General features: G+C 63.5%; 59 protein-coding genes and 1 pseudogene (2 of these 60 cut by a window edge). 29 read left to right on the forward strand and 31 right to left on the reverse strand.

Features of this window, described 5'->3' with window-relative positions; translation table 11 throughout:
- Positions 1 to 993: the 5' portion of a GNAT family N-acetyltransferase gene (locus P9254_RS18810; protein ID WP_067330088.1), read on the reverse strand. 237 nt of this gene lie to the left of the window's left edge; 993 of the gene's 1230 nt are visible here — the first part of the coding sequence; its start codon is at positions 991 to 993; its stop codon lies beyond the left edge, outside the window.
- An 81-nt stretch (positions 994 to 1074) separates the two neighbouring features.
- On the opposite strand from P9254_RS18810, the gene P9254_RS18815 reads away from it, so the two are divergent.
- On the forward strand, positions 1075 to 2133 hold the full coding sequence (locus P9254_RS18815) for a polysaccharide deacetylase family protein (protein WP_278055967.1): 1059 nt from the start codon (positions 1075 to 1077) through the stop codon (positions 2131 to 2133).
- Between the two features lie 12 nt (positions 2134 to 2145).
- Here P9254_RS18815 and P9254_RS18820 read toward each other — a convergent pair whose 3' ends face one another.
- Together P9254_RS18820 and P9254_RS18825 are read right to left on the reverse strand one after the other, a co-directional pair.
- Complete coding sequence (locus P9254_RS18820; RefSeq protein WP_278055965.1) at positions 2146 to 2550, reverse strand: hypothetical protein; 405 nt, start codon at positions 2548 to 2550, stop codon at positions 2146 to 2148.
- A 92-nt stretch (positions 2551 to 2642) separates the two neighbouring features.
- Entirely contained in the window at positions 2643 to 2858 is a 216-nt protein-coding gene (locus P9254_RS18825; RefSeq protein ID WP_067330098.1) for a DUF2842 domain-containing protein, read from the reverse strand.
- 152 nt (positions 2859 to 3010) lie between these two features.
- On the opposite strand from P9254_RS18825, the gene P9254_RS18830 reads away from it, so the two are divergent.
- The gene (locus P9254_RS18830; RefSeq protein ID WP_278055964.1) at positions 3011 to 4102 is read left to right on the forward strand and encodes a COX15/CtaA family protein; all 1092 of its coding nucleotides are present in this window, start codon (positions 3011 to 3013) and stop codon (positions 4100 to 4102) included.
- A 22-nt stretch (positions 4103 to 4124) separates the two neighbouring features.
- Here the strand turns inward: P9254_RS18830 and argC are convergent, their stop codons facing one another.
- Both argC and speB read right to left on the reverse strand, forming a co-directional pair.
- Complete coding sequence (gene argC / locus P9254_RS18835; protein WP_095824727.1) at positions 4125 to 5057, reverse strand: N-acetyl-gamma-glutamyl-phosphate reductase; 933 nt, start codon at positions 5055 to 5057, stop codon at positions 4125 to 4127.
- A gap of 29 nt (positions 5058 to 5086) precedes the next feature.
- Positions 5087 to 6088 (reverse strand): agmatinase, encoded by a 1002-nt coding sequence (speB, locus tag P9254_RS18840; RefSeq protein WP_067000830.1) that lies wholly within the window; start codon positions 6086 to 6088, stop codon positions 5087 to 5089.
- Positions 6089 to 6320: 232 nt separating this feature from the next.
- Here speB and P9254_RS18845 point away from each other — a divergent pair, with 232 nt between their 5' ends.
- A complete protein-coding gene (locus tag P9254_RS18845; RefSeq protein WP_278055963.1) occupies positions 6321 to 7379 on the forward strand; it encodes a glycerophosphodiester phosphodiesterase family protein in 1059 nt (352 codons plus the stop codon).
- 202 nt (positions 7380 to 7581) lie between these two features.
- Here the strand turns inward: P9254_RS18845 and P9254_RS18850 are convergent, their stop codons facing one another.
- On the reverse strand, positions 7582 to 8454 hold the full coding sequence (locus P9254_RS18850; protein ID WP_278055961.1) for an aldo/keto reductase family oxidoreductase: 873 nt from the start codon (positions 8452 to 8454) through the stop codon (positions 7582 to 7584).
- 95 nt (positions 8455 to 8549) lie between these two features.
- Between P9254_RS18850 and P9254_RS18855 the strand changes: the two genes are divergently transcribed.
- The gene (locus P9254_RS18855; RefSeq protein WP_127215766.1) at positions 8550 to 9458 is read left to right on the forward strand and encodes a LysR family transcriptional regulator; all 909 of its coding nucleotides are present in this window, start codon (positions 8550 to 8552) and stop codon (positions 9456 to 9458) included.
- A gap of 58 nt (positions 9459 to 9516) precedes the next feature.
- Here the strand turns inward: P9254_RS18855 and rpsI are convergent, their stop codons facing one another.
- The 3 genes from rpsI to P9254_RS18870 form a co-directional block, all read right to left on the reverse strand.
- Entirely contained in the window at positions 9517 to 9993 is a 477-nt protein-coding gene (gene rpsI, locus P9254_RS18860; protein ID WP_066989448.1) for a 30S ribosomal protein S9, read from the reverse strand.
- Positions 9993 to 10457: a 50S ribosomal protein L13 gene (gene rplM, locus P9254_RS18865; protein WP_066989450.1), complete on the reverse strand. Its 465-nt coding sequence runs from the start codon at positions 10455 to 10457 to the stop codon at positions 9993 to 9995. The genes rpsI and rplM overlap by 1 nt, the downstream gene beginning before the upstream one ends.
- Before the next feature lie 225 nt (positions 10458 to 10682).
- Positions 10683 to 11144, reverse strand: a complete 462-nt coding sequence (locus P9254_RS18870; RefSeq protein ID WP_278055958.1) for a PaaI family thioesterase — start codon at positions 11142 to 11144, stop codon at positions 10683 to 10685.
- 148 nt (positions 11145 to 11292) lie between these two features.
- Between P9254_RS18870 and P9254_RS18875 the strand changes: the two genes are divergently transcribed.
- The 5 genes from P9254_RS18875 to P9254_RS18895 all read left to right on the forward strand — a co-directional run bounded on the left by P9254_RS18875 (position 11293) and on the right by P9254_RS18895 (position 15242).
- Complete coding sequence (locus P9254_RS18875) at positions 11293 to 12114, forward strand: enoyl-CoA hydratase (RefSeq protein ID WP_278054649.1); 822 nt, start codon at positions 11293 to 11295, stop codon at positions 12112 to 12114.
- Positions 12115 to 12159: 45 nt separating this feature from the next.
- Positions 12160 to 12936 (forward strand): AAA family ATPase, encoded by a 777-nt coding sequence (locus tag P9254_RS18880; protein ID WP_278055956.1) that lies wholly within the window; start codon positions 12160 to 12162, stop codon positions 12934 to 12936.
- Positions 12933 to 13454 (forward strand): CoA-binding protein, encoded by a 522-nt coding sequence (locus P9254_RS18885; protein ID WP_278054645.1) that lies wholly within the window; start codon positions 12933 to 12935, stop codon positions 13452 to 13454. The genes P9254_RS18880 and P9254_RS18885 overlap by 4 nt, the downstream gene beginning before the upstream one ends.
- Before the next feature lie 157 nt (positions 13455 to 13611).
- Positions 13612 to 14892, forward strand: coding sequence for an O-acetylhomoserine aminocarboxypropyltransferase (locus P9254_RS18890; RefSeq protein ID WP_278054644.1), 1281 nt, complete (start codon positions 13612 to 13614; stop codon positions 14890 to 14892).
- Between the two features lie 5 nt (positions 14893 to 14897).
- On the forward strand, positions 14898 to 15242 hold the full coding sequence (locus tag P9254_RS18895) for a cupin domain-containing protein (protein WP_095824721.1): 345 nt from the start codon (positions 14898 to 14900) through the stop codon (positions 15240 to 15242).
- An 18-nt stretch (positions 15243 to 15260) separates the two neighbouring features.
- Here P9254_RS18895 and P9254_RS18900 read toward each other — a convergent pair whose 3' ends face one another.
- The 3 genes from P9254_RS18900 to P9254_RS18910 form a co-directional block, all read right to left on the reverse strand.
- Complete coding sequence (locus tag P9254_RS18900; protein WP_278055955.1) at positions 15261 to 16025, reverse strand: transporter substrate-binding domain-containing protein; 765 nt, start codon at positions 16023 to 16025, stop codon at positions 15261 to 15263.
- Positions 15994 to 17232: a cytochrome P450 gene (locus tag P9254_RS18905; RefSeq protein ID WP_127217230.1), complete on the reverse strand. Its 1239-nt coding sequence runs from the start codon at positions 17230 to 17232 to the stop codon at positions 15994 to 15996. The genes P9254_RS18900 and P9254_RS18905 overlap by 32 nt, the downstream gene beginning before the upstream one ends.
- 132 nt (positions 17233 to 17364) lie before the next feature.
- Positions 17365 to 18087, reverse strand: a complete 723-nt coding sequence (locus P9254_RS18910; RefSeq protein WP_095801298.1) for a hypothetical protein — start codon at positions 18085 to 18087, stop codon at positions 17365 to 17367.
- A 118-nt stretch (positions 18088 to 18205) separates the two neighbouring features.
- Between P9254_RS18910 and P9254_RS18915 the strand changes: the two genes are divergently transcribed.
- Both P9254_RS18915 and P9254_RS18920 read left to right on the forward strand, forming a co-directional pair.
- The gene (locus P9254_RS18915) at positions 18206 to 18541 is read left to right on the forward strand and encodes a DUF6949 family protein (protein ID WP_405023115.1); all 336 of its coding nucleotides are present in this window, start codon (positions 18206 to 18208) and stop codon (positions 18539 to 18541) included.
- 17 nt (positions 18542 to 18558) lie between these two features.
- A complete protein-coding gene (locus P9254_RS18920; RefSeq protein ID WP_095801300.1) occupies positions 18559 to 19086 on the forward strand; it encodes a gamma carbonic anhydrase family protein in 528 nt (175 codons plus the stop codon).
- 32 nt (positions 19087 to 19118) lie between these two features.
- On the opposite strand, the gene P9254_RS18925 is transcribed toward P9254_RS18920, so the two are convergent.
- From P9254_RS18925 to P9254_RS18940, 4 genes are all read right to left on the reverse strand, one after another.
- Positions 19119 to 19670 (reverse strand): ankyrin repeat domain-containing protein, encoded by a 552-nt coding sequence (locus tag P9254_RS18925; RefSeq protein ID WP_095801301.1) that lies wholly within the window; start codon positions 19668 to 19670, stop codon positions 19119 to 19121.
- A 249-nt stretch (positions 19671 to 19919) separates the two neighbouring features.
- Positions 19920 to 20525, reverse strand: coding sequence for a transglutaminase-like cysteine peptidase (locus P9254_RS18930; protein ID WP_127217008.1), 606 nt, complete (start codon positions 20523 to 20525; stop codon positions 19920 to 19922).
- A 267-nt stretch (positions 20526 to 20792) separates the two neighbouring features.
- A complete protein-coding gene (locus P9254_RS18935; protein WP_067321610.1) occupies positions 20793 to 21407 on the reverse strand; it encodes a PilZ domain-containing protein in 615 nt (204 codons plus the stop codon).
- Positions 21408 to 21578: 171 nt separating this feature from the next.
- The gene (locus tag P9254_RS18940) at positions 21579 to 22217 is read right to left on the reverse strand and encodes a PAS domain-containing protein (RefSeq protein WP_067321654.1); all 639 of its coding nucleotides are present in this window, start codon (positions 22215 to 22217) and stop codon (positions 21579 to 21581) included.
- A gap of 420 nt (positions 22218 to 22637) precedes the next feature.
- Between P9254_RS18940 and P9254_RS18945 the strand changes: the two genes are divergently transcribed.
- The 4 genes from P9254_RS18945 (at position 22638) to P9254_RS18960 (ending at position 26079) form a co-directional block, all read left to right on the forward strand.
- The gene (locus tag P9254_RS18945) at positions 22638 to 23375 is read left to right on the forward strand and encodes a rhomboid family intramembrane serine protease (protein WP_278055950.1); all 738 of its coding nucleotides are present in this window, start codon (positions 22638 to 22640) and stop codon (positions 23373 to 23375) included.
- Positions 23376 to 23479: 104 nt separating this feature from the next.
- Positions 23480 to 23911, forward strand: coding sequence for a CBS domain-containing protein (locus P9254_RS18950; RefSeq protein ID WP_066989480.1), 432 nt, complete (start codon positions 23480 to 23482; stop codon positions 23909 to 23911).
- A 175-nt stretch (positions 23912 to 24086) separates the two neighbouring features.
- Positions 24087 to 25586, forward strand: coding sequence for an Asp-tRNA(Asn)/Glu-tRNA(Gln) amidotransferase subunit GatB (gene gatB, locus P9254_RS18955; protein WP_278055948.1), 1500 nt, complete (start codon positions 24087 to 24089; stop codon positions 25584 to 25586).
- A gap of 4 nt (positions 25587 to 25590) precedes the next feature.
- Positions 25591 to 26079: a GNAT family N-acetyltransferase gene (locus P9254_RS18960; protein WP_278055946.1), complete on the forward strand. Its 489-nt coding sequence runs from the start codon at positions 25591 to 25593 to the stop codon at positions 26077 to 26079.
- Here the strand turns inward: P9254_RS18960 and panC are convergent.
- Together panC and panB are read right to left on the reverse strand one after the other, a co-directional pair.
- The gene (gene panC / locus P9254_RS18965) at positions 26076 to 26939 is read right to left on the reverse strand and encodes a pantoate--beta-alanine ligase (RefSeq protein ID WP_278054629.1); all 864 of its coding nucleotides are present in this window, start codon (positions 26937 to 26939) and stop codon (positions 26076 to 26078) included. The two genes, P9254_RS18960 and panC, sit on opposite strands and share 4 nt — an antisense overlap.
- Positions 26936 to 27775 carry a 3-methyl-2-oxobutanoate hydroxymethyltransferase gene (panB, locus tag P9254_RS18970; protein WP_278055944.1) on the reverse strand — a complete coding sequence of 280 codons (840 nt, stop codon included), beginning with the start codon at positions 27773 to 27775 and terminating at the stop codon, positions 26936 to 26938. Before panB ends, panC begins: the two co-directional genes overlap by 4 nt.
- A 225-nt stretch (positions 27776 to 28000) precedes the next feature.
- Here panB and P9254_RS18975 point away from each other — a divergent pair, with 225 nt between their 5' ends.
- The 3 genes from P9254_RS18975 to P9254_RS18985 all read left to right on the forward strand — a co-directional run bounded on the left by P9254_RS18975 (position 28001) and on the right by P9254_RS18985 (position 29536).
- Positions 28001 to 28399, forward strand: coding sequence for an NADH:ubiquinone oxidoreductase subunit NDUFA12 (locus P9254_RS18975; RefSeq protein ID WP_066989491.1), 399 nt, complete (start codon positions 28001 to 28003; stop codon positions 28397 to 28399).
- Between the two features lie 117 nt (positions 28400 to 28516).
- Entirely contained in the window at positions 28517 to 29083 is a 567-nt protein-coding gene (locus P9254_RS18980) for a DUF2155 domain-containing protein (protein ID WP_278055942.1), read from the forward strand.
- 69 nt (positions 29084 to 29152) lie between these two features.
- Entirely contained in the window at positions 29153 to 29536 is a 384-nt protein-coding gene (locus P9254_RS18985; protein ID WP_066989496.1) for a hypothetical protein, read from the forward strand.
- A 9-nt stretch (positions 29537 to 29545) separates the two neighbouring features.
- Here the strand turns inward: P9254_RS18985 and aat are convergent, their stop codons facing one another.
- The 6 genes from aat to P9254_RS19015 form a co-directional block, all read right to left on the reverse strand.
- Positions 29546 to 30163, reverse strand: a complete 618-nt coding sequence (gene aat / locus P9254_RS18990; protein ID WP_066989498.1) for a leucyl/phenylalanyl-tRNA--protein transferase — start codon at positions 30161 to 30163, stop codon at positions 29546 to 29548.
- Positions 30164 to 30186: 23 nt separating this feature from the next.
- Positions 30187 to 31530: an acetyl-CoA carboxylase biotin carboxylase subunit gene (gene accC / locus P9254_RS18995; RefSeq protein WP_066989500.1), complete on the reverse strand. Its 1344-nt coding sequence runs from the start codon at positions 31528 to 31530 to the stop codon at positions 30187 to 30189.
- Between the two features lie 19 nt (positions 31531 to 31549).
- Complete coding sequence (gene accB, locus P9254_RS19000) at positions 31550 to 32017, reverse strand: acetyl-CoA carboxylase biotin carboxyl carrier protein (protein WP_067321651.1); 468 nt, start codon at positions 32015 to 32017, stop codon at positions 31550 to 31552.
- A 26-nt stretch (positions 32018 to 32043) separates the two neighbouring features.
- Positions 32044 to 32478, reverse strand: coding sequence for a type II 3-dehydroquinate dehydratase (gene aroQ / locus P9254_RS19005; RefSeq protein WP_095824855.1), 435 nt, complete (start codon positions 32476 to 32478; stop codon positions 32044 to 32046).
- A gap of 200 nt (positions 32479 to 32678) precedes the next feature.
- Positions 32679 to 33482: a DsbA family protein gene (locus tag P9254_RS19010; RefSeq protein WP_067321649.1), complete on the reverse strand. Its 804-nt coding sequence runs from the start codon at positions 33480 to 33482 to the stop codon at positions 32679 to 32681.
- 57 nt (positions 33483 to 33539) lie between these two features.
- Positions 33540 to 34931 carry a M48 family metalloprotease gene (locus P9254_RS19015; RefSeq protein WP_095824709.1) on the reverse strand — a complete coding sequence of 464 codons (1392 nt, stop codon included), beginning with the start codon at positions 34929 to 34931 and terminating at the stop codon, positions 33540 to 33542.
- 207 nt (positions 34932 to 35138) lie between these two features.
- Between P9254_RS19015 and P9254_RS19020 the strand changes: the two genes are divergently transcribed.
- Positions 35139 to 36287, forward strand: coding sequence for a pyridoxal phosphate-dependent aminotransferase (locus P9254_RS19020; RefSeq protein WP_278055938.1), 1149 nt, complete (start codon positions 35139 to 35141; stop codon positions 36285 to 36287).
- A 5-nt stretch (positions 36288 to 36292) separates the two neighbouring features.
- Positions 36293 to 37222 (forward strand): glutaminase, encoded by a 930-nt coding sequence (locus P9254_RS19025; protein ID WP_164746708.1) that lies wholly within the window; start codon positions 36293 to 36295, stop codon positions 37220 to 37222.
- Positions 37223 to 37323: 101 nt separating this feature from the next.
- Here the strand turns inward: P9254_RS19025 and P9254_RS19030 are convergent, their stop codons facing one another.
- Positions 37324 to 40278, reverse strand: a complete 2955-nt coding sequence (locus tag P9254_RS19030) for an Rne/Rng family ribonuclease (protein ID WP_278055936.1) — start codon at positions 40276 to 40278, stop codon at positions 37324 to 37326.
- A gap of 92 nt (positions 40279 to 40370) precedes the next feature.
- Between P9254_RS19030 and P9254_RS19035 the strand changes: the two genes are divergently transcribed.
- The 9 genes from P9254_RS19035 (at position 40371) to P9254_RS19075 (ending at position 49416) form a co-directional block, all read left to right on the forward strand.
- Positions 40371 to 40697, forward strand: a complete 327-nt coding sequence (locus P9254_RS19035) for a hypothetical protein (protein ID WP_278055934.1) — start codon at positions 40371 to 40373, stop codon at positions 40695 to 40697.
- A 276-nt stretch (positions 40698 to 40973) separates the two neighbouring features.
- Entirely contained in the window at positions 40974 to 42173 is a 1200-nt protein-coding gene (locus P9254_RS19040; RefSeq protein WP_442920331.1) for an N-acetylmuramoyl-L-alanine amidase, read from the forward strand.
- 230 nt (positions 42174 to 42403) lie between these two features.
- Positions 42404 to 44860 (forward strand): penicillin-binding protein 1A, encoded by a 2457-nt coding sequence (locus tag P9254_RS19045; RefSeq protein WP_095801312.1) that lies wholly within the window; start codon positions 42404 to 42406, stop codon positions 44858 to 44860.
- A gap of 127 nt (positions 44861 to 44987) precedes the next feature.
- Positions 44988 to 46119, forward strand: a protein-coding gene (gene prfB / locus P9254_RS19050) for a peptide chain release factor 2 (protein WP_127240096.1) whose coding sequence is annotated in 2 segments (ribosomal slippage) — positions 44988 to 45053 and positions 45055 to 46119 — 1131 coding nt in all. Because the reading frame shifts where the segments join, the coding sequence is not laid out codon by codon here.
- 48 nt (positions 46120 to 46167) lie between these two features.
- Complete coding sequence (locus P9254_RS19055; protein ID WP_095824706.1) at positions 46168 to 46593, forward strand: GFA family protein; 426 nt, start codon at positions 46168 to 46170, stop codon at positions 46591 to 46593.
- Positions 46594 to 46892: 299 nt separating this feature from the next.
- Positions 46893 to 47270 carry a hypothetical protein gene (locus P9254_RS19060; protein WP_095801362.1) on the forward strand — a complete coding sequence of 126 codons (378 nt, stop codon included), beginning with the start codon at positions 46893 to 46895 and terminating at the stop codon, positions 47268 to 47270.
- 173 nt (positions 47271 to 47443) lie between these two features.
- Positions 47444 to 47812: a GFA family protein gene (locus tag P9254_RS19065; RefSeq protein ID WP_095801315.1), complete on the forward strand. Its 369-nt coding sequence runs from the start codon at positions 47444 to 47446 to the stop codon at positions 47810 to 47812.
- A 100-nt stretch (positions 47813 to 47912) separates the two neighbouring features.
- Positions 47913 to 48563, forward strand: coding sequence for an OmpA family protein (locus P9254_RS19070; RefSeq protein ID WP_095783284.1), 651 nt, complete (start codon positions 47913 to 47915; stop codon positions 48561 to 48563).
- 244 nt (positions 48564 to 48807) lie between these two features.
- Positions 48808 to 49416 carry a hypothetical protein gene (locus tag P9254_RS19075; RefSeq protein WP_095801316.1) on the forward strand — a complete coding sequence of 203 codons (609 nt, stop codon included), beginning with the start codon at positions 48808 to 48810 and terminating at the stop codon, positions 49414 to 49416.
- Positions 49417 to 49524: 108 nt separating this feature from the next.
- On the opposite strand, the pseudogene P9254_RS19080 reads toward P9254_RS19075, so the two are convergent.
- The 6 genes and pseudogenes from P9254_RS19080 to P9254_RS19105 all read right to left on the reverse strand — a co-directional run.
- Positions 49525 to 51074, reverse strand: a pseudogene (locus tag P9254_RS19080) (DEAD/DEAH box helicase).
- A 191-nt stretch (positions 51075 to 51265) separates the two neighbouring features.
- Positions 51266 to 52039, reverse strand: coding sequence for an NAD kinase (locus P9254_RS19085; protein WP_095801318.1), 774 nt, complete (start codon positions 52037 to 52039; stop codon positions 51266 to 51268).
- 422 nt (positions 52040 to 52461) lie between these two features.
- Positions 52462 to 53223, reverse strand: coding sequence for an MBL fold metallo-hydrolase (locus P9254_RS19090; RefSeq protein WP_278055927.1), 762 nt, complete (start codon positions 53221 to 53223; stop codon positions 52462 to 52464).
- Between the two features lie 3 nt (positions 53224 to 53226).
- Positions 53227 to 54291: an ABC transporter ATP-binding protein gene (locus P9254_RS19095; protein ID WP_095801320.1), complete on the reverse strand. Its 1065-nt coding sequence runs from the start codon at positions 54289 to 54291 to the stop codon at positions 53227 to 53229.
- Positions 54288 to 55070, reverse strand: coding sequence for an ABC transporter permease (locus P9254_RS19100; RefSeq protein WP_095783289.1), 783 nt, complete (start codon positions 55068 to 55070; stop codon positions 54288 to 54290). The genes P9254_RS19095 and P9254_RS19100 overlap by 4 nt, the downstream gene beginning before the upstream one ends.
- A gap of 2 nt (positions 55071 to 55072) precedes the next feature.
- A protein-coding gene (locus P9254_RS19105) for an ABC transporter permease (RefSeq protein ID WP_095801321.1) crosses the window boundary here: on the reverse strand, positions 55073 to 55227 show its end. 691 nt of this gene lie beyond the right edge of the window; 155 of the gene's 846 nt are visible here — the last part of the coding sequence; its start codon lies beyond the right edge, outside the window; the stop codon is at positions 55073 to 55075.

A 55227-nucleotide genomic window follows, 5' to 3' on the forward strand; every position in this document is an offset into this window, starting at 1 on the left:
ATAGAGGTCGAAGCCTTGCTCGCAGGCTTCCTGGATGTTGTCGAAGAACAGGAAGTCGCCGGGGCTGGTGAAGGCGAGATCATCCTCGGCGATCGCGCCGAACTCGCAGATCAGGCGCTTGCCTGAGCGGCTGGAGCCGGTAACGGCGCGAAGTTTTCCCGCTACCTCCAGCCCGTGCAGCAGGAAGGATGGCTCCTGCTCGGCAAGCGCATCGGCAAACAGCGCCCGGAAGAAGGCGCGCACGCCTTCATCGCCGAACACGTTGGCGATGCCCATCTTGGCGAAGCGCGCCTGCTTCATGTCGAAGAAAGCGTCGAGCAACCTGTCGACCTCCTTGCGGCTTCGCCCCTCGATACGGCGGAAGCTGCCGACGGCCTCGAACTTGCGCGTCTGCGAGCGGTGCTTCTTGCGCTTCCGCTTGCCGCTCGCGCGGCTGAGCAGCGCCTCGAAGCCGCCATCGAGGTCGACGGCCAGCGCAAGGTTAGGGCTCGCAAAATTGGGCAACGCGGCGAGCGGGTTGGCGGTGCCGTCGAGATCGGGCAGCAGCCGCTCCAGCGAAACGAGGTCGATGTCGGGCCGTGCCGTGGCGATTGACGAGAGCAGGGAGCGGATCGCAGGACCGTTTACAGCAGGCAAAAGCCGCGGGTCGGTTGCGGGGAAATTGCCGTTGGCATGACGTCCGCCGGCGAGACGAGCGACGCGGAACGGGCCGTTTCGGACCACTTCCAGCGCCAGCGAAAGAGCCGGTCGACCCTCGATGCTTAGCGTGGCGACCGCCATATCGGCTTTGGTCTTGGCCGCCCAGTTGCTCACCCAGGACGCGCTCTGCGCCGGAGCAAACAGCGCCGAAGCGCAGAATTCCGCATAGCCCGCAAGACCGGTGCCATCGGTCACCGCCGCCGTCAGTCTGCCTCGGCTCGAGGCAGGCGCACGCGCCGGCGCTTCGTTGGCAGCGACGCGATTGCCGTCAAATGACGCGGCGGCGTCAACCATCCCTCAATCCTTAAGACGTATTGGTTGCAACCTGGGGTTCGCGTAGGTCCTTGGATGAGCCTAGGCGCAAAAGGTGAAGGAATGATCGACGGGGCCGAGGCAATCCGGAAGCTGGCGTTGAACGTTGCCCGCTACACCGGTCTCGCTCCGCTGGCGAGGCCGTTTGTCGGCGGCATCGGTGCCATCTTGATGTTGCATCGCGTGACCGCGATGCCCGAGAAGCCGAACAGCGTCAATCGTCATCTGAACATCGCCCCTGCCTTCCTCGACAAGCTGATCGCCGACATGAAGGGAAGGGGCTATGTCTTTGTTACCCTTGATGAAGCGGTCGAACGCATCGGGGCGGGCGGCAAACACGGCCAGTTCGCCACCATCACCGCCGACGATGCCTATCGCGACAACATGACGGAGGCGCTGCCGGTATTGGAGAAGCACGGTGCGCCGATCACCATCTATGTCGCGCCCGGCCTGATCGACGGTGCGGTCGACCTGTGGTGGGACGCCATCGAGGATATCGTCGACACCGGCTCGCACCTGACGCTGAAGACGAAGAGAGGATCGACGGTCGTCGATTGCTCGACACCCGGCCGAAAGATCCAGACGATTGCAAGGCTGAACGCATGGTTGACCCAAGAGGTCCCCGAGGAAAAGCAGGGCGCCGCGCTGCGTGAACTGGCGCGCTCCAACGGCATCGAGCTCGGCACCGGCCGCCCCGGCACCCTGATGAGCTGGGATGAGATTCGCAGGGTGGCCGCCCATCCGCTGGTGACGATCGGCGCGCACACCGTCAACCACCGCAACCTCAAGCGGTTGTCCGAGGCGGAAGCGCGTCACGAGATCGGCGACGTCCGCCGTATCCTCATGGAACGGCTGGGCGCAGAGCCGCGCCACTTCGCTTACCCCTACGGTTATGCCAGCGCGGTTGGCTGCCGCGAGGTCGGCTTCGCTCGTGATGCCGGCTATGTCTCGGCGGTGACGACCCGGCATGGCGTCCTGAGAGCCGAGCATGCCGGCTTCCTGCATGCGCTGCCGCGCATCTCCGTCAACGGCCGCTACCAGAGCGTCGCCCATATCCGCACGATGCTGTCGGGTGTGACGACGCCGCTTGCCAATGCCGGCAAGATGGTCGTGACCATTTAGCCCGAAGGGGCGTCAGCATCTGTGGAAATAGCGGTAGGTGTCCGGCGCGCTCATCCATTTGAGCTGTGACGCAAGCCCGCCATGCGCGTTGATCCAGCCTCGGATGTCGGCAGCATAGGCATTCCACAAGACGGCGGTCATGTCGGTGCGGTGCGCCAGATGGAAGCCGAAGCTTGCCGCAGGCATCACGCAGATGCGGCTGCGGGGAATGTAGCCGAGCAGCACCGTGCAGGCCGACTCGCATTTGCCGACGATGCGGACATTGACGCCGCGCGCGGCGAGCCCCTTCCAGCGCTGGCTGTACGCGGCGACGCTGCCGCCATGATCGTCCGACACGTTGATGGTTTCGGCGGCTGCCATCGAGGCCGCCATGCAGGCGATGATCAGGATCAATCCCGCGAACGAGGCTTTTGGCATGACGCAAGCCCTCCCTGCCATGCGGTCAAGCCAGGCAAGCTAGTCCCATGCGCAATCACGTATGAATCACGTTAGCGTTGGCGCGGCCGCGCTCAGCCCTTCTGAGGCGGCTCCAGGATCAGCCATTTGATGATGCCCATCGCCGGCAGCACCCAGAGCAAGCCGCTGAGCAGGAAGAACAGGAAATGCGCCAAGGAGCCGTATTCGGCGAGCCTTGTGACCGCGATGGCCGAGGCGATCAGCGCGTAGATGACGACCAGCGCCACCAGCAGGATGGTTCCGATCAGCTTTTTCAGGCGAATGGGCATGTCGCGGTCCCGTTGACCCGCCTCGCTTAGGCCGATTGGGGAGCGGGCGCAACCGCCGCGGGCCGGCGCGACGGCGTGCCGCGCTGTCCGGTCTTGCCAGCCGGGCGGCCATGGTCCACCAATCCCGCGATTTCAACTGCCGGGAAACTCCCATGGCCGCCATAACCACCACGGCCCCATACGCCGCCCGCGACCGCGATCTGCACAACCGCGCGCTGGTGCGCGGCTGGCTCTATTTCGTGCTGGTCGTGCTGGCCGCGCTGGTGCTGGTCGGCGGCGCCACAAGGCTCACCGGTTCCGGCCTGTCGATCACCGAATGGCAGCCGATCCACGGCGTGATCCCGCCGCTCAACGATGCCGAATGGCAGGAAGAGTTCCAGCGCTACCAGCAGATCCCCCAATATACAGAGCTCAACAAGGGCATGAGCTTAGAAGCTTTCAAGTCGCTCTTCTGGTGGGAATGGGTGCACCGCATCCTCGCCCGCAGCGCCGGCGCGGTCTTCGCATTGCCGCTGCTGTTCTTCTGGGCGACGCGCCGCATCGAACGCGGCCTCGGGCCGAAGCTTCTAGGTATACTTCTGCTCGGCGGCCTGCAGGGGGCCATCGGCTGGTGGATGGTTGCCTCGGGTCTAGTCGACCGTGTCTCGGTCAGCCAGTACCGGCTGGCGACGCATCTGACGCTCGCGGCGCTAATCTTCACCGCCACCATGGTTGTCGCGCGAGGATTGGCGCCGCACTCCGAGCGCGCCGCCGACCGCTCGACCCAGCGGCTTGCCGGCGCGATCGTGCTCTTGGCACTGATCCAGATCTATCTCGGCGGCCTGGTTGCCGGCCTCCACGCCGGCCTCTCCTACAACACCTGGCCGCTGATGGACGGCAAGGTGATCCCGGCCGATCTCCTGCTCTTGAAACCTGCCTGGCTGAATTTCTTCGAGAACCCGAAGACGGTGCAGTTCGTGCACCGGCTCGGCGCTTACACGCTCTTTGCGGTGGCGCTCTGGCACATGATCGCCACCTGGCGGCGTCAGCCCGGCACCACGCATGCCCGCCGCGCCACGCTGCTGTTCCTGCTGGTGCTGGCGCAGGCCTCGATCGGAATCGGCACGCTTTTGATGCAGGTGCCGCTGCATATGGCGCTCACCCATCAAGGCGTCGCGCTGATCGTGCTCGGCTTCGCCGCCGCGCACTGGCGCGGCACCAAGGGTGCCTATCCGCTGCCGACCGAGATCGCCGTCAGAGGCTGAGGCGCGCCTTGCGCATCGTCGCTCAGTGCTTGATGCCGAGCATCAGGTCCAGATTCTGCACGGCAGCGCCGGAAGCACCCTTGCCGAGATTGTCGTAGACGGCCAAGAGCAGCGCCTGCGCCCGCTCGTCATTGGCGAACACATAGACCTTCATCCGGTTGGTGCCGTTATAGGCCTCCGGATCGATCTCCGGCATGCGCTCCATATGCGTATAGGGCGCAACCTCGACCACGCCGCCGCCGACCGACGCATAGTGATCGGCGATCGCCGCATGAAGCTCGGCGCCGCTCGGCACACGGTCGAGGCCGCCCAACTGCAGCGGCACCACCGTGATCATGCCTTGCGCGAAATTGCCGACGGCGGGCTGCATGATCGGATCGTGCGACAGCTTCGCGTAGGTCCTGAGCTCCGGCACATGCTTGTGCTGCAACGTGAGCCCATAGGGTAGGAATTCAGGCGCGTCCTCGCCCTTGCCGACATAGTCCTCGATCATCGGCCGGCCGCCGCCGGAATAGCCGGAGATGCCGTTGACGGTGACGGGGAAATCGGCAGGCAGCAGGCCGGCCGAGACCAGCGGACGCAGCGTCGCGATAGGGCCCTGCGGCCAGCAGCCGGGATTGGCGATGCGTTTTGCGCTGGCGATCTTGTTGGCCTGATCCTTGTCCATCTCGGCAAAGCCGTATTCCCAGCCTTCGGCCACACGATGCGCGGTCGAAGCGTCGATGACTTTGGTCGTATCGTTCTCGATCAGCGATACGCTTTCCTTGGCCGCGGCATCCGGCAGGCAGAGGATCGCGACATCTGCGGCGTTGAGGAATTCGGCCCTGGCGGCGGCTTCCTTGCGGCGGTCGGCGGGAATGGAGATGATCTCCAGATCGCCGCGGTCGGCCAGCAGCGCCCTGATCTGTAGGCCTGTCGTGCCATGTTCGCCGTCAATGAAGATTTTCGGTTTCATCGGTTGCCAAAATCCCTGCGATTCCAGAGCTATATGCCTTGAGCGTTATGTAGTACGGCATGAGTGCCGTTGTTCAGGTCGTCGAGCCGCGCCTTCCTTTCGGCCACCAGGCCGAGATAGTGCATGGCGATGATCGATCCGGCGATCGCCGTAATATCGGCATGATCATAGGCCGGCGCAACCTCGACGACGTCGGCACCGACGATATCGATCTGGCCGAGTTGGCGCAGCGTCGAAAGCATCTTGGCCGAAGACGGGCCGCCGGCCACAGGCGTGCCGGTGCCCGGCGCGAACGCCGGATCGAGGCAATCGATGTCGAAGGTAAGATAGGTCTTCCTGCCGCCTGTGCGCTCCACGATCGCGTAGGCGATGTCGGAGGCGCGCATCTCCTCGACTTCATGGCCGTAGATGATCTTGATACCGAACGTGTCCGGCGCATGGGTGCGGATGCCGATCTGGATCGAGCGGTCTGGATCGATGACGCCTTCTTTGACCGCGCGGGCGACGAAGGAGCCGTGATCGATGCGCCTGCCGTCGTCCGGCCAGGTGTCCTGATGCGCGTCGAACTGCACCAGGGCCAGCGGCCCATGGATCGCTGCATGCGCCTTCAGCAGCGGCCAAGTGACGAAATGATCGCCGCCGAGCGTCAAAAGAAATGCGCCTGAGCTCAGGATCTTGGCCGCCTCGCGCTCGATCGTACCGGGCGTCTTCTGGTGGTTGCCGCTGTCGAGCAGGCAATCGCCGTAATCGACCACGGCGAGCTGTTCGAACAGGTCGCGCGAGAACGGATATTGCGGATCGTTGTCGAGGATCGCCGAGGCGCGGCGAATCGCCTGTGGCCCGAAGCGCGCGCCGGGACGATTGGTGACCGCGGCGTCGAAGGGAATGCCCCACACGACGGCGTCCGCGCCCTTCGCATCCTTCGTATATTTGCGTCGCATGAACGACAGCGCGCCGGCATAGGTCGGCTCCAACGAAGCGCCCGTTTTGGAACGGGCGGTGAAGGCGTGGTCGATCTCTTGGTTCGCCATTACGGGTCCTCGGTTGTCATCGGGGAGCCACAACTACAGAACCGGCACGCAACTTGCCAGTCACAGCTTGCCGATATCGAGCGGCGCTCGAGGAGTGCCACGGCAACACAGGATTTGTCTCGCCATGACGCCTCGCCAGGCGGATTCGAGCAAACACCTAGCCGGCTTCGTTCACCTCCCTGTCATGGGCATCGCCTAACCGGGTCCCGACCCGGAACGGAGCGATTCCCCGATGCGAACACTCTGGCTGAGCCTTCTTCTGTCCGCCGCGCTTGCGACGGCCTCGAGTCAAACCTTAGCCGGTGAGACGCGCGCCGCCCAAATCCTCGACCGCTTCGAACACGCCAACCAGTGGCGCGACCATGTGATGATCGCGGCGCATCGGGCCGGCAGCATGCAGGCCGGCAAGACGCTTTATGCCGAGAATTCGCTTGCCGCGGTCGAGGGCTCGATCGCGATCGGCGCCGAGATAGTCGAGGTCGATGTGAGGCGCTCGAAGGACGGCGCGTTCGTCATCATGCATGACAGCTGGCTCGACCGTACCACGAACTGCAAGGGCGAGGTGGCGGAATATACGCTGGCGGAGCTGAAGAAGTGCCGGCTGGTGATCGAGGGCACCGGCGCCGTCACCAGCGAGCCGGTGTCGACGCTGCGCGAAATGCTGCTGACGACCAAGGACAGGATCCTGATCAATGTCGACAACAAGCTCGAGGTGACGGACCTGCCCGGCATGATCGCGGTTGCCCGCGATCTCGGCATGGCCGATCAGGTGATCGTCAAGGAGAACCTGTGGAACCAGGCGCGCATTGAAGCCGTGAAGGCCGCGCTCGCCCAGGCGGGCGGCGGCTTCCAGTTAATGCCGATCCTTGCCGATGACGCCGTGCAAGATGCCGCCTTTGCCGGCGAGGTCGACAAGGCGTTCGCGCCACGCGCTATCGAGCTGATCAACTGGCGCAACGGCGCCGAGACGCTGACCGCAAACGGCGGCCCGCTGTTCAGCACGCGCATGCGGGCTACAGCCGTCCGCGGCGACTGGCACCTCTGGGCCGATACCTATGCCATCGTCAACAAGCCGGGCGGCTTCCTTGCCGGCGGCCGTGGCGACGAGCTGGCGGTCGCTGCCAGTCTGCCGCGCGAGGCTTGGGGTTTCTGGGTCGATCGCGGCGCCACCATCATCCAGACCGACGAGCCAAAAGCGGCGATCGAATGGCTGGCTGCCAATGGCTATCGCGTACCGTACACGACGGACATCAAGCAAGCCGAGTCGGCGCATACGGCCAGTATTAATTAAGCTGACGTCGGCGCTTCACCCCGCCCGGCGCTTCGCGCCGACCTCCCCATCGAGGGAGGTAGAGCGTCGTGCCAACCTGCCGTCGCCGCATGCCTGCGACATCCATGAAATGCTAAACCAGTGTTTGAGCGTAAAGCGGGGCGCCTTACCTCCCCTTGATGGGGAGGTCGCGCCGCAGGCGCGGGCGGGGTGCTGCGCCAACCTACGCCGCTTTCGCCACCCCATTCAAGTCGCGCAGCACATCCGCCGACAGCTCCAGCTCCGCTGCCGCAAGGTTCTCGCGCAGATGCCCGACCGACGAAGTGCCCGGGATCAAAAGGACGTTGGGGGAACGCTGCAACAACCACGCCAGCGCAACCTGCATCGGCGTCGCGCCGAGCCGCTCGGCCACGCCGGACAGCGTCGACGATTGCAACGGGCTGAAGCCGCCAAGCGGAAAGAACGGCACATAGGCGATGCGGTGGCGCGCCAGTTCATCGATCAGCGCGTCGTCGTCGCGATGCGCCAGATTGTACTGGTTCTGCACACAGACGATCTCGCAAATCTTGCGGCCTTCCTGGATTTGCGCTCGGGTGACGTTGCTCAAGCCGATATTGCGCACCAGGCCCTTGCGCTGAAGCTCGGCGAGCTTGGTGACCTGCGCCTCGATGGAGCCCTCCGCTGGACCATGCATCCCGAACATGATGCGCAGATTGACGACGTCCATCACCTCGAGGCCAAGATTGCGAAGATTGTCGTGTACGGCCTGTTCGAGTTCATCGGCTGTGAAGGCCGGCAGCCAGGAGGCGTCTTCGCCACGACGGGCGCCGATCTTTGTGACGATGGTGAGGTCGTCGGGGTAGGGCGATAGCGCCTCGCGGATCAGCTTGTTGGTGACGTGCGGACCATAATAATCGCTGGTGTCGATATGGTTCACGCCTTGCGCTATCGCTTCGCGCAGCACGGCGATGGCCGCGTCATGGTTCTTTGGCGGACCGAACACTCCTTTGCCTGCGAGCTGCATGGCGCCGTAGCCGAGGCGGCGGACCGAGCGGTCGCCGAGTTTATAGGTGCCGGATTTGTTTACGCTGGACATCGTGCTTCTCCTTCGTTGCCGGCGAGGGAGATAAGGCATAGCCGCTGTCCCGATAACCAGCTATATTCGGCACAGCTTGTACGAAATTTGGGACAATGGCGGCCGAACTCAACGATCTCCAGGCATTCATGGCCGTGGCGCGCGCCGGCGGCTTTCGCGAAGCAGCTCGCGCCACGGCCGGCAGCGCGTCAGCGCTCAGCGAAGCCATCCGCCGTCTGGAAACCCAACTCGGTGTTAGGCTCTTCAACCGCACCACGCGCAGCGTTGCTTTGACCGAGGCCGGTGCCAGCCTGCTGGCGCGGCTAGGGCCCGCATTGGGCGAGGTAGAAGCTGCGCTCGATGTGGTGAACGGCTTTCGCGACCGGCCCGCCGGAACCTTGCGTCTCAACGTGCCGATAAGCGCCTCGCGGCTGGTGCTGCCCAAAATCGTTCCGCGATTTCTCGCGGCCTATCCCGCCATTCGCCTGGAGGTGATCGCCGAGGAGAACTTTGTCGATGTGCTGGTGGCCGGCTGCGACGCCGGAATCCGCTATGACGAGCGGCTGGAGCAGGACATGATCGCGGTGCCGATCGGACCGCGCGCGCAGCGCTTCACGACCTCCGCCGCGCCGTCCTACCTTGACCGGCACGGTCGGCCGCAGCACCCGCGCGACCTGCTTGGCCATGCCTGCGTGCGCGGCCGCTTCCCGAGCGGGGTCATGACGCCCTGGGAGTTCGAGCGGGACGGCGAGGTGGTGCGGGTCGATCCCACGGGGCCATTGGTCGTCAGCATCGGTGGTGGCGTCGATCTCGCTGTCGATGCGGCGATCGCCGGCGTCGGCATCCTTTGGCTCTTCGAGGACTGGGTGCGCCCGTATTTCGACAGCGGCGTTCTGGAACCTGTGCTCCAGCCCTGGTGGCAAAGCTTCTCGGGGCCGTTTCTTTATTACCCTGGCCGGCGCTTGGTGCCGGCGCCGCTGCGCGCGTTCATCGACTACATAAAGACGCCGGCCGGGCACTGGTGACGGAAACAAAAAAGCCGCCCGGAGGCGGCCTTTTCGAAATGCTTGGACTTCGCAGCGCTTAGCGCTTCGAGAACTGGAAGCTGCGGCGGGCCTTGGCCTTGCCGTACTTCTTACGCTCGACCACGCGGCTGTCGCGGGTGAGGAAGCCGCCCTTCTTGAGCACCGAACGCAGGCCCGGCTCGTAATAGGTCAGCGCCTTGGAGATGCCGTGACGCACGGCGCCCGCCTGGCCGGAGAGACCGCCGCCGATGACGGTGGCGACGATGTCGTACTGGCCGGCGCGGTTGGCGGCGACGATCGGCTGGTTGAGGATCATCTGCAGCACGGGACGCGCGAAATAGGTCGCGAATTCCTTGTCGTTGACGATGATCTTGCCGGAGCCCGGCTTCACCCAGACGCGCGCGATCGCGTTCTTGCGCTTGCCGGTGGCATAGGCGCGGCCCGACTTGTCGAGCTTCTGGACGTGGACAGGCGCGGCCGGCTGCGCGGCGGTCGTGACAGTCCCGAGTTCTGCGAGCGAGGAAAGCTCAGCCATTACGAGGCCCTCTTGTTCTTGGAGTTCAGCTTGGCCACGTCGAGCGTGACGGGCTGCTGGGCCGCGTGCGGATGCTCAGTGCCTGCATAGACGCGGAGATTCTTCATCTGGCGGCGGCCAAGCGGGCCGCGCGGGATCATGCGTTCGACAGCCTTCTCGACGACGCGCTCGGGGAAGCGGCCCTCGAGCAGCTGGCGCGCGGTGCGCTCCTTGATGCCGCCGGGATGGCCGGTGTGCCAGTAATAGACCTTGTCGGTGTACTTCTTGCCGGTGAACACCACCTTGTCGGCATTGATGACGATGACATTGTCGCCATCATCGACATGCGGGGTGAAAGTGGGCTTGTGCTTGCCGCGCAGATGGTTGGCGATGACAGTGGCAAGGCGGCCGACGACGAGACCCTCGGCGTCGATCAACACCCACTTCTTCACCACATCCGCAGGCTTCTGCGAAAAGGTAGCCATGGTTTTGCTCTCAGGTTGACCGTCCTATCCGCGAACGGCAGGAACAGGCGTTTTTTGTTGCTTGAATTGACGGAGAGGCCAAGCCGTCCGGCAATAACAAAACGGCGGCCCTTTCGGCCGCTGTTTCGTGACGGCTTATAGGCGAGGGCGCCGGATGCGTCAAGCCAAGCGGAAACTCTACTGGCGCTGAAAATAAAGCAAAAACAACCAATTGGCGAAACGGTATTATTTTACCTCATCCATTCGCTTCGGCGGGATCGAATAGGTCCCGGTGGCGTGGGCCACCGTGTGCCGGTCGGCCCCGGCGACGAGGTCGATGTCGAAGACCATCAGGCTCTTTCCGAGCTTGAGGATACGGCAATGGCCGTCAATCGGTCCGGCCTCGGCCTTGCGCATGAAGTTGATGTTGAGATTGGTCGTCACCGAAAGCGCATCCGGCCCGGCATGGCTGAGCACGCACACATAGCCGCCGATGTCGGCAAGCGTGAACAGCGCCGGACCCGAGACGGTGCCGCCGGGACGCAGATGCCGCTGGTCGGCATTGAGCCGCACCGTGCAGCCGCCCGGAAACACTTCCAGCGCCTCATAAAAGGAGAACTGCTCGTTGAGCTGCGGATAGACGCTTGCCATCAGCCCGTTTACTTCGGCTGCGGTCAGCACCGGCTTGAGATTGCTTTGAGCGGGCATGCGCGATTCCTATATACGGGAAGTTCCAGGCGGCGCGCCTGGACCAAACGGTGCCACGGAGAAAACACGTCTCGCGGCTGTTCTTCAATCGGCAGCATGTTAGTTCTGTTGCTCCATAACCCGGGACCGCTGATCGAGAGGTTCAAAAATGGCCGAAGTCGTTGCTATCAAGCCCGCCGTCGCCGACGGCCCGGTTCTTGTCAGCCAAGACAAGGGCGTGCTGCGCCTCACTCTTGCAAGCCCGCCGGCCAACGCGCTGTCGCTGGCGACGATGGCGGCGCTGCAGGCCGAGTTCGACCGCGTGAAGGACGACAAATCCGTACGCGTCATCATCCTGGCAGCGTCAGGCAAAGTGTTTTGCGCCGGCCACGACCTCAAGGAAATGACGGCGCGCCGCGCCGAACCGGATCGCGGCCGCGCCTTCTTCGAAAAGACCTTTGTCGCCTGCGCAAAGCTGATGCAGACCATCGTGCGCCATCCGAGGCCGGTGATCGCCGAGGTCGACGGTCTGGCTACCGCGGCCGGACTGCAGCTTGTCGCGAGCTGCGACCTCGCCATCGCCTCGCACGAAGCGACCTTCTGCACGCCCGGCGTCAATATCGGCCTGTTCTGCTCGACGCCGATGGTTGCGCTGTCGCGCAACGTCTCGCGCAAGCAGGCGATGGAAATGCTTCTCACCGGCGAGACGATCGATGCGGCGACGGCCAAGGAGTTCGGTCTCGTCAACCGGATCGTGCCGCGCGAATATCTGAATCAGGTTGTCAACAAATACGCGCAAACCATTGCTTCAAAATCGTCTTTGGTGGTCAAGACCGGCAAGGAGGCGTTCTACGCCCAGGCCGAAATGGGGCTGGCCGACGCCTACGCCTATACCGGCCGTGTGATGGTGGAAAACATGCTGGCGCGCGACGCCGAGGAAGGCATCGGCGCCTTCATCGGCAAGCGCAAGCCGGAATGGGCCGACGAATAATTGACCCGAGAATGCAGCGCGCTTTTTTATGATTGAAGGTCCGACGTGGCTGCCCGCAAGCAACTGACGCGGCTGAAAGCGCCCTATCTCAAGCGCATTCTGCTTGAGCCTTCGCGCGTCGCGGATTGGGATGGATATCCATGGAGCCTGCCGATCTTCCGGGATCGCGAATTCGAGTTCGAATTCACGTCGGCCATCACCATCATCGTTGGCGAGAACGGCACCGGCAAATCGACGCTGCTCGAAGCCATCGGCGCGCTGGCTGGCTATGACGAGGCCGGCGGCGGCAAAGGCTATATGCCCGTCGACCACTCAGGCGCCATCGACAAGAACGGTGCGGCGCTTGCCGCTGCGCTGCGCTGCCATTGGCTGCCGAAGGTCACCGCGGGCTGGTTCTTCCGGGCGGAGTCCTTTTACTCCGTGGCTCGTAATCTTGACCATGCGGCGCTGGAGTCTGGCGGAGCGCCGCCGGACTTCCTGTCATGGTCGCATGGCGAAGGGTTCATCCGCTTCTTCGAGGAACGCTGCCGACGACAGGGCATCTACATCCTCGACGAGCCGGAAAGCGCGCTCTCGCCGGCGCGCCAGATCGAGTTGCTGAAGCTGCTTCAGCGCATGGAGCGGTCCGGTACGGCGCAGGTGATCATGGCGACGCACTCGCCGTTGCTGATGGCCTGCCCGAACGCGCGGCTCTTCCGCATCAGCCGCTTCGGCCTCGATCTGATTGATTTTCAAGACACCGATCATTTTCGCATGATGCGTGACTTCTGCAGCGATCCGGCTGCCTTTCTCGCCGAAGCGCTGTATGAGGACGAGCCATGAATCACGACGCCTACGACAACAGCTACATTGCCGGCATTCTGAACTCGGTGAAGACCATTGCCATGATCGGCGCCTCGCCCAACGACGTGCGGCCGAGCTATTTCGTGCTGAAATATCTGCTGGCCAAGGGTTTTTCGGTATCGCCGATCAATCCCGGTCATGCCGGCAAGCAGATCCTTGGACAGACGGTCTATGCCAGCCTGGCCGACCTGCCGCATCCGGTCGACATGATCGACATTTTTCGCGGCTCGGCCGCTGTCCCTGGCATCGTCGAGCAGGTACTGAAGCTCGATCCGCTGCCGAAGGTCGTTTGGATGCAGCTAGGTGTTCGCCATGACGAGGCCGCCGCGCGCGCCGAGGCAGCCGGCATCAAGGTGGTCATGAACCGCTGTCCCAAGATCGAATATGGCAAGCTGTCGGGCGAGATCGGCTGGACCGGCGTCAACTCCGGCGTGCTATCGTCGAAGAAGCCATTGATGCGCAAGGGTTTCCAGAGTTTTGGCGTGCGCCAGAAATAGGCGGACAACCAGGCGCGCAAAATTATTCCGGGAAGAAATGGATTTTCCCGGGCGTTCGCCGCAGATCGCACGCCGAAAGGTATTTTGTTCTTTGCATTCACGACCGCGCTTGGCCAAGAATGCCCGCGATTTTCGCAAGTTTGAGAGGGAGGCTTCGATGACCCGTACGCCCGGTTTCAACACGCTCGCCGTCCATGCCGGCGCCAAGCCGGACCCGGCGACCGGCGCGCGCGCCACGCCGATCTATCAGACCACCTCCTATGTCTTCGATGACGCCGACCACGCCGCCTCGCTGTTCGGGCTGAAGGCCTTCGGCAACATCTATACCCGCATCATGAACCCGACGCAGGCGGTTCTCGAGGAGCGTCTCGCCGCGCTCGAAGGTGGCACTGCCGCGCTGGCCGTCGCCTCCGGCCACGCCGCCCAGGTCATCGTCTTCCACAATCTGATGCGGCCGGGTGACAATTTCGTATCTGCCACAAAGCTTTATGGCGGCTCCATCAACCAATTCGGCCACGCCTTCAAGAATTATGGCTGGGAGGTCCGCTGGGCCGATACCAACGATCCATCGACCTTTGAGAGCCAAATCGACGACAACACCAGGGCGATCTTCATCGAAAGCCTCGCCAATCCGGGCGGCATCTTCGTCGACATCGAGAAGATCGGCGACATCGCTCGCAGGCACGGCCTGCCGCTGATCGTCGACAACACGCTGGCCTCGCCCTATCTCGTGCGGCCGATCGAGCATGGCGCCGACATCGTGGTGCATTCGCTGACCAAGTTCATCGGCGGCCACGGCAATTCGATCGGCGGCGCCATCGTCGACGGCGGCACCTTCGATTGGTCGAAGTCGGGCAAATACCCGATGCTGTCGGAGCCTCGCCCTGAATATGGCGGCCTCGTCCTGCACGAGACTTTCGGCAACTTCGCCTTTGCCATTGCCGCGCGCGTGCTCGGCCTGCGCGACCTCGGCCCGGCGATCTCGCCCTTCAACGCCTTCCTGATCCTGACCGGCCTGGAAACCTTGCCGCTCAGGATGCAGCGTCATTGCGACAACGCCGCGAGCGTCGCCGCCTGGCTTTCCAACCATCCGAAAGTCGCCTGGGTGAACTATCCCGGACTGTCGAGCGACAAGAACAATGCGCTGCAGAAGAAATACTCGCCGCAGGGTGCCGGCGCCGTTTTCACCTTTGGCCTCAAGGCCGGCTACGAGGCCGGCGTCAAGTTCGTCGAGGCGCTGGAACTGTTCTCGCACCTCGCCAATGTTGGCGACACCAAGTCGCTGGTCATTCACCCGGCCTCGACCACACACCGGCAACTGTCCGACGAGCAGAAGGTAAAGGCCGGTGCCGGCCCGGACACGGTCCGCCTGTCGATCGGCATCGAGGACGTCAACGACATCGTCGCCGACCTCGAACAGGCGCTGAGCAAGGTCTGAGCGCGATGTCCGCCTTTCTCGCGGTTGATCCCGAAACTGTCGAGCCGGAGGCCGGCGCGCCGGCCCCGGAACGCTTGATCTCCGGCGATCCGAAATTCCGCACCTGGAATGTCGAGGAGCGGGACGGCAGCCTTTATGCCGGCATCTGGGAAGCGACGCCGGGCAAGTGGCGCATCGTCTATGACGAATGGGAATTCTGCCACATCCTGTCCGGCGTCTCGGTGATCGCCGAAGACGGCGGCGACGCGCGCACGGTCAAGGCCGGCGACAGTTTTGTGCTGCGGCCGGGTTTCAAAGGGACCTGGGAAGTGGTGGAGACGACTCGCAAGGAATATGTGATCAAGCTGTGAAGCGCGCTTGCCGGGCTGTTAGAGCAGCCGGTCGACATCCGCTTCGGAGAAACCGAATCCGGCCATCAGGTCGCGGTGCCACCGGCTTCCAAGCAGGTCGCCCAGACAATCATCCACACGCCGCCTCAACGCGTCGTTGCCTTTGGCGACCGCAAACGCGCCGGCGGCGGGCAGCCGTTCGGACGCGGGAACGTCAATGACATCGGCCAGAGTAGCCGGTCGCCGCGCGATGTAGCCGCGATGCGCCATGGCGACGCTGGCATAGGCCTGCACCATGCCGGTAGCCACCGCCTCCGCCGCTTGGGCCTGCGTGGTGAACACACTGATCCGCTCCGGCGGCACGCCATTCTGCAGGGCCGTCCGATGCTGGATCTGGTTCGATATCACGCCAAGCCTCGCGGAGGGGTGGCCTGCAAGAGAGCGATAGCCTTCAAGGTCGAGCGGGTTGCCCTTGGCGACCATCAAGCCGTCCGGCAGCGACCAGATCGGGCGACTGAAGTCCACCAGCTTGCTGCGCTCTTCCGAGATGAACAGGCCGGTGGTCATGTCCCAGCGGCCGTCGGCCAGTCCCGGCAGTAACTCGGCGAATTCAGTCTCGACGGGCGTGAAAGCCGTCGTTTCGGACATCGCGAAGATCTTCTCGGCCAGCATCGCGTCGCAGCCGCCGACTTTCCCGGATGCATCGGTGAAGCAGAAGGGCGGTTCCTGCAGAAAGGCGAATCTCATTTTCAGATCTTCGGATTTTTGCGGCTCAGAAGCGCACCGAGAGCGCTTCCAATCCATGAAAATGATAGGTGTCACGGAAGCGCGGCTCTTCCGTCAGGCCTAGATCCGGCAGCCGGTCGAACAGCGTCTTCAGCGACACCTGCAACTCCAGCCTGGCCAGCGGCGCGCCGATGCAGAAGTGGATGCCGGCGCCGAACGACACGTTCTTCTGGTCCGTCCGCGCCGGGTTGAATGTGGCCGGTCCGGCGAAAGCCAGCGGGTCGTGATTGGCCATGCCGAGCAGCAGCGCCACCGTCTCTCCGGGCTTGAGCAAAATGCCCGGAGCAGCTTCCATCTCTTCATAAGCATAGCGCAGGAACATGTGCAGCGGCGCATCGTAGCGCAGGCATTCCTCGACCGTGGCGGCATTGGCCTCCGGTGTTGCAAAGAAGCGGCGCCCATCGCCGCCCTGCGCGAGGATCGTTCTCACGGCATTTCCGGTCTGGTGCACAGTCGCTTCGTGCCCTGCGTTGAGCAGAAGGATAGCTGAGGAAACCAGCTCGTCCTCCGAGAGCTTCTGGCCGTTGTCCTGGGCCTCGATCAGCAGCGAAAGCAGATCGTCGTCGGGTCTCTTGCGCCGCTCGGCGACATAGCCGCGCAGGAAAGCCGCGAAATCGTGCGCGGCGCGGTTGGCCGTCTCCTCGGTCTCGCGCGTGCGGCCGTGCATGTACATGGCGACCATCTGATGCGACCAGTCGAGCAGTTGCGGCCCCATCTCGACCGGAACGCCGAGCATCTCGGCGATGATGGTGATCGGCAAGGGCGAGGCGTAAGCGGGCAGAAGATCGACGGAGCCCGGCTCGAAGCGGTCGATCAGCTCATTGGCCAGAGCCTCGATGCGCGGCCGCAGCCGCTCGACCTGGCGCGAGACGAAGGCCCGATTGACCAGTGTCCGCAACCTCGTGTGCACCGGCGGCTCGAGCTCAAGCATCGAATTGGCTTCGATGGCGTCGAAGGCGGTCAGGTGCGAACGGTCGTCGCCAACGCCGCGGCTGTCGGGAATGCCGGCCGGGTTCTGGCGGCCGAAGCGACGATCGCGAAGCAGGCGGTTGACGTCGTCGAAGCCGCCGAAACACCAAAAACCGTAATTCTCCCAGAAGAAGGCGTTCGAAGCGCCGTGCAAGAAGGCGTAGCCCTCATACGGGTTCTGCACAAAGGCCGGTTCATGCGGGTCGAGGCGCAGGCGGCGGCTGACGGGGTCGAACGTGAGATAGGGTGGCATCATGTTCGACCAATAGCGCGCCTTGCCGGCCCGATGCCAGACCGCATCGCCGAGCCGGTCGTGCCGATATATTGAGCCAGGCTGGCCGCTGGAGAGGAAGAGCGGGTGGCGCGCCCATGGCTCCGGCGCAGCGCTTCAGCGTCCCGTTTTCAGGATACCGGCCACCTTGGTGGCGATCGCGGCATCGAGCACCTGCCAGTTCCCGAGCAACTCGCGCGGGAAGCGGTAGGTGAGGCTGAGATCGTCGCCGACCTGGATGTCGCGCTCGCAGGGGGCCAGCGATTCCTCGGCACTTGGGCCGCTCAGGCAGCGGGCGACGAACGGGTCTTTGCCGGGGCGGTCGGCGACCGCCAGGACCTCGTTGAGATAGCCCGATTTCTCGGCGAAGCCGTAGAGCGTCGTCCCGCCCGGGCCGGGTGTGCCCGGCTTGACGATCAGGGCGCTGTAGATCGGCGCGAAACGGCCGCTCATGTCGCGCGACATCATCCGCGGCTCGAATGACAGGAAGATGATCTTCCTGGTCGTGGTGTGGTTGAAGTCGCCGCGCGCGGCGGTGCTGTAGCCGTCCATTTCAGGATAGCGCAGATAAAGGTCGAGTCGCGAGGCGTTTCCGTCGCGCCTGGCCTGGTCGAAGCGGATGAAGTTGGCCGGCACACTGATCACATTGTTGCCCATGACGACCTGGCGCACGGTCGTGTCGTCGGTGTAGCCGGCCATGGCGATCGACCGGCCGAGCCATTTGCCGCCGAGACTGATAGCCACCGAAAGCAGGGCGAGCGCCGCGAAGACATAGAAGACCCGCTTCATCAAGGTCGAGTCGACAACCTCGAATTCCTCCGCGGCGGCTGCCTCTCTCATCCCAATTCCCCGATCCGCTCACCTGTCCTCAGGTGGCACAATTGGCGCGGCATGGCTCTTGCAGCGCGTCGGCACGACTGTGCGGTCTCATGGTAAACGGTTGGTAAAGATGGATCTCATGCTGCTCCCTCTCTACGCTTTTGCGGTCGGCCTGACGGCTTGCGGCCTCGCCGGCTCGGCGATGGAAATCGTCTGCGGTGGCCGGCTGGCCTTCGCCGAACCCTATGTCACGCCTGCCCATATTGTGCGCTCGCTCGCGGTGACCGCCTGCGCCGGCCCGTTCATGCTCACCAATGATGCTCTGGCTGCGCGGCGCGAGGGACGCATCGGCACGCTGGCGCTGCTTTCCTGCGGCTGCACGGCGATTGCCTGGGCACTGGCGCTCGGCATCGTGCTGATCACCATTGCTTCCTGGGCAACGGGTCTCCTAAGCTCCGCCGAATTCTCGGCTTGAGACGAATCGGAGAAAAGATGCCGATCTATGCGATCGACGGGAAGGCGCCCCGGTTCGAGGACGCCGAAACCAATTGGGTGGCGCCCGACGCCACGCTGATCGGCGATATCGCGATAGGCCGCAATGCCGGCTTCTGGTTCGGCGTCGTCATCCGCGGCGACGGTGAAACGATCACCATCGGCGCCGACACCAATGTGCAGGAACATACGGTCATGCACACCGATCCGGGCTATCCGCTCACCATCGGGCAGGGCTGCACGATCGGTCATCGCGCCCTGCTGCATGGCTGCACGGTCGGCGACAGCAGCCTGATCGGCATGGGCGCCATCGTGCTCAACGGCGCGAGGATCGGCAAGAATTCGCTGGTCGGCGCCGGCGCTTTGGTGACGGAAAACAAGGTTTTCCCGGACAATTCGCTGATCGTCGGCTCGCCCGCCAAGGCGATAAGGGTGCTGGATGACGCGGCAATCGAGAGGCTGCGGGTCTCGGCCGCGCACTATGTCGCCAACGGCAGGCGCTTCAAGACCGGATTGAAGGAGCTGTGACAGCGGTTCAGTCCGCCGCTTCGCCCGCGACCTTATTCACTGCGTCGGGACATTGCCTGACGCAGCAGCGACGCCCCCGCTTCGAAACCGGCGCGGTCTGCACCTTCCAGGGCGGTTTCACAATCATCGATGCGCGTCCTGAGCGACGGATCCGCGCCCGACGCCAGCAGCAGGCGGATTGCCTCGGCGTCGCGCTGCGCCACGGCGTAATGCAGAGGCGTCCAGTCGTTGACCCCGCGCATGTTCGGGTCGGCGCCCTGCTCGAGCAGGATCTGGATAAGCTGCAGCCTGTCCGGCCGCTCGGTGGATAGCGCGGCGATGATCGACGGGAAGCCGGCGGGATCCTCGTAATTCGGATTCGAGCCTGCATCAAGCAGCGTGACGATGAAGCCGGCCGGGCTCCAATAGATCGCGTATTCCAAGGGATGGCCGAGGCCGAGCTCGAACGGCATCCTCTCGTCGTACCATTGCGCGGAGCCGCCGAGCGCCTTGCCAAGCCCATCGAAATCGCCCGCCTTGAAGGCGTCGTCTATCGCCTTGAACAGCTTGGCGCGCTCGCAGCGGTCGTCAGGGATTTCCAGCATCGCCGTCCATCCAAAAATAAACGGCCATAGTGCTCCGGTCTGCCGTTACGAGAAAGGCCCGCAGGCGGCGGCAAAAAAAGCGGAGCCGGCCCGGGGACAGGGCCGGCTCCTAAAACCCGGTCGTTGGGGACGGGGAGGGTGGGGACTCGACCGGGCTTTTTCCAGGCACGCCGTATGAATGCGGCGTGCTTAGTCTCTTCGTGTTGCCCCAAAAGCCCTGCGCATCTTGGGGCAGCATGCATTGGGATCCTAGCGGACGCTGGCGACCGCGTCCTCGCGGCCGTCGTTGATCGAAACCCAAACGCCTGAATTCTCTGTCGATTGACGTTTGAGGTAGGTGTAGACCGTGTCGTTCCAGGCGAGCACTTTCGGCTCGAGATTGTCGAGGATGAACTCGCCGAGGCTGGTGCGCACCGTCAGCACCGCGTGGCCGTCGCCGTTCGGCTGGCGCACGACCGTCATCAAAAGGTCGCCGGCGGGGACACCGGCGGCCATTAATTCGCGGCGCTTCTCCAACGCGAAGTCCTCGCAGTCGCCGAAACCGTTGTCGGGATAGGCCCAGTATTCCTCGACCCCGTAGATCTCCATATCGGTACGTGGCTTGACGCGGGTGTTGACCGAATTGTTGACCTTGATCATCGTCGCCCACAGCTTGCGGGTCAGCTCGACAGGAGACCCATTCGGCGTCCTCTCATTGCATTCGATGGGGATACGCTGGCAGAGTTCATAATGGCCGACGGGCTGGGTGGTGCGGCCACCCGTATGCATGAACAGCGGTCCCGCGCTTGCCGTGCCCCAGGCGGAAAGCTGCATCGCCATTGCCAAGAGCAACAGCTTGCCCCTCGTCATTTTCATTATGGTAGTCTCCCCGTTTGAGAGAGACTGTGCCACGTTGGGATTTATTTGACGCAAAAACCGGAAGTAGAGATTGAGTAAAACGCCCGTAGATTAAATATAAAATTTGAACTATCTCGACTGCGGATTGTTGAGAATCTAAACCGGCCGCCGCACCCGGATCACGTGGCGTCTCGACATGCCGCCCGGCTGCTAGAAGGCCCTGATCCGGCCAACAAAAAACCGGCCGCTGGAGGCCGGTTGGATGCATGTCCGCATTCTAAGCGGTCAGGACCGCGGCGCGTTGAATTCCGAATCCAAGGTTTCCGGCCGCTGGATGACGGCAAACTCAATGGCGACGCCGTCCTCGAAGTGACGCACGACCTGGCCGCGCATCGTTCCCAGCATGACCTGCACGCCGATTGCTGGTTTGACGTCGATCTCGATCGCCGCGCCCGAGAGCGACAGGTCGATGATGCGGCACTGATACTGTCGCCCGTCGGTGAGCTGCAGCACGCTCATCGGATTGCGCGGCGCGACGCGCTCGTGGCGGCGGTCTTCCGGCAGGTCGAGCTCATGCTTGTTCGCAAGCCAGGTGAGCTGCGCGGCGAGCTTGTCCTTCTTGCGGTCCGAAGCGATGACGGTCATCGCGAAACCGTCCTGCGAGGTGCGCGTCACGATGCCTTCGATGCGACCGATGTGATCGATATAGGCAATGACCTTTTCCCCCGGCATGCCGACGCGATCGGTGCGCAAGGCGACATTGCCTGGCGACATGTCTATCACCTGGCACGCGTGTTCCGTGCGGTCCTCCAGCATGAAGCGTCCGTAGATTTTCACCCGGACACGCTGAAAATTGCGCCGCTCCACACGGGACGGCGCAAATTCCGCCGCTGACCTCATGACTGCCTACACCCCGTTGGCATTCCGCGCGACGTGCGAGGAATTTCACCGGAAAAAGCTACAGCAAAGCAGGTTAACAAACGGGAAAAAGCCGGCCCAAATGGGTTGGGGGCGGACGCCCACGCAAGGCAAAGGCCTGGACCAGATCGGGGCAAAATCTCGCGATCCGCTCTACTCGTTGCGCCCGCCGTCGAAGACGACGAGATGCCGTATCCGGCGTACGCGGCCGAGCGCCGAAATGGTCTCGGGCGCGTCGAACTCCGTCGGCACGAGCGACGGAACATCGATCGCCGGCCGGTTCTTCAGGAACATCGGGTCCTTGTCGGGATCGATGACCCGGATCGCGTCGATCAGGGCGTCGGCCAGCGGGTCGGCACCAAGCCAGAACGGCCGATCCGCGGCGCTGACGATGCCGAGGCAGCGAGGGCTCTCGACGCCGCCATCGAGCGGCAGCGCCAGCAGCTCGAACTTGCTGGAACGACCGTTTCGGCTGAATCCTTCATAGGTCAGAAGCAGCACCGACTTCTGATCGAAGACGCCGTGGATAAGACGCGACATAAGCCGCTGGTCCTTCTCGCGCCAGAGCGAGGGGAAGGAAAACCCTTTGAGCTCGCGACCGTAATAGGCGCAGAGCCTGGTGCCGGCCAGCCGGAACACGGCTTCGGCGCGTGTGTCGCGCTCCAGGATGAATGTATCGGCCAGGAGCGTCTTGATGTCCGCCGGCTCCACTTCCGAGCGTTTCGGAGCCGGGCGGCCATCACGCAGCCGGTTCCAATATTGGAACAGCGCGATTGATCCGTTCTGATTCATTTCCATTCCGCTCCGGCAATCTGTCTTTCTTGTTGTCCCATCGGCGAACAGACAGGGCGCCCTCCGATGACCTTCATGCGGTGCGGAGCAGGATGCGTGCCAGCATCGTTAACGTTTGTTCACGTCTCGGGGCCGTTAAGGTTAACAAGTGGTTTACGTTGCGCGCCGACGGGGCCTGTGGCACATCAAAAACCACTCCACAACGGTCGTTTCAGCAGCGATCGGCAGCGCTTCAGTCAGTTTTCGGGGAGCAGGGGACTCGACCGGCCGTTCAGGGAAACCTGGACGGCTTTCTTTTGATTCGCGTCGCCGATCCACGCCCTATCCGATTCAGCTTGAGCGATTCGCGATTTGTGATTCGATCAGGCGTGAACTACATGCTCGGCCGAAATCGAGTCTCCAGCCATCTGCGAAGAGGCCATGAGCGAGCCGGTAACACCGACCGAAACCGAAATGCAACCAGACGACGAAGCGCCGGAGCCGCGCCGCGAGCCGGTGTTCAACTTGCCGCCGGTTGTGCTGGCGGTGATGGGGATCTGCGCGATCGTCTTCCTGCTGGAGCGATATGTGCTGAACGACGACCAGCAAATGACGCTGCTCTACGACGGAGCCTTCATTCCGGTGCTCTATACCGGTCAATACGGCTTCGACTGGTTCCTGTTCACGCGCCCCTTCACCTATGCCTTCATGCATGGGGGCCTCGCTCACATTGCCGTCAACATGGTGTGGCTTGCCGCTTTCGGCTCACCGCTCGCCAATCGTTTCGGCGCGGCCCGGTTTGCGGTGTTCTACGCCGTGACCGGGCTGGCTTCGGTAGCGCTGTTCTGGGCCATGCACCCTTATGGCGAGATGCCGCTGGTCGGCGCGTCGGGCGCGATCTCGGGCATGATGGGAGCTGCGGCGCGCTACGGGTTCCGGATCGATCGCTCGTCAGGCCAGGCGGCCTTCGCCGGCGAGCCGTTGCCGATCGCAATCGTGCTGCGTTCGCGCGGCGTCATGACCTTCCTCGGCGTCTGGATGGTGATCAACCTCGCCACCGGCCTTCTCGGCTTTGCGCCGGGGATCGAAGGACAGATCGCCTGGGAAGCCCATATCGGCGGCTTTGTCGCCGGCTTTTTCGGCGTGCGTTTTTTCGATCGGCCCCAGCCGTCCGAGTAGCGCTGCGGCGCACTTGAAATGCAACCAATCACGGCGCACCATGTTCACCGGAACGTGAATGCCGGTCAGGGCAGGAGCCGGCGGGCAAGGCACAGGAGGACGCCATGACTGTGAAGGCAATTCTTGAGCAAAAAGGCCATGACGTGTTCACACTCGGGCCTAATGAAAAGCTGAGCGAAGCTATTCGCATCCTGACCGAGCATAGGATCGGCGCGCTGGTCATCACCAATGGCGACCGCAAGATCGTCGGCATCCTTTCCGAACGTGACATCGTGCGAGTGCTGGCCAGGGAGGGCGCGGCCGCGCTCGATATTCCGGTCCGATCGGCCATGACGCCGAAGGTCAAGATCTGCAACGAGAACCACACGGTCAACGAGGTCATGGAGATCATGACGAAGGGTCGCTTCCGCCACCTGCCGGTGGAGAAGGACGGGATGCTCGACGGCATCGTGTCGATCGGCGATGTGGTCAAGCGCCGGATCGAGGATGTCGAGCGCGAGGCCGAGGAGATCCGGGCCTACATCGCCACCGCCTGATACAGGCGGGAAGGTGCCGCCAGCACAGCCCGTGGGCTTACAAGCGCAAGCTGCCTGGAGGCCTGCGCGCGGCTTTGGACTTGTCTCAAGGAACGGTTTGCACTAGCGAGTGATGCGATTTTCGCAACGCGATAAGCAAAATCGCGCCAGCCACGAATGCGACCCATAGGCCTCCATGAGCATCATCGATACCCGCACGCCCGACCCGAAACGCCTGATCTCCGGCGCCACCGGCGACTGGGAAATCATCATCGGGCTCGAAGTGCATGCGCAAGTGACGTCCGAGGCAAAGCTGTTCTCCGGCGCCTCGACCTCTTTCGGCGCGGCACCCAACGCCAATGTCAGCCTGGTCGACGCGGCGATGCCCGGCATGCTGCCGGTGATCAACGAGGAATGCGTCAAGCAGGCGATCCGCACTGGGCTGGGCTTGAAGGCCGCGATCAACCACAAGTCGGTCTTCGATCGGAAGAACTATTTCTACCCGGACCTGCCGCAGGGCTATCAGATCTCGCAGTACAAGCAGCCGATCGTCGGCGAAGGCAAGGTGATCGTCTCGGTCGGACCGGACCGGCAGGGCGAGTTCGAGGACATCGAGGTCGGCATCGAGCGCCTGCATCTGGAGCAGGATGCCGGCAAGTCTATGCACGACCAGCATCCGACAATGTCCTATGTCGACCTCAACCGGTCCGGCGTTGCGCTCATGGAGATCGTCTCCAAGCCGGACATGCGCTCTGCCGACGAGGCCAAGGCCTATGTCAGCAAGCTGCGCACCATAATGCGCTATCTCGGTACCTGCGACGGCAACATGGACGAGGGTTCGCTGCGCGCCGACGTCAATGTCTCCGTGCGCCGCCCGGGCGGCGCGTTCGGCACGCGCTGCGAGATCAAGAACGTCAACTCGATCCGCTTCATCGGCCAGGCCATCGAGTCCGAAGCGCGCCGTCAGATCGCCATCCTCGAAGACGGCGGCTCGATCGAGCAGGAGACGCGCCTATTCGACCCCAACAAGGGCGAGACGCGCTCGATGCGCTCCAAGGAAGAGGCGCATGACTACCGCTATTTCCCCGACCCCGACCTTCTGCCGCTGGAGTTCGACCAGGCCTATGTCGATGATCTGGCACAGCATCTGCCGGAACTCCCGGACGAGAAGAAGGCGCGGCTGATCGGCTCGCTCGGCCTATCGCCCTACGACGCCTCGGTGCTGGTGTCGGAAAAGCCGGTCGCCGACTACTTCGAGAAGGTGGCCTCGGGGCGCGACGGCAAGCTTGCCGCCAACTGGGTCATCAACGACCTGCTGGGCGCTCTCAACAAGGCTGGCAAAGATATTGAAAACGCTCCGGTTTCGCCTGAGCAGCTCGGTGCCGTCGTCGACCTGATCAAGGAAGGCACGATCTCCGGCAAGATCGCCAAGGACCTGTTCGAGATCGTCTGGAACGAGGGCGGTGATCCGCGCCAACTGGTCGAAAGCCGCGGCATGAAGCAGGTGACAGACACCGGCGCCATCGAGAAGGCGGTCGACGAGGTCATCGCCGCCAATCCGGACAAGGCCGAGCAGGCGCGCGCCAAGCCGACCATGGCCGGCTGGTTCGTCGGCCAGGTGATGAAGGCGACCGGCGGCAAGGCGAACCCGCAGGCGGTCAACGAGCTGGTCAAGGCCAAACTCGGCATCGAATAGAGCGATGTTCGTCCGCACCGCCAGCGAGCGCGATCTTGTTGCGATCCGCGCGCTGCTGGTCGAGACGTGGCATGCGACCTATGACGCCATCTACGGCGCCGAGCATGTAATGGCGATCACCGACGACTGGCATTCTCTTGCTTCGCTCAAGGCGCAACTGGCCCGGCCGAATTCCGAATTCCTGGTCGCTGACGATGGCAAGCGGCTTGGCGGCATGGCTTTCGCGACCGCCACCACCGACCCGAAAATCGTCCTTCTGAACCAGCTCTACGTATCTCCGGATTGTCAGCGGCAAGGGATCGGCCAGGCGCTGCTCGACGAAGTCGAGGCCAGTTTTCCGGAGATGCGGACGCTGCGTCTGGAGGTCGAGCAGGCGAATGCGGCGGCGATCGCCTTCTACGAGGCGAACGGATTTCGGACGGCAGGCAGGACAGCGGATTGCGGCGGCAGTTCGGGATGGACCGCGCTCATCCTGGAGAAGCGGCTCGGCTAAAGCGCCGGCGGAGCGGCAGGGATTTCCACATTGTCGATCAGCCTGGTGGTGCCGAGCCAGGCCGCCGCGAGCAGGCGGCCGTCGCGGTCTCGTCGCCAGGGCGCGAGCGCTGCGGCCTCCCGCGCGGCGACGTAGTCGACCTTCCGAAAGCCCGCCCTGACGAGCGCTTCGGCAGCCTCACTCACCGCACGTGCCTCATCCGCGCCGGACGCGAGTTCGGCCGCGGTCTGACGCAGAACCACGTTGAATTTGCGCGCGATCTCGAGCTCGGCCGCGCCGAGATAGGCGTTGCGCGACGACATGGCGAGGCCGTGGGAATCACGCACGGTCGGCGCGCCGACGATCTCGACCGGCAGATCGAGATCACGGCACAGCTGCCTGACAACGCAAAGCTGCTGGTAGTCCTTCTCACCGAACACGGCACAGTCGGGCGCTGCCTGCAGGAAAAGCTTGGCCACGACAGTGGCGACGCCGTCGAAGAAGGCAGGCCGAAAATCCGTCTCCAGGCCGGAGGAGGGGCCTCCGACCGAGATTTTGGTGGCGAAGCCGGCCGGGTACATTTCCGCCACGCCTGGCGTGAAGGCCAGATGCACGCCTGCTTCCCGCAGTTGGTCGAGATCGCGGGCCAATTGGCGCGGATATTTGTCCAGGTCCTCGGTCGGCGCGAACTGGGTCGGATTGACGAAGACGGAGACGACGCAGCGCTCCGCCTTTTTGAGCGCGATCCTGACCAGCGAGATGTGGCCGTCATGCAGCGCGCCCATGGTCGGCACCATCGCGATCTTGAGGCCAGCCCGGCGCCAATCCCGGATCTGCGCGCGAAGGGCCGCAACGCTCTCGACGACGATTGGCCCGCTCATGCCTGGTCCTTGCCCGATGCCGCCGAAAAAACGTGGTCAGGTCCGGGAAATGCGCGGCTGCGCACCTCGTCGGCGTAACGCGCCGCCGCATCCGCAATGGTGTCGCGCAGCACTGCGTATTCCTTGACGAATTTCGGCACGCGGTCGACGGTCATGCCGATCATGTCGTCTACCACCAGGATCTGGCCGTCGCAGTCGCCGCTGGCGCCGATGCCGATGGTCGGGATCGCGATATGACGGGTGAGGTCCGAAGCCACCGCCTCGACCGTGCCCTCGATGACGACCGAGAAGGCGCCGGCCTTTTCAACCGCTTCGGCGTCGCGAAAAAGGGCGGCGATGTTTTCCCTGCTCCTGCCCTTGATCTTGTAGCCGCCGTCCTTGTCCACCGACTGCGGCTGCAGGCCGATATGGCCCATGACCGGGATGCCTTCCGCGACGATTGCCGCGATCTGCGCGGCCATGTCGACCCCACCCTCGAGCTTGACCGCCTGGCTGCCCGTCTCGCCGATGATGCGCCTTGCCGAGGCAACGGCTTGCGCCACTGAGGCCTCGTAGCTGCCTGCCGGCATGTCGACCACCACACAGGCCTTTGCGGAGCCACGCATCACCGCTTGTCCGTGCGCGATCATCATCTCCAGCGAAGCGCCGAGCGTTGTGGCATGGCCATGCAGCACCATGGCGACGCTGTCGCCGACCAGAAGCAGGTCGACATGCGGATCGAGCATGCGGGCTATCGGATAGGTATAGGCGGTGAGACAGACGATCGGCACGCCGCCCTTGCGGCGGCGAATGTCTTCGGCGCCGATCCGATTGCCGGTGGACCGTTCTGGGGCCAATCGTCACCTCCCTCAACCGGCGCGGGCCGGCCGCCAGCTTTGCCGGGCGTGCGAGCTTTAGAAACTGCGCAAACGCTTGGCAAGCCGAGGTGGCGATATCTCCACGCGTGTATCGATTTAGCGCACGAAGCATTTACATCGCAGGCTGGGCAAAACCCTTGCCTTCGCGTTGACCTGACGCCATAAGCAGGAAACGGCGCGGCCGCTGCCGCAACGAGGATCTGGATGAAGACTTTCCTGCTGCAGTTTTTCACCTGGTGGAACAGCCAGACACTTGGCACGCGCTTCCACACCTGGCGCTTCGGCAACAAGGTCGGCGAGGACGAGGTCGGCAACGTCTATTACGAGGGCGGCATCGATTCGGAAGGTCGCACCCGCCGCTGGGTCATCTATCGTGACTATTCCGAAGCCTCGAAGATCCCTCCGGGCTGGCATGGCTGGATGCATCATCGCGTCGACACGCCTCCGTCGAGCGAGAGCTATAAGGCTCGTGATTGGCAGAAGCCGCACCGGCCCAATCTCACAGGAACGCCGAGCGCCTATCGCCCGCAAGGTTCCATTCTGACCAACCAGCATCGCCCGCAGGTCACCGGCGACTACGACGCTTGGACGCCCGGTTCGTAAACGCGTTTTCGGTCTTTTGTCGCCACAATTGGCGTTTAGCTCCTTGCTGATAGCGCAGCCCTGACTAGCCTTGGGCGATTGAGAGAATCACCCGGGCGCAACCACCGGTATCCCTGCATGAACTCTTTCGGCCGACTCTCGACGGGACTGTTCGCGGCAGCGTCCGTTCTGGCTGCCTCGACGGCAGGGTTCGCCGCCGCGCAGACACCGGCGGCGCCGGCGGTTTCCGACCGCATCACCAATCCGGTCGCCGAATTCGCCGGCATCGACAAGATCACCGGCCGCATCATCACCTTCGACGTCTATATCGACGAGACGGTGCAGTTCGGCGCCCTGCAGGTGACGCCGCGCGTCTGCTACTCTCGGCCTGAGACCGAACAGCCGAAGACCGATTCCTTCGTCGAGGTCGACGAGATCACGCTCGATCGCAAGATCCGCCGTATCTTTACCGGCTGGATGTTCGCCGAAAGCCCCGGTCTCAACGCGGTCGAGCACGCCGTCTATGACGTCTGGCTGAAGGGCTGCAAGCAAAAATCGGACGTGCCGCCGCCGACCGCCGCCAAGGCCGATACGGGCAAGCCGAAGACGAATGCTGCCAAGCCGAAGCCGCCTGCCGAGGCAGCGCCTGAGCCGTCGGACGCGGCGCCCGCGCCGGATGGCGCCGACACCACAGACAGGAACTGATCTCGGAACTCTCGGAACCCTCTTTTTCGCAATCCGTTGGATAAACGGTGATGGCGACGGGAGATTTCCATGGCAACGATCAGGCCGATCACTGCCAGCAAGAAAGAGCTTCTCGATATCGAGAAAGGCTTCTGGACCGGCGATTCCGCATATTTCGCGGCCCACGCCGATGTGGATTGCCTCGTCGCCTTTCCGGAGATGGCGCAGGCGATGACCAATGCCGATCTGGCCAAGACCGCCACCAAGCCCAATCGCTGGCGCGATCTCGACATTCGGCTGAAAGGCATGGTCGAACCCGGCAGCGATATCGTCATGCTAACCTACGAGGCGCGCGCGACGCGGGAAAACGGCGAGCCCTATGCCGCTCTCGTCAGCACCGGCTATGTTCATCGCGCCGATGGCTGGAAGATGATGTTTCATTCCCAGACGCCAATTGAAACTGCGAGCGGGTGACCGCTTATCTCAGGGATAAAAGACCGCATCGCCCTTCAGGGCCTCGGCCAGCATTTTTTCGTAGCGGCTGCGCGGCACGTCGATGGCGCCGAAGCGCTTCAGGTGCTCGGTGGTGAACTGCGTGTCGAGGAGCGCGAAGCGGCGTTCGTTCAGCCGCTCGACGAGATAATAGAGGCAGGTCTTCGAGGCGTCGGTTTCTCGGGCGAACATGCTTTCGCCGAAGAAGACGCGCCCGAGTGACACCCCATAGAGACCGCCGGCCAGCCGGCCCTCGCGCCACGCCTCGACGGAATGGCAGTGGCCCAGCCGATAGAGCTCGACATAGGCTTCGCGGATCGGCGCGTTGATCCAGGTCGAGCGGCGCTCGTCGCGCCTTTCCGCGCAGCCGTCGATCGTCGCCTCGAAGTCGAAATCGTAGCGGATGTCGAAAGGGTGCCTGCGGATCGTCTTCTTCAGACTGCGCGGCGTGTGGAATCCGTCGAGCGGGATGATGCCGCGCGTCTCCGGCCGCACCCAGAACACTTCCGGGTCGGTGGCGCTCTCTGCCATCGGGAACACGCCCGAGGCATAGGCTTTCAGCAGCAGGTCGGTCGGGATGCGGTAGCCGGGCGCGTAGGGACGAGTCATTGCGCCATTATAACCGCAAGATCCTATTCCTCCTTGGCCAAATATTTCTCAAGCCAGTGGATGTCGTAATCGCCGTTGGCGATATCCGGATTTCCGACGAGGTCGCGGAACAGCGGCAGCGTCGTCTTGATGCCGTCGACGACGAATTCGTCGAGCGCCCGGCGCAGCCGCATCATGCATTCGACGCGGTTGCGCCCATGCACGATCAGCTTACCGATCAGGCTGTCGTAATAGGGCGGGATCCGGTAGCCGGAATAGACGCCGGAATCGACGCGGATGCCGAGGCCGCCCGGCGTGTGGAAATGCGTGATCGTACCGGGCGACGGCGTGAACGTGCGCGGATCCTCGGCGTTGATGCGGCACTCGATGGCGTGGCCGTTGAACTTGATGTCTTCCTGCTTGACCGACAGTCCGCCGCCGGAGGCGACACGGATCTGCTCATGCACGAGGTCGATGCCGGTGATCGCTTCGGTCACCGGATGCTCGACCTGCAGGCGTGTATTCATCTCGATGAAATAGAATTCACCGTTCTCGTAGAGGAATTCGATCGTGCCGGCGCCGGAATAGCCAAGATCGGCGATCGCCTTGGCGCAGATGCCGCCGATGCGCGCACGTTCCTCGGCGTTGAGGGCCGGTGAGTTCGCTTCCTCCCACACCTTCTGGTGGCGGCGTTGCAGCGAGCAGTCGCGCTCGCCGAAATGCACGCCGCGTCCGGCGCCGTCGCCGAACACCTGCAATTCGATATGGCGCGGCTTTTCCAGATATTTCTCGATGTAAACGGCATCGTCGCCGAAGGCAGCGCCGGCTTCTGATCTGGCGGTCTGCAGCGCCACTTCGAGGTCGGCTTCGGTGCGGGCGACCTTCATGCCGCGGCCGCCGCCGCCGGCCGAAGCCTTGATGATCACCGGATAGCCGATCGCGGCGGCAATGCGCTTTGCTTCCTTCTCGTCGCTGATCGCGCCGTCCGAACCAGGCACCACCGGGATGCCGAGGCGCTTTGCCGTGCGCTTGGCTTCGATCTTGTCGCCCATGATGCGGATATGGTCGCCGGAAGGGCCGATGAAGGTGATGTTATGGGCGGCGAGGATATCGGCGAACTTGGCGTTTTCTGACAGGAAGCCGTAGCCCGGGTGCACGGCATCGGCGCCGGTGATCTCGCAAGCGGCGACGATCTGGTGAATGTTGAGATAGCTTTCGCGTGACGGCGGCGGGCCGATGCAGACGCTTTCGTCGGCAAGCCGCACATGCATGGCGTCGGAATCGGCCGTCGAATGGACCACCACCGTCTGGATGCCGAGCTCCTTGCAGGCGCGCAGCACCCGAAGCGCGATTTCGCCGCGATTGGCGATGAGGATTTTTTGGAACATCTGCCCGCTGTTCCCGGCTCTACTCGATGACCACGAGCGGCATGCCGTATTCGACCGGCTGGGCGTCCTCGATCAGGATCGCCGTCACCGTGCCGGCGCGCGGCGAGGGAATCTGGTTCATCGTCTTCATCGCTTCGATGATGAGCAGCGTCTGGCCTTCCTTCACCTTCTGGCCGATCTCGATGAACGCCTTGGCGTCGGGCGAGGGCGCGAGATAGGCGGTGCCGACCATCGGCGAGGGCACGGCGTTCTTGGAAGGATCGGCTGCCGTCGCGGGCGCGGCCGCTACCGCCTGAGCCGGCCCGGCAACCGCCGCGGACGGCATAGGAAGCGGAGCAGCGACCGCGTGGACGGCCTGAGACTGACGCGACACGCGCACTTTCAGATCGCCGAGCTCGACCTCGATCTCGGTCAGGTTGGTGTCGTTCAGTATGCCCGCCAAGTCGCGGATCAGCTGCTGGTCAACACCGTTCTTCTTTATCGACATTTTCGAGCCTTCTGTTTGGGAGCCGGTCACAGGCGCACCGCCAGTGCCTGCAGCGCAAGCGTATAGCCGAGTGGCCCGAACCCGCAGATCATGCCGACAGCGACCGGCGCGACCATGGAGACGTGGCGGAAAGGCTCCCGCGCGTGGATATTGGAAAGATGGACTTCAGCGACGGGCAGCGGCGCGATGGCGCGGATGGCGTCGTGAATGGCAATCGAGGTATGGCTGTAGGCCCCGGGATTGATGACGATGCCTGCGGCCTTTTCACCGGCTTCCTGGATCCAGTCGACGAGATCACCTTCGTGATTGGACTGACGAAAATCGATCTCGAGCCCGAGCGCCGTGCCGGCGGCCTTGCAATCCTCGGCGATGGCGGCAAGCGTCTTGCCGCCATAGATCCCCGGCTCACGCTTGCCGAGTGCATTGAGATTGGGACCGTTCAGGACGAAAATCGTTTTCAAATATGCCGACCTCTTCGGCGCCGGCCGCAAGCCGGCGCGCCGGCCCTCTATAATGGGCATATCCGCCCGCGAAAAGAGCGCAAGTACGTTCTTTCGCTGTCCACAACAGGCGGAAAACCGCCTGTTATCGCGACTCGCAATCGCTTAGAGCATGATCCCGAAAACTGTGCAGCGGTTTTCGGAAAAGACCATGCCCAAACCTAGAGCGCGCTCTTGGCCTGCTCGATCTTCTCCGCCAGAACCTGCTGTCCGAGCGCGCCGAACACCACCTCATTGCCGACCACATAGGACGGCGTGCCGGTGATCGACAGCTTGGTGGCGAGATCGTAGGTGCGCGAGAGCGCTTCGTTGATGCTCGGATCCTTCATCTTCTCGCGCAGCTTCGCCTCGTCGGCACCGAGCGAAACAGCGACCTTCATGGCGGTGGATTCGGTGGCACGGCCCTGGCTGCCGAGCAGCGCAGTGTGGAACTCGCTGTACTTCTCCGGCATCATCAGATGGAAGGCCATCGAGACCACGCTGGCCTTTTGCGAATCCGGGCTGAGGATTGGAAACTCCTTGAGCACGAAGCGCAGGTCCGGATCGGCTTTGGTCAGCGCCTTCATGTCCTCAATGGCGCGTTTGCAGAAGCCGCAATTGTAGTCGTAGAACTCGACGATGGTGACTTTGCCCTTCGGGTTGCCGACCACGCCGTCGAAGGTGGAGTTGAAGATCTCGTCCTTCGCATCCTTGATGACGCCGAGTGCGGCGAGCCGCTGCTCTTCCTTCTGCTTGGCCTCGAGCGCGTCCTGAACCTCGAGCAGGACCTCGGGGTTTTTCAACAGATAGTCGCGGATGATGCCTTCGACCTCCTTGCGGTCGATCTTGCTGTCCGCCGAGGCCACCTGGATGGCTTGCGTCGTGTCGGCCCTAGCGGCCTGCGGGCTTCCTGCCACGAAGCCGAATGCCAGCATGCCGAGCGCCACCGCCACGCCGGCGCTGCCGAGCAGGATTGCCTTGTTCATGATCAGTTCCTTCTGCCTGTCCCGGTCCAACCTGGTCGCCGTGCGCGGCCGGGAGGTTCACTTGAGTTTGTTAGATGGCGTGTAGTTTATGATATCCTGCGCGCGAAGCCAGCGGGGCTCGCCGCGCTTCAACTTCTGTTGAGCGCGCATGGCGAAGATCTTCGCGTTCTTATAGTCGGCCGAATAGAAATGGCCCTCCGCTGTCGCAAGGTCGGCGGCCGGGATTTGCCCCAATTCGGCATAGGCTTGAGCCAGATAGCGGTAGGCTACGGCGTTTTCCTTGTCGCGCCCGATCCCGCTGTTGAGCTGCGCCACCGCTTTGTTGATTGAGTCCGGCGTGCCGACCGCCATCAGCGCCTGGCCGAGCGAGACCAGCAGCAAGCCGGACCGCGCCGCGTCGAGGCTCGCCGCTTTGGCATAGGCATCCGCGGCGTCCTTGGGCCTGTTGGCCTTCATCAGGATGTCGCCGCGCAGTTCCTGGAAATAGGGGTTCTTCGGCTGTTCCTTGATTAGGGCCGCGGTTTTCGTCAGCGCGGCGCCAGGATTGCCGTAGAGATAGGTCTGCTGCGCGTCGCCATAGCGCGAGGCAAGGCTGGTCGGGTTCTTGCGCATCAGCCGCGCCACGGCCGCCTGGCCTTGCATATAGGCCGCGATCTTGATGCGCATCATGTCATGCCGCTGCTGCAGCGCCGGCGCGTCGACCTGGCTGACATATGGGCTCGCCTTGACCAGCACCTCGAGATTGGCGATGCGCTCCCGGGGCATCGGATGGCTGATCCGGTAAGGATCGAGCTGGGTGCCCGACAGCGAAAGCGCGCTCTGGAAGCGCCCGAAGGTCTTCAGCATGCCCATGCCGGACTGGCCGGTGGCATTGAGGTAGGTGATCGCCGAGCGGTCGGCGGTGATTTCTTCGCCGCGCTGATAAGCAAGGATGCTGCGCTGCGCCATCTCGCCGCCGCCGGCGGCGACGCCCATGCCGGCGCCGGCAAGGCCGCGGCTGTTGGTGGTGGCGCCGGCCACGATCGCGCCCGCCCCGAGCAGCGTGGCGATGATGGCCATGGTCTTGGCGCGATCGAGTTGATCGCGCAGCTTCTGCTGGTGGCCGCCGGCAATATGGCCGGCCTCGTGCGCGATGACGCCGATGATCTCGTTCGGCGTCTCGGCCGTCACCAGCGCGCCGGTGTTGATGAACAGGCGGCGGCCGGTCACGAACGCATTGAAGCTCTGGTCGTTGACGAGAACGATGTCGATCCCGTCATTGGCAAGGCCCGCCGCCTTGAAGATCGGTCGGGCATAGTCGCGCACCAGCGCCTCGATCTCGGCGTCGCGCACCACCGGCACGCCTTGCGCGAAGGCGCTCAGCGAAGTGGACACCGCGACGGCGGCGGCGAGCAGGAGCGTCGCGAACCCGCGCGCGGTTCGCCCTATTGCGGTCGATCTATCGATCATCGTTCGGGTCGGCTCAACATGACAGGTCCACTGGTAGACGAGCGGGCGAAGGATGAAAAGTCGGCGCCGATAACTTCCTGCGCGCTTGTGATCCCCACACCAATCGGGCATTTGTGCGGCGCTGCCGTCGAACTCCCGGCAGTTCCAGGGCAAGCGAGCGATGGTTTGCCTGTGGATTTGCCAACCAAAGGCAGGCTGAAGAGTCAGATGGTCGTTTCGCTTTCACGCCGCGGCGAGGTCGAGCCGTTCCACGCCATGGATATTCTGGCCGAGGCCAACCGGCTGAAGGCGACCGGGATTCCCGTGGTGTCGATGGCGGTCGGCCAGCCGTCGGACCCGGCGCCGGTCGGCGTCCGCGAAGCCGCCGCTCTCGCGCTGAAGCACGGCCGCATCGGCTACACCGATGCTCTTGGCCTGGCGGAGCTGCGCAAGGCGATCGCCGCGCACTATGGCGAGCATTACGGGATCGATATCGCGCCCGCCCGTATCGCCGTCACTACCGGCTCGTCGGCCGCCTTCAACCTGGCTTTCCTGGCGATGTTCGATCCCGGCGACCGCGTCGCCATCGCCGCGCCCGGCTATCCGGCCTACCGCAACATCATGGCCGCGCTTGGCATCGAGATCGTCGAGATCGAGCTTGGATCGGACGCCTATCTGCATGCCGACCACCTGAAGAGCGCACACCGCGAGAAGCCGTTGAAAGGCGTGCTGTTTGCCAGTCCAGCCAATCCGACCGGCGCGGTCATTCCAGCCGACGAGCTTTCCGCGTTGGTGAGGACCGCAGGCGAGCTTGGCATCGCGGTGATCTCGGACGAAATCTACCACCGGCTGGCCTATGCCGCGCCCGACGTCACTGCACTTGCCTGTGGCGCCGGCGTGACGGTGATCAACTCCTTCTCGAAATATTATTGCATGACCGGGTGGCGCATCGGCTGGATGGTGCTGCCGGACGAACTGGTGCGGCCGGTCGAGCGCATCGCGCAGAGCCTCTACATCTCGCCGCCGGAACTGTCGCAGGTCGCGGCGATCGAGGCCTTCAATGCCACGCAAGAGCTGGAAGCGGTGAAGGCGCGTTATGCCTGGAACCGCGACCTGCTGATGAAGCGTCTACCGGAGCTGGGCTTCCCGCTCGCGGCGCCCATGGACGGCGCGTTCTACGCCTTCTGCGATGTCACGCGGCACACCAATGACAGCATGGCCTTCGCGCGCAAGATGCTGGCCGAGGCGCATGTGGCGGCCACGCCCGGCCGTGATTTCGATCCGCTCCAGGGCCATCGCACCATGCGCTTTTCCTATGCCGGCAGCCATGACGACATGGTCGAGGCGCTGGCGCGCATCGAAAGTTGGCTGAAATAGACGCTATGCCCGAGCTTGAACAGGCGCTGGCGGAAGTGGCCGCCGAAATGACCGAGCGCAGCGATCGCGGCGATGTCGCCACCTATATCCCGCAGCTCGGCAAAGTCGATCCGAAGAAATTCGGCATTGCCGCCGTGACCAATGACGGGCGCATCATCCTTGCCGGCGATGCCGATCAGCCCTTTTCGATCCAGAGCGTCTCGAAGGTGTTCACGCTGACCCTGGCGCTGGGCAAGGTCGGCGATGCGTTGTGGCAGCGTGTCGGCCGCGAGCCGTCGGGCAATCCGTTCAACTCGATCGTCCAGCTCGAGCATGAGAGCGGCATTCCGCGCAATCCGTTCATCAACGCCGGCGCCATCGTCGTATCCGACATCCTGCTTGCCGGCCACCAGCCGCGCGAGGCGATCGGCGAGATCCTGCGCTTCGTCCAATTCCTGGCCGACGACGACACGATCATCATCGACCGCGAGGTCGCGGCCTCGGAACGCGCTACCGGCTACCGCAACTTCGCTCTGGCCAATTACATGAAGTCCTTTGGCAATCTCGACCATGAGCCGGAGCTGGCGCTGGGCGTCTACTTCCATCATTGCGCCATCGCCATGAGCTGCCGGCAGCTCGCCATGGCCGGCCGCTTCCTCGCCAATGGCGGTCGGAACCCGGCGACCGGGCTGTCGGTAGTGTCGACCGAGCGTGCGCGCCGCATCGGCGCGCTGATGCTGACCTGCGGCCACTATGACGGCTCCGGCGATTTCGCCTTCCGTGTCGGCATTCCGGGTAAGAGTGGCGTCGGCGGCGGTATTCTTGGCATCGTGCCGGGCGTCGCCTCGCTCGCCGTCTGGTCCCCCGGCCTCAACGAGAACGGCAATTCAAAGCTCGGCTCCATAGCGCTTGAGAAGCTCGCCAGGATGATGAACTGGTCGATCTTCGCGCCTTAGCAGGTGCTGGGGCGCAAGATTGGAAGGCCAGAAAACGAAAATCCCGCGCCGGGCGGCACGGGATCTTCTGTTAACAACTAAGCCTAATGTGCTGAAAGAGCTTAGAAAAAGCCTTTCCGCTGCCACCAGCCGGCACGCTTCGGCTTTTCTTCGGTCTTGGCTTCCTCGCTGACGTTGGACGAAACGACGGGGACAACCGGCGTGTCGATCGACTGCGGTTTGCGCCGCGTCGGATGCGCATTGACCTGCGCTTCGGCCTCGGTCGGAGCAGCAGCGGCCGCTGCCAGCTCCGGTTCGGCGGCCGCAGGTTCAGCGGGAAGTTCCGCCGCCGGCTCGGGCGCTTTTTCGGAGACGGTTTCCTCGACAGCCTTCTTCGATCGCGGTGCACGGCGAGGCTTCTTCGGCTTCTCCGTTTCCGCGACATCGTCATTGGCGGGCGAGGGCGCGGCCTGCTCTTCGGCTGCAGCGACCGGCGGCGCGCCCTCGGGAGCTTCGACTTCCGCTTCTTCGCCTTCGAGACCATCGCCGGCATCGGCATCGGCAGCGATCTCGCCTTCCTCGCGGCGATTGCGCTTGCCGCCGCGCTTGCCGCGACGGCGCTTCTTGCCCTGCCCCTCTTCAGCTGCTTCCGCCCCGGCCGGTGCTTCAGCCGTTACCTCGGCTGCTGCTTCGCCAGCAATCGTGCCGGCGTCCGCAGGTGCGGGGGCCGAGACGGCATCGCCATGGCCTTGATGCTCGCGGTCGCGATCCTTGCCGCCGCGCCGCCGACGGCGTTTGCGGCGCTTGCGGCCGCCTTCGCCGTCCTCGGACCGCTGCGGATGCTGTCCCTGCTGTGGATGGCGCGGCTGTTCGGCCTGGACCGATACCTCTTCTTCCTCCTCGACGACGATCTCGTCCTCGGGTTCTTCCGGCTCGACATAGGTCGGCAGGCTACGCACCTCGACGAAGCCTTCCGGCTTCTCAGCCACCGCGCCGCGGAAGATCGCGTAGTGTTGCGCGCCCAGCGTCTCGTCGGCTTCGAGCGTGATGCTCAGGCCGAACCGGGCCTCGAGCTCGACCAGATTGGCGCGCTTGTGGTTGAGCACATACAGCGCGGTCGCCGCCGGCGTGCGCACTGTGATGTGGCTGCGCGAATCCTTGAGCAGGAATTCCTCGATTGCCCGCACCACCATCAGCGCCACCGAGGAGTCCGATCTCACATGGCCTGTGCCGCCGCAATGCGGGCAGGGCTTCATCGTCGATTCCAGCACGCTGGCACGGATGCGCTGGCGCGACATCTCCATCAGGCCGAAATGCGAGATGCGACCGACCTGGATGCGGGCGCGATCGTTCTTGAGGTGATCCTTCAGCCGCTTCTCGACCGCGCGGTTGTTGCGGTTCTCCTCCATGTCGATGAAGTCGATGACGATCAGGCCGGCAAGGTCGCGCAGCCTGAGCTGCCGCGCGACTTCCTCGGCGGCCTCCAGATTGGTGTGGAGCGCGGTGTCCTCGATCGAATGCTCCTTGGTGGAGCGGCCGGAGTTGACGTCGATCGAGACCAGCGCCTCGGTCTGGTTGATGATGATGTAGCCGCCGCTCTTCAGCGTCACTTGCGGCTGCAGCATCCGGTCGAGCTGCGCCTCGATGCCGTTGCGCACGAAGATCGGCGTGGTGTCGCGGTAGGGCTGAACCACCTTGGCATGGCTCGGCATCAGCATCCGCATGAAGTCCTTGGCCTCGCGGTAGCCGTCCTCGCCGGAGACCAGGATCTCGTCGATATCCTTGTTGTACAGGTCGCGGACCGAGCGCTTGATCAGGCTGCCTTCCTCATAGACCAGGGCAGGGGCCGTGGACTGCAGCGTGAGATTGCGGACATTCTCCCAAAGCCGCATCAAATATTCATAGTCGCGCTTGATCTCGGCCTTGGTGCGGCTTTCGCCGGCGGTGCGCAGGATGACTCCCATGCCCTGCGGCACCTCGAGATCGGCGACGACCTCCTTCAGCCGCTTGCGGTCCTGGGCATTGGTGATCTTGCGCGATATGCCGCCGCCACGCGCGGTGTTCGGCATCAAGACCGAATAGCGGCCGGCGAGCGATAGATAGGTGGTCAGCGCCGCGCCCTTGTTGCCGCGCTCTTCCTTGACGACCTGGACCAGTAGGATCTGGCGGCGCTTGATGACTTCCTGGATCTTGTACTGGCGGCGCACCGGCTTGCGGCGGTTGCGAACCTCTTCAAGCGCATCCTCGGCGCCGACCGATTCGATTTCGTGTTCGTCCGAATGTGCGGACGAAACTTCTTCGAGCATGCCGCGATCATCGTCGCTGGGAGCGGCTTCCTCGGCCGGAGCGACCTCGCTGGTCGATTCGGCCTGCACCGGTTCCGAAATCACATCCGCATCGATGCTCGCGGCGATCGAAGTGGGGCCGCTCTCGGAAGGCTGGCGATTCTCGCTGTCGGTCGCATCGGCGTCTTCGGTGTCGCTGCCGGCTTCGGGGGCCTTGTTCTCCTCTTCGCCGGCTGCCTCGGCTACGGTCTCAACGGTTTCGGAGCCTTCGGTGGCTTCGGTCGAGGTATCGGCCGCATCGCCGGGCTCATCAGCGGAAGCGCTGGAAGCTGCGACCTCATCGGCGCTTTCGCCGCCTTCGTCGGCACCGGCGGCATCGGAACCGCGCTTTTGCTCGGCCCGGTCGCGGTTCTTGCCGCCGCGCCGGCGGTTGCGGCGGCCGCCGCGATCGCGCGCCTGCTGTTCCTCGCCGGTCTCGGCCTCCTCGTCCTCTTCGTCGTCCGCCTCCTGCGCTTCGGCGCGCAGCAGGGCCTGACGGTCGGCGACCGGGATCTGGTAATAGTCGGGGTGAATTTCACTGAAGGCGAGAAAACCGTGACGGTTGCCGCCATATTCGACAAAGGCTGCCTGAAGGGAAGGTTCGACGCGGGTTACGCGGGCGAGATAGATGTTTCCTTTGAGCTGCTTCTTGTCCTGGGATTCAAAGTCGAATTCTTCGATGCGGTTACCGCGAACGACAACAACGCGTGTTTCCTCCGGGTGGGAGGCGTCTATCAGCATCTTGTTGGGCATTATTTCGTTTCCTCCCGGCAGCCATCAGCCGCAGCTGGCGAGGCAGACCCCGCCGCTCTGTGCCTGGATTTGTGTGGCTGCCGGATAATTGAATGTCCGCCGGCCGGAGCTTGAGCGCGATGGCGGTGCCGCCCGCAGCCACAATGGCGCGGTTCGATGCGGACCTTTCCATGATTGCGCTTGAAGCCATCGGCACCCAGCAGAACCGTTTTGAACCAAAGCCCGGGCTTGGCCGGACCAGCTTGTTTGCTCGCACAGAGCCGGCGCGGGAGATCCCGGCCGTTTTCATCGCGCAAGCGATTCCCCCGCCACGGGAGCACGCCTGCGAAAATCGTCGCGATCATCTGAAACCCGGAAGCGCCTTGCACATCTTACCCTGGCGGGAAGCTGCAGGGCGGGCGGTTCCAGGATTGCAGTGATCCAATGTCGCTTTTATGATTTGGCGGGTTGGAAGGCAACCCCGATTTCGGATGCCGGCAAAAAGCGCTTCCGCAGGGGAAGGTGGCGCTCCACCTACTGCATGAAAGGCTTGGTTAACCTTCTCTGGATACCAATCGTTAATCGGGTTGGCCGCCAGACAGGCCGTTCTGCCAAACAGGCCGGCGCGAGGCGCCTAACGGGGAGCGACTAGGATAGAGATGGGACTGGCAGGCACCGCAGACAAGGAGCGTGGCGCCGCCGGATATCTGCGGCTCATGGCAAGGACTGTTTTCCTGCTGGTGATCCTGCTTGGCGCGACCGCCGCCTCGCGGGCCGACGGGTTGCTTGGCGCCACCGGCTACAAGATGGCCGGCGACGCGACCAAGATGCGCATCGTCGTGACCTTCGACCGAGAACCGGACGTGAAGTGGTTTCTGCTGCGCGGTCCCAGCCGCCTTGTCGTCGACCTGCCGCGCACGCGATTCGCCCTCAACGCCAAGGACGTGAAGCCGCGCGGGCTGGTGCGCGCCGTTCGCTACGGCGATCAGGGCAAAGGCTCTCGGCTGATCCTCACCGGCAAGGGACCGTTTGCCGTCGACAAGCTCGAGGTGCTGAAGAATGACGATGGCAGCGGCTATCGCGTCGCCATCGACATGTCGGCCGCATCCGAAAGAGAATTCGACGAGGCTTTGGCCAACCAATCGCTGACGACCGGCTCGACCGTTTCTACCGACAAGGGCGGCCGTGTCGGCACAGGGCCGATTTCGGCGCCTGGGCACCGCTTCACAGTGGTCATCGATCCGGGTCATGGCGGCGTCGACGGCGGCGCGGAGAGCGCCGGCGGCACGGTCGAGAAGAACGTCACGCTCGCCTTTGCGACCGAACTACGTGACAAGCTGGCCGCGGTCGGCAGCTATGATGTCTATATGACACGGGACAGTGACGTGTACCTGCCGCTCGACGAGCGCGTGCGCATCGCCCGCCAGCACGAAGCTGATCTCTTGATCTCCATCCATGCCGATACGATCGCCGTCAGAGGTCTCCGCGGCGCCACGGTCTACACGCTCTCGGACAAGGCTTCCGATCCCGAGGCTCAGGCGCTCGCCGATCGTGAAAACCTCTCCGACCAGTTCGCCGGCCTAAAGATCGAGGACGACAATAAGGAGGTCACCGACATCCTGATCGACCTGATCCGCCGCGAGACCCACGGATTTTCGATGAGCTTTGCGCACACGCTGGTCGGCCAGTTGTCGACCAGCGTCGGTCTGATCAACAATCCGCAGCGCTCGGCCGGCTTCAAGGTGCTGAAGGCGCCCGACGTGCCCTCGGTTCTGGTCGAGCTTGGTTACCTCTCCAACAGCAAGGACGAGGCGCAATTGCTCAGCGCCGACTGGCGCGGCAAGGCGGCTCAGAGCATAACCAATGCCGTTGCCCTGTTTGCCGCAGCGAAAGCGGGAGCCAGGGCCGGGGGCTGACGGGACCCACCTGCCCACAACCTTGAGCCGTCCTACAACCGCAAGCAGCGTTGCGCTACGACAACACGTGGCGTTATTATTTGGCGGACTGAGTTCCTGAAACTTCGTGCTGCCGTATTTTGTCCACATGGTCGCGACAATGGGTTTCCATTGCGGATTGGGACCGCCCCTGAAGCTTGCGCGACTGTCGGCTTCGTTTAGGAAATCCCGGACCTCGGACTGGAGCGGGCATGATTCGTCTCATCGGCTATTTCTTCGGCATCGGCACGACGCTGGCGCTGCTGGTCGCTGCGGGCCTTGCCATCTACATCGGCCATCTGACGAAGGATCTGCCCGACTACGAGGTTCTGGCCAAATATGAGCCGCCGGTGACGACGCGCATCCATGCCTCGGATGGCTCGCTGATGGCCGAATATGCTCGCGAGCGGCGCCTTTATCTGCCGATCCAGGCGATCCCGGACCGCGTCAAGGCTGCCTTCATGTCGGCCGAGGACAAGAACTTCTATAACCATCCCGGCATCGACATCACCGGCCTCGGCCGCGCCATCATCGTCAATCTGCAGAACTTCGGCTCGGGCAGGCGTCAGGTCGGCGCCTCGACGATCACGCAGCAGGTTGCAAAGAACTTCCTGCTGACCTCCGACCAGACCTATGAGCGCAAGATCAAGGAGATGATCCTGGCCTTCCGCATCGAGCAGGCCTATTCGAAGGACCGCATCCTCGAGCTCTATCTCAACGAGATCTTCTTCGGCTTCGGCGCCTATGGCGTTGCCGGCGCCGCGCTGACCTATTTCGACAAGTCGGTCAACGAACTCACCGTCGCTGAAGCCGCTTACCTTGCTTCGCTGCCCAAGGGCCCCAACAACTATCATCCCTTCAAGCATGCCGACCGGGCGATCGAGCGCCGCAATTGGGTCATCGACCAGATGGTCGAGAACGGCTACGTCACGCGCGAGGAGGGCGACAAGGCCAAGGCCGAGCCGCTCGGCGTGAAGCCGCGCCGTAACGGCTCCTACTTGTTCGCGGGCGAGTATTTCACCGAGGAGGTGCGTCGCCAGATCATCGCCCGCTACGGCGAGAATGCGCTCTATGAGGGCGGCCTGTCGGTGCGCACCACGCTCGATCCGAAAATCCAGCTCATCGCCCGCAAGGCGATGCAGAACGGATTGCTGAAATACGACACGCTGCGCGGCTACCGCGGACCGGTGACCCATATCGACGTTTCCGGCGACTGGGGCGTGCCGCTCGGCGCGGTCAAGGGGCTGGAGGACGTGCCGGAGTGGACGCTCGCCGTCGTGCTCGACAGTTCGGCCGATGGGCTGACGATCGGCATGCAGCCGGCGCGTCAGGTCTCCGGCGACCTCGTCAAGGACCGCGTCGAGGGCACCGTCAGCAAGGACGACATGGGCTTTGCCATGCGCCATTTCGTCAACGGCAAGTCCGTCAGGGCGAAATCTCCGGCGGAAGTGCTTGAACCCGGCGACGTCATCTTCGTGCAGAAGAACGAGGGCTCCGACAACGCCTATAGCCTGCGCCAGGTGCCCGAGGTCGAAGGCGGCCTGGTTGCCATGGATCCGCATACCGGGCGTGTGTTGGCCATGGTCGGCGGCTTCTCCTACGCGCAGTCGGAGTTCAACCGCGCTACCCAGGCGATGCGCCAGCCGGGCTCCTCGTTCAAGCCGATCGTCTATTCGGCGGCGCTCGACAACGGCTACACGCCGGCTTCCGTGATCATGGACGGGCCGATCACCATCCAGAGCGGCAACACGACCTGGACGCCGAAGAACTATGACGGCACGGCCGCCGGCCCGGCCACCTTGCGCTCGGGCATCGAGAAGTCGCGCAACCTGATGACGGTGCGGCTGGCCAACGACATGGGCATGAAGCTGGTCGTCGAATATGCCGAGCGTTTCGGCGTTTACGATCATCTTGCGCCCTATCTGCCGATGGCTCTGGGCTCCGGCGAGACGACGGTCATGCGCATGGTGTCGGCCTATTCGATCATGGCCAATGGCGGCAAGTCGATCAAACCGTCGCTGATCGACCGCATCCAGGATCGCTACGGCAAGACCGTGTTCAAGCAGGACGAACGCGGCTGCGAGGGCTGCAACGCCGCCGAATGGAAGAACCAACCCGAGCCGGAACTGGTCGACAATTCCGAGCAGGTGCTCGATCCGATGACCGCCTACCAGATCACCTCCATGATGGAGGGCGTGGTGCAGCGCGGCACCGGCGCCACCATCGCCGAGCTCGGCCGCCATATCGCCGGCAAGACCGGAACCACCAATGACGAGAAGGACGCCTGGTTCATCGGCTTCACGCCGAACCTCGTCGTCGGCCTCTATATGGGCTACGATACGCCGCGCGGCCTGGGCAAGGGGGCCACGGGTGGTGGCCTCGCCGCGCCGATCTTCAAGGACTTCATGCGCGTCGCGCTCGACGGCACGCCCAATGTCGACTTCCAGGTTCCGGAAGGCATGAAGCTGATCGCCATCAACCGCAAGACCGGCATGCGCGCGGCCGAAGGCGACCCCAACACCATCATCGAGGCGTTCAAGCCCGGCACCGGCCCGGCCGACAGCTATTGGGTCATCGGCATGGGCGCGGACGGCTCCAATGGTGCCGGCGGCGCGCTGTCGCCGCAGGCCAATCAGGCCATCCAGGACGGTGGCGGCGGCCTTTACTGACTTCCCCAGGTTTCGAATGGGCCGGCAGCTTAACGCCGGCCCATTTCGCTTTACAGGCGGCGGTGCCGTGCCTATGTATCGCGCCGATTCCGAAAAGAACGACAAGAACAGGACAGAACGAAGAGCCATGCGCGCGGAAACGCAGAACATTGTCGACGAGATCAGGCAGGCGATAACCCTGCTGAGGAGGCATCTTTGACTGGGATCCGGCCCTCAAGCGGCTTGAATATCTGAACTCGCGCGCGGAGGATTCCAGCCTCTGGAACGACCCTGCGGAAGCGCAGAAGCTAATGCGGGAGCGCCAGAGCCTCGATGAGGGGATCGCGGCGGTCAAAGGCCTGACCCAGGCGCTCGAGGACAATATCGGCCTGATCGAACTCGGCGAGGAAGAGGGCGACGAGGGCGTCGTCGCCGAAGCCGAAGCGGCGCTGCGTTCGATGCAGGGCGAGGCCAAGGCCCGTCAGGTGGAGACCCTGTTGTCGGGCGAGGCGGACGCCAACGACACCTATCTTGAAATCCATGCCGGCGCCGGCGGCACCGAGAGCCAGGACTGGGCCTCGATGCTCTTGCGCATGTACACGCGCTGGGCCGAGCGGCGCCGCTTCAAAGTCGAGGTGCTGGAAGTCCATGAAGGCGAAGAGGCCGGCATCAAGTCGGCCACCGTGCTTATCAAGGGGCACAACGCCTATGGCTGGTTGAAGACAGAATCTGGCGTTCACCGCCTGGTGCGCATCTCGCCCTACGACAGCAATGCGCGCCGCCACACCTCCTTCGCCAGCGTCTGGGTCTATCCCGTCATCGACGACACGATCGAGATCAACGTTTCGGAATCCGACGTGCGCATCGACACCTACCGTTCATCCGGGTCGGGCGGGCAGCACGTCAACACCACCGACTCGGCGGTCCGCATCACCCATCTCGCGACCGGCATCGCAGTTGCTTGCCAAGCCGAACGCTCGCAGCACAAGAACCGGGCCAAGGCCTGGGAGATGCTGCGCTCGCGGCTCTACGAGGAAGAGCTGAAAAAGCGCGAGGCCGTGGCGAACGCCACCGAGGCGTCGAAGAGCGATATCGGCTGGGGCCACCAGATCCGTTCTTACGTCCTCCAACCCTATCAGCTGGTGAAGGATCTGCGCACCGGCGTCGAAAACACCAGCCCGTCAAGCGTGCTCGACGGCGATCTCGACGAATTCATGGAGGCCTCGCTGTCGCATCGCATCGAGGGCGGTGCAGGTGAGGCGATGGCGGACCTCGACTAGGTATTCCGAAAACTTTCCGCCGGGTGGCGGCTGGCAGGGGGTGAGACCTTGGCAAATCCGGAAAAGGCAGGTGCTCGTACGCTTGCCGGGCAATGCTTCTGCAGCCTCGTCCGCTACGAGGTGACCGATGAATTCGCCTACGCGGTGAATTGCCATTGCTCGAACTGCCGCCGTACTACAGGGTCGGCTTTCAAGCCCATTGCCGGCATCGCGCGCGACAAGTTTCATCTCACCGCGGGCGACGACAGGCTGCTGATCTATGGCGATGCCGGCGGCCACGATGCGCATTGCGGGCAGTGCGGCTCCTTGCTCTACTCCTTGGTGCGGGAGGGTGCCTACGTCCATGTTGCCATGGGGACCCTGACAGGCGATCCGAGCATTCGCCCAAGTGCACATATCTTCGTCGGTTCCAAGGCGCCATGGTTCACGATTACGGACGACCTGCCGCAATATCGTGAACATGTCACCGGCTGACGGTCGGAACTTCCGTCGGCAGAATTTCGTTCTTAGGCACCCCTGGTCGCAGGCTTGTCGTAGTTATTGTTAACCAAGTCGGCGCACCCTTTTCTGCGGCCGCTGCTGAACCCCGGTGCGATTCCGAGGGCACGCCCAGTTCTTGCGCCGGCCAAGGAATCAGCCCAGCATTCGGGCTGGGTATAGAAGCATGTATGGCCGGACGCGGCATATCTGCGACTGACGATCCGGCCACTGGGAAGACACGTTCCGGGAACGGGCAAGCGACAAAACGCTTGATGCTCGAAAGGAACGCTTCGATGTCTGCTGCCAAGTCAAGATCGGCCCGAGCCGTTCGCCCGGCCGGCCGGCTCCTGTTGTCCCTGTTCGCCACCTTCGGGACCATGATGCTGACCGCTACTGCCGTCGCGCACGACGCCAAACCTACGGCGGTGCTTCCGCAAGCCTGGAGCTATCCCTTTGCCTGCTGCGCCAACTACGACTGCAAGGAGGTGCCACAGACATCGATCGGCGAGCGGCCGGAAGGCTATGTGATAAAAGGCACGGGCGAGGTGGTCGCCTACAGCGACAAGCGGGTCAAGGATTCGCCTGATGGCGAATATCACTGGTGCGCGCACCAGGCCGGATTGGACGCCGGCAAGACCATCTGCCTGTTCGTGCCGCCGCCCTCTTACTAGGATTGCCGCGGCCAGGCAGTGCCGAAAGCAATGTGAGCCTCTCGACCGGGCGCTACCGCGCCTGTTGACGGACGGTTGTCAGGACGACTTCTTTATGTTGCCTTGCTGCCACAGAAGTTCCGCGGCGTCTTCCGCACGGAACTGTGCGGGGCAGGCGGACAAGGGAGAGATCCATGATGATCAAGGGAAGCTGCCACTGCAAGGCCACGACTTTCGAAGTCTCCGAGGCGCCGCAGACGGTGACGCAATGCACCTGCTCATTCTGCTCCAAGCGCGGGTCGCTCTGGGCCTATTACGTCCCGTCGCAATTCAAGCTCACCAGCCCACCTAAGAACGTCTCCTTCTACCGCTGGGGCTCGAAAACCATAAAGCATGGTTTCTGCTCGACCTGCGGCTGCGGCACCTTCACCGAAACGCCGGACTGGTCGACGGGCCAGCCCGACTTCGACAACCCGAGGATCAGCGTCAACTCTCGCCTGTTCGACGACTTCGACCTGGACAGGGTCGAAGTGGTGGTGATCGACGGCAAGAACCTCTGGTAGCTTTGCCGTTCCGCTTTTTGCCGCAATTCATGGTACAACGCGTGCGGAAGGGCTGATTTGGCGCGGCTGCAACGGCCGCGATTTGGAGAGGGACAATCTTATGAAGAAGACCGTGCTCGTCGCCGTGGCGACGGCTGTGCTCGTGAGCGCCTGCACCACCACCGATCCGTATACCGGCGACCAGAAGATCTCCAACACCGCGGCCGGCGCCGGCCTCGGCGCGTTGGCGGGTGCCAGCCTTGGTCTGCTGGCCGGCGGCAACGACCGCCGCAACGCGCTAATCGGTGCGGGCATCGGCGCCCTTGCCGGCGGCGCGATCGGCGCGACGATGGACCAGAACGAGGCCGAGCTTCGCCGTCAGCTGCAGGGCACCGGCGTCAGCGTCACCCGCAGCGGCGACCAGATCATTCTCAACATGCCGTCCGACATCACCTTCAACGTCGACCAGGACGCGGTGAAGCCGGGCTTCTATCCGGTGCTGAACTCGGTGGCGCTGGTGCTGAACAAGTTCCGCCAGACGACCGTCGACGTCTTCGGCCACACCGACTCGACCGGCGGCGACGAGCACAATTTCGACCTGTCGCAGCGCCGTGCGCTGGCCGTCGCCAACTACCTGTCGGGCCAGGGCGTCGATTCCCGCCGCTTCGCCGTCACCGGCTTCGGCAAGACACGTCCGGTTGCTTCCAACGCGACGGCTGCCGGTCGCGCCCAGAACCGTCGCGTCGAGATCCAGCTGTCGCCGCTGACCTGATAGAAGCTGCTGCCAGGAGAACTACTCTACTATGCAAAACGGCCCCGCGAGGGCCGTTTTGTTTGACCTCGAGATGGGAAAAGCCGTCGGGGCCTCAGCTAGTTCTAATTGATGCCTTTCCATCGCCTTGGAAAGGACTAGCATCGACGCTGTCCAGCGGGGACGAGGCGGTACAACCGGCCGCGCAATCAGCATTTTTCCGCCTCGGTCTTGCACGGCCAGTTCAAGAATCTGGGAGGAATGCATGACAAGAACGACTCGCCTTGGGCGCTGCGGCGTCCTCGTTTTAACTGGCCTCTTGGGCGCATGGGTTGGAGCCGCCACGGCCCGGGCCGAAGACGCCAACAAGGCCGACATCGAAGCTCTGAAAAAATCGCTGGCCAAATATGAGGACTACACGGCCGCCGTTCGCGACCTCTATCTGTCGACCGTCGGCTGCGTCTATTACTCGGGCGAGAAGATTCCGGGCACGATGGAATATCCGAAGGGCGCCATGGGCATCCATTTCGTCAACGTTCCGAGCGTCGGCCAGAAGCTCGACCCGATGAAGCCCAACGTGCTCATTTACGAACCGACCAAGGAAGGCTTGAAATTGGTCGGCGTAGAATGGCTGGTGCCCTTGACCCCGGATGTCAAGGAACCACCGAGCCTATTTGGCCAGAAATTCATGGGTCCGATGGAGGGGCATTATCCGCTCATCCCGAAGGAGTTCGTCCATTACGATCTTCACGCCTGGCTGTTCAGGGACAATCCGAACGGCATGTTCAGCCCGACGAACCCGAAGGTGAAATGCAGCAACGCCGAGTTTCCGATGCTGGAGAAGCCGACCAAGATGATGCCCGGGCCGATGTAGGCAGCAGCAGGACAATCCCGGCAAAGCGCTTGTATCCTTCAAGCGAAGCGGCAGTAGAGGAACGGCCCCATTCGGGGCCGCCTCGTTGTTGCCGACGCGGTATTGAGGTCAGACCTTCGCGACGATGCGCATGAACGCGGGCACGTCATCGCCGAAGCCGACGGTCGCGTCGTCCTCTTCATGGCGGTGGCGGCCAGGGCGGCTGTGGTCGCGCTGAGGACGGGAAGCCCCGCGCTGCTCGTTGCGGTTGTCGAAACCCTTGCGGTCGTTCTCGGAACGGATCGCATCCTTGCGGGCGCGGCGCTCGGCAATGTCGGCAATCTCGGCCACCGGCTGCTCTTCGCGTGGTGTCTCCGGCGTCTCGTCGTCGCTGTGCCTGGCGTGGCGGTCCGCGCTTTTCTTGCGCTCGCCACGGCTCTTGCGGTCCTCGTCCTTGCGACCGGCGCGCCGCGGCCACGGCGAGGCGCTTCTTCGTCTTCGCTCTCGGCGACCGTTGACAGGTCGCCGTCATGCCATTCGATCTTGGTGCCAATCAGCTTTTCGATGGCGTCGACATATTTGGTGTCGGAGCGCGTCGCGATGGTGAAGGATTTTCCGGAGCGGCCGGCCCGGCCGGTGCGCCCGATACGGTGGACATAATCCTCTGCATGGATCGGCACGTCGTAGTTGAAGACGTGGCTGACGTCTGGAATATCGAGGCCGCGGGCGGCGACGTCCGAGGCGACGAGGTAACGCAGCTTGCCATCGCGGAAATTGGCAAGCATCTGCATGCGGGCGCGCTGATCCATGTCGCCATGCAGCGCGCCGGCGTCGAAATCATGCTTCAGCAGCGAGCGGAAAAGCTCCGACACTTCGACCTTGCGGTTGCAGAAGATGATGGCGTTCTTCAGATCGGACTCTTCGGCCCGCATGAGATTGCGAAGCGTCTCGCGCTTGTCCCACGGCTTGGAGCCTGACTTCACCAGGCGCTGCGTGATGCTGGTCGCGGTGGAAGCGGCTCTGGATACCTCGACGCGCACCGGCGCATGCAGGAACTTTTCGGTGAGCTTGGTGATTTCCGGCGGCATGGTCGCCGAGAAGAACAGCGTCTGGCGCGTGAACGGGATCATCTCGCAGATGCGCTCGATATCCGGGATGAAGCCCATATCGAGCATGCGGTCGGCTTCGTCGATGACGAGGATCTCCACGCCGTTGAGCAAGAGCTTGCCGCGCTCGCGGTGGTCGAGCAGCCGGCCGGGCGTGGCGATCAGCACATCGGCGCCGCGCTCCAGCTTCTTGTCCTGCTCCTCGAAGGAGACGCCGCCGATCAGCAGCGCGATGTTGAGCTTGTGGTTCTTGCCGTATTTGACGAAGTTTTCCTCGACTTGGGCGGCGAGCTCGCGTGTCGGCTCGAGGATCAGCGTGCGCGGCATGCGGGCACGCGCGCGGCCCTTTTCCAGCCGGGTCAGCATCGGCAGCACGAAGGAAGCGGTCTTGCCGGTGCCTGTCTGGGCAATGCCCAACACATCCTTGCCAAGCAGCGCATGCGGAATGGCGCCGGACTGGATCGGGGTAGGCTTGGTGTAGCCGGCATCGGTGACTGCGGAGAGGACCTTCGGCGACAGGCCGAGGTCTGTGAACGTCAACGCTTCTTGAGCGGTCTGAGTGTCTGCGGACAAGTTGTGGCTGTCTTTGGCTGGTTCGGGAAAAATCGCAACACGCGTTGCGGCGGGCGCCGCGCGCCTGCAAGATCGGGTTGCAGTTAGGCGCAAGTCCGCGATTTGTCAACAGAAACGGCCGGGAATCCGGCGGATTGTGAACACGTAACCTTAATTGCGATGCTTAATCGGGGTTATTGTCTTCTACCGGCTCAATAGCGGAATTGCTCGGCAAGAATACGCTCGTTCCATGAATGATTGGGATCGAACAGCAACGTCGCCGTCGCGGTCGGCGATTCCCGCACCGTGACAGAGGCGATCGCTTTGACCTCGGTGTGGTCGGCGGCTGCGTTCACCGGGCGCTTTTCCGACTCCAATATGTCGAAGCGCACGATCGCTCTGTTGGAGAGCAGCGCGCCGCGCCAGCGCCGAGGCCGGAAGGGGCTCACCGGCGTTAGCGCCAAAAGCGGCGCGTCGAGCGGTAGGATCGGCCCGTGCGCCGACAGATTGTAGGCTGTCGAACCAGCGGGTGTCGCGATCATGACGCCGTCGCAGTTCAATTCCTCCAGCCGCACCTGCTCGTCGACGGTGATGCGTATTTTCGCCGTCTGATAGGACTGGCGCCAAAGCGCCACTTCGTTGATCGCCAGCGCCGAGATCGTTTCGCCCTCGTGAGTCACCGCCTGCATCTCCAGCGGGCGGATCGTCTCGGATACCGCTTTCGAAATGCGTTCATCGAGACCGCCGGCGCGATATTCGTTCATCAGGAAGCCGATGGTGCCACGGTTCATCCCGTAGACCTTCTTGCCCGTGCTCATCGTGTCGCGCAGCGTCTGCAGCAGGAAGCCGTCACCGCCGAGCGCGATGATGATCTCCGCCTCGGCGACAGGTATTTGCCCATAACGCGCCGACAAGGTTTCCAGCGCCGCGCGGGCGTCGTCGGTGTCGGAAGAGACGAAGGCGAAACGGCTGGTTTCTTTGCTCATGGATCCCGAACGGCGACCGCTACCGCCTGCCGGTCGCGCAGGCGACGGCGTAGCATGCGCCGACCGCATCTGCAAAGGGCGGTGCGCCCCGCCATGCGGATACGCGTTGGCGCTCGCGCTTCGTGACAGCCATGCAACGAATGTGATGGCTGCAATGGTTAAGACCAGGCTTAAACACTCGTAAAGCCGGATCGATCATGTTAGCCGGCAGTGGATGGGTTGGCGGGGGCTGGCCAGTCGAGAGACCTATCTATTGCCAGTGACGCGTCTGATCATAGTCTTCCTGATGATGGGAAGTTTCGCCCTCATGTTCGCCGAGCTTGTGCGCCACTCGGAGGAGATGAGCCAGCGGCCGCATCCGACGGCCTCCCGCTGCGGCGACGCCGCCGGGATGCCTTGTCCGCAAAGGGCGCTTTGAAGCGCTAGCGGTTCTGCAGCAGGTGACAGCCCGCCTGCCGCTTCTGCGCAAGATACTCGTCGATCAACTGGCGGTAGCGCACCTTGCCGAAGCTCGGGAAATGGCCGCCATGCACGACCGAGACGTCGAGGTCGCGCATGGCAAGCAGCGTCTCGACATAGTCGCCGATATCGGAGTGGTAGACGTCGTCGATCAGCGGCCCGTCATAGACGATGTCGCCGGACAAGAGGATGCGGGTCTTTCGCTCGTAGAGCGCGATGCCGCCGGGTGAGTGGCCAGGCGTGTGGATGACCTCGAAGGCACGATCGCCGAGATCGACGACGTCGCCATGCTCAAGCAGCCGGTTGGCCGGCGCAGGCGGGATGCGGTAGCTGGCCGCATCCCATCCGTCGGGCATGCCGTCGAACATATCGTCAGTCGCGTAGCGGTCGGCGACCGTCCATTCGTTGCGCGGATCGGCGAGGATCTGGGCTTCAGCGGAATGCACGCAGCGATCCGGAAATTCGTGGTGGCAGCCGATGTGGTCAAAATGCGTGTGGCTGGCGACGCAGACAAGCTTGCGTTCGGTGACCAGCGGCACATGGCGCCGCAGGCTGACATGGCCGAGGCCGGTATCGAACAAAAGATCGCGGTCGCGGCCGCGCACATGCCAGATGTTGCAGCGGAAGAACGGCTTTATCCATGGCTCATGGATGAGCGTGACGTCGTCGCCCATGCGGATGCTCTCGTACCAGTCCGGAGCCTCGATGACCGGAAGCATGCTCATGGATCAGTCCGCCAGCAGGATGATGTCTTTAGCGTCGCATGAAACCGCGACCGTGTCGCCGGCTTGGACGGTCGCGGGAGCTGGTGCCTTGGCGATGAACTGCAATGCAGGATCCTGCGCCGAGGTGGCGAGCACCCGCTTGAAGCTCCCTTGGAAGACGACGTCGCTGACCCTCGCGGTGCCGAGCGCAACGTCGCCTTTCGCTCCCGCAAGGATGAGGTGCTCAGGCCGGATGGCAAGCGCCACAGCCGCGCCAGCCGGCGCCGTGCCGGGCAGCGAGATCGGCCCGAGCCTGGTCGCCACTGCGAAGCGTCCATCCTGTGTTTCGCCGGCTTTGCCGGCAAGAATGGTGCTTTCGCCCATGAAGGTCGCCGAGAAGCGAGTCTTCGGCCGCGCATAGACTCGCTCGGGCGGTCCTTCGTCCTCGATGCGCCCGTCATTCATCACCACGCAATGGTCAGCCAGGGCCATCGCTTCTTCCTGGTCGTGCGTGACATGGACGAATGCGGTGCCGACCCGCTTCTGGATCGCTTTCAACTCGTCCTGCATCTGCCGGCGCAGCTTAAGATCCAGCGCGCCGAGCGGCTCGTCGAGCAACAGCACCGCCGGCTCGATGACCAGCGCGCGCGCCAGCGCCACGCGCTGGCGCTGGCCACCGGAGAGCTGGTGCGGCCTCTTGTCGAAGGAGTCTGCAAGCCCGACGAGGGCGAGCGCTTCGCGCGCCTTTGCCATCCGCGTCGCGCGATCGACGCCCTGCATGCGCAGCCCGAAGCCGACATTCTTACCGACGCTCATATGCGGGAACAGCGCGTAGTCCTGGAAGACGGTCGTCGTCGGGCGCTTGGCCGGCGGCACGGCGGTGCAATCCGCGCCGCGAATGAACACCTTGCCTTCGCTGGGGGTGACGAAGCCGCCAAGGATCGAAAGCAGCGTCGTCTTGCCGGAGCCGGACGGGCCGAGGAGGATCGTGTAGCTGCCGGGCTCGATCGCGAGCGAGACGTTCTTCAAAACGGGAAGGAGGCCGAAACGATGCGAGACGTTGCGGATGTCGACCAATGGGGCGCTCATGCCGGCTTTCTCCGCAGCAGGGTCAATTCGAACAGCACCACGAGCACAATCGAGACCGCAAAGACCAGCGAGCCGACGGCATTGGTCTTGGGGTTGAGGCCGGAGCGCAAGAGGTTCCAGATCTCGACCGGGAGCGTCGTCTCGAAACGGGTGAGCAGGAAGGAGATGACGAACTCGTCCCAGGAAAAGGTCATCGACAGGAAGAAGCCGGCGAAGATCGCCGGCGCCATGACCGGCACCGTGATCATCAGCAGCACCTTCCATTCGGGAGCGCCGAGGTCGCGCGCGGCGCGCTCGATGTTGATCTGGTGGTCGCCCATCTGGCTGTAGATGATGGCGAAGCAGAGCGGCAGGTTGATCACCACATGACCGATGCCGGCGGCGATGAGCGATTTCGGCACGCCGGCCCAGTTGAACAGCACCAGCAGCCCCATGCCGATGATCAGATAGCTGACGGTGAGCGGCAGCGTGATCAACCCGCGCAGCAGGGCCGAGCCCGGCAGCACGAAGCGCGCGAAACCCCAGGCGGAAAGGAAGCCGAGCGTGACGGATGCGAGCGAGGACAGCACCGCCACCAGCAGCGAATTGACCAGCGCGGAGGTGAGGCGTGCATCGGACAGCACCGCCTGGTACCAGCGCAGCGACGGGCCGGTGAAAGGCGGGATCGGGAAAGAGGTCGCCTGCAGCGAGAACAGTATCAGCACGACCACCGGCAGGAAGATGAAGCCGTAGACGGCGATCGCGTAGAGCCAGGCGGCGAGGCGGACGGCAGCACGCATGGTCAAGCCCGCTCGATCTTCAGCCAGCGGGCGCAGGCGAGATAGGCGACGGTGACGACGGCCATCAGGATGATCGAAAGCGCCGAGGCCAGCGGAAAATCGCCGCGCCGGCCGATCTGCATCATGACCAGCTGCGGCATGACCAGCTCGTTGTTGC

Origin of the sequence: Mesorhizobium sp. WSM4983 (genome assembly GCF_029625765.1) — a bacterium.
GTDB lineage: Bacteria > Pseudomonadota > Alphaproteobacteria > Rhizobiales > Rhizobiaceae > Mesorhizobium.

Coding starts and splice junctions, on each gene's coding strand:
- P9254_RS18975 (WP_066989491.1), top strand. CDS start 28,001: ATGAAGACTTTCCTGCTGCAGTTTTTCACCTGGTGGAACAGCCAGACA.
- P9254_RS18830 (WP_278055964.1), top strand. CDS start 3,011: ATGGCCGCCATAACCACCACGGCCCCATACGCCGCCCGCGACCGCGAT.
- P9254_RS18950 (WP_066989480.1), top strand. CDS start 23,480: ATGACTGTGAAGGCAATTCTTGAGCAAAAAGGCCATGACGTGTTCACA.
- P9254_RS18905 (WP_127217230.1), bottom strand. CDS start 17,232: ATGATGCCACCCTATCTCACGTTCGACCCCGTCAGCCGCCGCCTGCGC.
- P9254_RS19075 (WP_095801316.1), top strand. CDS start 48,808: ATGACAAGAACGACTCGCCTTGGGCGCTGCGGCGTCCTCGTTTTAACT.
- P9254_RS19070 (WP_095783284.1), top strand. CDS start 47,913: ATGAAGAAGACCGTGCTCGTCGCCGTGGCGACGGCTGTGCTCGTGAGC.
- P9254_RS18855 (WP_127215766.1), top strand. CDS start 8,550: ATGGCGGCCGAACTCAACGATCTCCAGGCATTCATGGCCGTGGCGCGC.
- P9254_RS19035 (WP_278055934.1), top strand. CDS start 40,371: ATGTCCGCCGGCCGGAGCTTGAGCGCGATGGCGGTGCCGCCCGCAGCC.
- P9254_RS18895 (WP_095824721.1), top strand. CDS start 14,898: ATGTCCGCCTTTCTCGCGGTTGATCCCGAAACTGTCGAGCCGGAGGCC.
- P9254_RS18910 (WP_095801298.1), bottom strand. CDS start 18,087: ATGAGAGAGGCAGCCGCCGCGGAGGAATTCGAGGTTGTCGACTCGACC.
- P9254_RS18980 (WP_278055942.1), top strand. CDS start 28,517: ATGAACTCTTTCGGCCGACTCTCGACGGGACTGTTCGCGGCAGCGTCC.
- rpsI (WP_066989448.1), bottom strand. CDS start 9,993: ATGGCTGAGCTTTCCTCGCTCGCAGAACTCGGGACTGTCACGACCGCC.
- P9254_RS19095 (WP_095801320.1), bottom strand. CDS start 54,291: ATGAGCGCCCCATTGGTCGACATCCGCAACGTCTCGCATCGTTTCGGC.
- argC (WP_095824727.1), bottom strand. CDS start 5,057: ATGAAACCGAAAATCTTCATTGACGGCGAACATGGCACGACAGGCCTA.
- P9254_RS19065 (WP_095801315.1), top strand. CDS start 47,444: ATGATGATCAAGGGAAGCTGCCACTGCAAGGCCACGACTTTCGAAGTC.
- P9254_RS18875 (WP_278054649.1), top strand. CDS start 11,293: ATGGCCGAAGTCGTTGCTATCAAGCCCGCCGTCGCCGACGGCCCGGTT.
- P9254_RS18915 (WP_405023115.1), top strand. CDS start 18,206: ATGCTGCTCCCTCTCTACGCTTTTGCGGTCGGCCTGACGGCTTGCGGC.
- P9254_RS18930 (WP_127217008.1), bottom strand. CDS start 20,525: ATGAAAATGACGAGGGGCAAGCTGTTGCTCTTGGCAATGGCGATGCAG.
- P9254_RS19085 (WP_095801318.1), bottom strand. CDS start 52,039: ATGAGCAAAGAAACCAGCCGTTTCGCCTTCGTCTCTTCCGACACCGAC.
- P9254_RS18960 (WP_278055946.1), top strand. CDS start 25,591: ATGTTCGTCCGCACCGCCAGCGAGCGCGATCTTGTTGCGATCCGCGCG.
- accB (WP_067321651.1), bottom strand. CDS start 32,017: ATGTCGATAAAGAAGAACGGTGTTGACCAGCAGCTGATCCGCGACTTG.
- P9254_RS18850 (WP_278055961.1), bottom strand. CDS start 8,454: ATGTCCAGCGTAAACAAATCCGGCACCTATAAACTCGGCGACCGCTCG.
- P9254_RS18870 (WP_278055958.1), bottom strand. CDS start 11,144: ATGCCCGCTCAAAGCAATCTCAAGCCGGTGCTGACCGCAGCCGAAGTA.
- P9254_RS19030 (WP_278055936.1), bottom strand. CDS start 40,278: ATGCCCAACAAGATGCTGATAGACGCCTCCCACCCGGAGGAAACACGC.
- P9254_RS19015 (WP_095824709.1), bottom strand. CDS start 34,931: ATGATCGATAGATCGACCGCAATAGGGCGAACCGCGCGCGGGTTCGCG.
- P9254_RS18945 (WP_278055950.1), top strand. CDS start 22,638: ATGAGCGAGCCGGTAACACCGACCGAAACCGAAATGCAACCAGACGAC.
- P9254_RS18925 (WP_095801301.1), bottom strand. CDS start 19,670: ATGCTGGAAATCCCTGACGACCGCTGCGAGCGCGCCAAGCTGTTCAAG.
- P9254_RS18885 (WP_278054645.1), top strand. CDS start 12,933: ATGAATCACGACGCCTACGACAACAGCTACATTGCCGGCATTCTGAAC.
- P9254_RS18985 (WP_066989496.1), top strand. CDS start 29,153: ATGGCAACGATCAGGCCGATCACTGCCAGCAAGAAAGAGCTTCTCGAT.
- P9254_RS18900 (WP_278055955.1), bottom strand. CDS start 16,025: ATGGATTGGAAGCGCTCTCGGTGCGCTTCTGAGCCGCAAAAATCCGAA.
- P9254_RS19010 (WP_067321649.1), bottom strand. CDS start 33,482: ATGAACAAGGCAATCCTGCTCGGCAGCGCCGGCGTGGCGGTGGCGCTC.
- P9254_RS19060 (WP_095801362.1), top strand. CDS start 46,893: ATGTCTGCTGCCAAGTCAAGATCGGCCCGAGCCGTTCGCCCGGCCGGC.
- P9254_RS19040 (WP_442920331.1), top strand. CDS start 40,974: ATGGCAAGGACTGTTTTCCTGCTGGTGATCCTGCTTGGCGCGACCGCC.
- P9254_RS19020 (WP_278055938.1), top strand. CDS start 35,139: ATGGTCGTTTCGCTTTCACGCCGCGGCGAGGTCGAGCCGTTCCACGCC.
- P9254_RS18825 (WP_067330098.1), bottom strand. CDS start 2,858: ATGCCCATTCGCCTGAAAAAGCTGATCGGAACCATCCTGCTGGTGGCG.
- P9254_RS19090 (WP_278055927.1), bottom strand. CDS start 53,223: ATGAGCATGCTTCCGGTCATCGAGGCTCCGGACTGGTACGAGAGCATC.
- accC (WP_066989500.1), bottom strand. CDS start 31,530: ATGTTCCAAAAAATCCTCATCGCCAATCGCGGCGAAATCGCGCTTCGG.
- P9254_RS19100 (WP_095783289.1), bottom strand. CDS start 55,070: ATGCGTGCTGCCGTCCGCCTCGCCGCCTGGCTCTACGCGATCGCCGTC.
- P9254_RS19025 (WP_164746708.1), top strand. CDS start 36,293: ATGCCCGAGCTTGAACAGGCGCTGGCGGAAGTGGCCGCCGAAATGACC.
- gatB (WP_278055948.1), top strand. CDS start 24,087: ATGAGCATCATCGATACCCGCACGCCCGACCCGAAACGCCTGATCTCC.
- P9254_RS18920 (WP_095801300.1), top strand. CDS start 18,559: ATGCCGATCTATGCGATCGACGGGAAGGCGCCCCGGTTCGAGGACGCC.
- P9254_RS19045 (WP_095801312.1), top strand. CDS start 42,404: ATGATTCGTCTCATCGGCTATTTCTTCGGCATCGGCACGACGCTGGCG.
- P9254_RS18890 (WP_278054644.1), top strand. CDS start 13,612: ATGACCCGTACGCCCGGTTTCAACACGCTCGCCGTCCATGCCGGCGCC.
- panC (WP_278054629.1), bottom strand. CDS start 26,939: ATGAGCGGGCCAATCGTCGTCGAGAGCGTTGCGGCCCTTCGCGCGCAG.
- P9254_RS18815 (WP_278055967.1), top strand. CDS start 1,075: ATGATCGACGGGGCCGAGGCAATCCGGAAGCTGGCGTTGAACGTTGCC.
- P9254_RS18845 (WP_278055963.1), top strand. CDS start 6,321: ATGCGAACACTCTGGCTGAGCCTTCTTCTGTCCGCCGCGCTTGCGACG.
- P9254_RS18935 (WP_067321610.1), bottom strand. CDS start 21,407: ATGAGGTCAGCGGCGGAATTTGCGCCGTCCCGTGTGGAGCGGCGCAAT.
- aat (WP_066989498.1), bottom strand. CDS start 30,163: ATGACTCGTCCCTACGCGCCCGGCTACCGCATCCCGACCGACCTGCTG.
- rplM (WP_066989450.1), bottom strand. CDS start 10,457: ATGGCTACCTTTTCGCAGAAGCCTGCGGATGTGGTGAAGAAGTGGGTG.
- P9254_RS18820 (WP_278055965.1), bottom strand. CDS start 2,550: ATGCCAAAAGCCTCGTTCGCGGGATTGATCCTGATCATCGCCTGCATG.
- speB (WP_067000830.1), bottom strand. CDS start 6,088: ATGGCGAACCAAGAGATCGACCACGCCTTCACCGCCCGTTCCAAAACG.
- P9254_RS18940 (WP_067321654.1), bottom strand. CDS start 22,217: ATGAATCAGAACGGATCAATCGCGCTGTTCCAATATTGGAACCGGCTG.